Source organism: Campylobacter sp. Cr9, from assembly GCF_020138295.1.
Lineage (GTDB): Bacteria > Campylobacterota > Campylobacteria > Campylobacterales > Campylobacteraceae > Campylobacter_E.
Genome location: NZ_JACGBH010000006.1, coordinates 57672 through 105541 on the forward strand (window position 1 = coordinate 57672; position 47870 = coordinate 105541).

Here is a 47870-nt window from a genome sequence, read left to right on the forward strand (position 1 = left end):
ATTGTTTTTGACATAAAAATCATAATTATTATTTTTATTTTGATTTGTAAATTCTGGTCCCTTTATATGATAATAATTAGTGCTAAAATGTAATTGGGAATTATTAAAAAAGCTCATATTAGCAGGATTTATAAATACTGCATCAGCGTTAAAACTCTTTGCTAAATTAGCCCCTGCTAAAGCAACTCCATGCGAACTTAATGGCACTAATTTATAATTAGAAGCTAATAAATTACTAGCAAAGAAAAACAATATCCCAAACTTTTTCATAATAATCCTTAAAGCACTTTAGATTGATTTTAATTAATTTGATTTAAAAATCAAAATATTTAATTTTGAAATTCCTGTTCTAAATTCCTTGAAATTATTTGGAATTTGAAATAGGAATTTGGCTTAATAATTTTAAATATTTTTAGTATAAAAGCTATGAGTAAGCGCAACTGCCATTGCGTCGGTTATATCAAGTGGTTTTATTTCTTTATTTATTTTTAAAAGTTTTTTTACCATGAAGGCTACTTGTTCTTTTTCTGCTTTGGCTTTGCCTGTGATTGTCTTTTTTACTTGAAGGGCTGTGTATTCACTAAAATTTCCATAAGTTTGCAAGATTTTAAGCAACATCGCCCCACGAAACTGCGCTAATTTTAAAACACTTTGAGGATTGTATGCAAAAAAGATATTTTCAACTGCTACACTTGCACTAGGAACTTTTTTAAAAATCATTTCAAGCGCTTCATTTAATTCTAAAATATTATCAATTAATTCCTTACTTTTAAACTTGATAAGCCCTGCTTCTAAAAGAATATTTGAACTTCCGTTTTTTTCAAGCAAACAATAACCGCAATATTTTGTCCCTGGGTCAAATCCTAAAATTTTCATATGTGAAATCCTTGTGAAATTTTAAATTATATTTTTCTAAAAAGCCTATTTTTACGATAAATTTCTTAATGAAATATAATTTCACATAATAAGTTTTTCATAAAAAATCTTATGAAATTTCACAAAATTTTCATTTTTAAAAATTTAAAGCCTTAAAAATTTCACTAATTACTATAATTTTAAAAGGCAAAATGTGAAATTTATTAAGAAAAATTGTAAATTGTTTGTATATTTTTGGTATATTTTTTTCAAGTTAAAAGTATTGTTATATAGGTGTTTTAAATAAAAAAAATTAATAAAAAATGAATTTCACATCATCAAAGGTAAAAATAAATGTTAAATAAAATTCTAGAATCATTAAAAACAGAAATAGGAGAAAATCAATACAAAAATTATTTTGACATTTTACAAATTAATGAAAATAAAAATAACGAAATTACCTTAAATGCACCAAATCAATTTATAGCAAGACATATTCAAACAAAGTATCAAAACCTATTAGAAAAAATAGCTGAAAAAATCAATGGTAAAAAAATAAAAATAATCATATCAGTAAATAATGAAAAAATTAATAAAACCAAAGAAAACAAATTAGTTCAAGTAAAACAGCAAATTTCAGTATTAAATCAAAGTTTAACTTTTGATAATTTCATTGTAGGTGAAAGCAATGAATTTGCTTATAAAGTTTGTAAATCAATAACAGATGAAAATAAATTTGGAACTTTATTTAACCCTATTTTTATCTATTCAAATACAGGTTTAGGCAAAACTCACCTTTTACAAGCAAGTGGTCATGAATGTCTTGAAATAGGCAAAAAAGTAATTTATAAAACTTCAAAAGGCTTTATGAAAGATTATCAAAACGCAATATTAGCAAATAAATTTGACAGCTTTAATAGTGAGTATAAAGATTGTGATTTATTATTAATTGATGATATTCAATTCTTAGGAACAACTGATAAAATCCAAGAAGAATTCTTTCATATTTTTAATGATATAGTAGAGCGTAAAGGTCAAATAATAATGACTTCTGATGTAGCTCCTAAGAATTTAAATGGAATTGAAGATAGATTAAAATCAAGATTTAATAAAGGAATAATTGCAAATATAAGCGTACCTGATATAGAAACCAAAAAAGCAATTATTAAGAAAAAAAGTTTAGTTTATGAAATAGACTTAAATGATGAAATGATAAATACAATAGCAAGTTATATAGGCGAAAATGTAAGAGATTTAGAAGGTATAATAAATTATATTTACGCATTTCAAAATATTAGAAATCAAAAAATAAGCCTAGAAGATTTAAAAAATCAAATAAAAGAATATATAAATGAAAATAAATCAAATATTGAGATTGAAGATATTTTTGATGTTGTAAGTCAAGAATTAGGAATAAAAATCAATGAAATAAAATCAAGTTCTAAAAAACAAGAAATAGTAAAAGCAAAAAGAATTGTTATATTTTTAGCTAAAGAATTGATTTCAAATTCTGTAAGCGAAATTGCAACTAATTTTCAAATGAAAGACCATAGTGCTATTTCAAAGCATATTAAAAAAACTAATGAAATGATATGTAGTGATGATGATTTTAGAACTTTAGTAGAGCATTTAAAAAATAAAATAATAAACTCAAAAAATAAGGATTATTAATTATAATAAAATCAAAAAAGGAAGAAAATGGAAATTTTAATAGATAAAAAAAGATTAGAAAATATAGCTTTAATTGTTAGCAATTATGTTGAGAAAAAAGATAACACAAGCCTTAATTCAAATATTTTATTATTAGCTAGTAATAATGAATTAATCTTAAGAGCAAGTGATAGTGAAATAGGGATTGAATACAAAATTCCTGATTGTAATATCATTAGTGAAGGAACAATATTTTTAAATGCTAAGAAATTAATTGATATTTTAAAAAGCCTAAATAATGATAATATTAAAATAAAAAAATTAGAAAAATCTATAAAAATTACTCAAAATAAAACTAATTTTTCATTACCTATTGCAAATGAAAATAATTTTTCTTTTTTAGAAGATGAAAATAGCAAAACACCTATATTAATCAGTTCAAAAGAACTAAATATAGGCTTTAAAATGATTTTACCTGCTATTGATAATAATGGAATATCTTTTCAATTTAACTGCTGTTATATAGATATTTTAAGAGATAGCATTGTTTTTGTTGGAAGTGATTCAAAAAGAATTCACAGATATTCATTCATAGCACAAAATGAAAATGAACAAAGAATAATAATTACTAAAAAATCAGCTCAAGAGCTTCAAAAATTATTAAATGAAGAAGTAAGAGTTTATAAAACAAATAATTATTTAATTATTGAAAATGATAATTTTAAATTCTTTACAAAATTAGTAACAATAGATTTCTTAAAATATGTTGAAGTAATGCCACATAAATTACCTACAAATGAAGTTGTTATTAAAACTGAAGAATTTTTAAATGAGATTAAGAAATTAAGCTCAGTTTGCACAAAATGTCAAATAGAATTTGAAACAGGAAAAATAACATTTAAAAATAATATCATAAGCGATGATATAAACGAAACTAACGCTACAAGCGAATTAGAAGCAAATATCGTTGTAGATGAAAAATTTGAAATAAATCTTACAAATAGACATATAATGGACTTTTTACATTTAAATGAGAATGAAGATTTTACATTCAAATTTTATTCATCATCAGCTCCTGTGATTTTAGAAAGTAAAAATTTCTTATCACTAATATCAGCAAATAAAAACTAAGGATATATAATGCAAGAAAATTATGCAGAAAGTAAAATTAAAGTATTAAAAGGACTAGAAGCCGTTAGAAAACGCCCAGGAATGTATATTGGCGATACTAATATCAATGGTCTTCATCATATGGTTTATGAAGTTGTGGATAACTCTATTGATGAAGCTATGGCTGGGTTTTGTAATACTATTGATATTGAAATTACAAAAGAAGGTTCTTGTATAGTTACTGATAATGGTCGTGGTATTCCTGTTGGACTTCATCCTACTGAAAATATTTCAACTTTAACCGTTGTTTTAACTGTTCTTCACGCTGGTGGAAAATTTGATAAAGATACTTATAAGGTTAGTGGTGGTTTGCACGGCGTTGGTGTATCAGTTGTAAATGCACTTTCAACTAAATTAATTGCAACAGTTAAAAGAGATGGAAATACTCATAGACAAGAGTTTTCTAAAGGTATTCCTGCAACAGAACTAGAAGTTATTAAAACAACAAATCGCACAGGAACTAGCATTGAGTTCTTCCCTGATCCTGAGATTTTTGAAGTTGTAGAATTTGATTATGATATTTTAGCTAAGAGATTTAGAGAATTAGCATATTTAAATCCACAAATAACAATTAATTTTAAAGACCATAGAAGTGGCAAAAGTGAAACATATCACTATGATGGTGGTATCTCTCAATTTGTTAGCGATTTAAATAAAAAAGAAGCAATAACAAATGTAATTGCATTTAGTGATGAGGCTGAAGATGTTATTGTAGATATTGCTTTAATGTATAATGAAACTTATAGTGAAACATTATTTTCATTTGTAAATAACATTAAAACTGCAGATGGTGGAACACATGAAGCAGGCTTTAGAATGGGACTTACTAAAGTTATTACAAATTATATTGAAGCAAACGCAGCAGCAAGAGAAAAAGATATAAAAATAACAGGTGAAGATACTAAAGAAGGTCTTATTGCTATTGTTAGTGTAAAAGTTCCAGAACCACAATTTGAAGGACAAACTAAAGGAAAATTAGGAAGTTCTTATGTTCGTGGTATAGTAAATAAAATTACAAATGATGCTTTAACTAAGTTTTTTGAAGAAAATCCAAACGATGCTCGTGCTATTATGAATAAAGCTTTAATGGCTGCAAGAGGTCGTGAAGCTGCAAAAAAAGCTAGAGAATTAACTCGTAAAAAAGAAAGCATAAGTGTAGGAACATTACCAGGAAAATTAGCTGATTGTTCTTCAAAAGACCCTGAAATTAGAGAAATTTATTTAGTTGAGGGAGATAGTGCGGGTGGTTCTGCAAAACAAGGAAGAAATAGAGAATTCCAAGCGATACTTCCACTAAAAGGTAAAATCCTAAACGTAGAAAAATCACATTTAGATAAAATTTTAAAATCAGATGAAATCAAAAATATGATTACAGCGTTTGGATGTGGAATAGGTGAAGATTTTGATATAGAAAAATTAAGATATCATAAAATTATTATTATGACGGATGCTGACGTTGATGGCTCACATATTCAGACTTTAATTCTTACATTTTTCTTTAGATTTATGAAAGAATTAATCGAAAGAGGTCATGTATATTTAGCTCAGCCGCCATTATTCCGCTACCAAAAAGGTCAAAGAAAAGAAATATATTTAAAAGATGAAAAAGCATTAAATGATTATTTGATTGAAACAGGAATTGAAAATTATGAGTTTAGTGGAATTGGAACGAATGATTTAAAAGATTTCTTAAAAATAGTTGCTGCTTATAGAAGTATTTTAAATGAACTTAAAAAGCGTTTTAATGTTATTGAATTAGTTAGATATTATGTAGAAAATCCTGATATTTTAGCGTTAAATATAAGTGAAATTTATGAAAAATCAAAGCAATTTTTAGAAGAAAAAGGCTTTAATATACTAAATCACTATTTAAGCGAAGAAGAAGTAAGAATTTATGTTCAAACTCAAAGCGGTTTAGAAGAAATAGTAGTTAATAATGATTTATTTTATAATCCTTATTTTGAAGAAGCTAGTTATATTTACAAAAAAATTGAAGAAAGAAATATCTTTACAGATAAAGATTTCTTAGATGTTTTAAATGATGTTGAAAAGAATGCTAAAAAAAATACAAATATCCAACGCTATAAAGGTCTAGGAGAGATGAACCCTGAACAATTATGGGAAACTACAATGGACCCTGAAAATAGAAGATTAATACAAATTGGGGTTGAAGACTTTGATAGAGCTAGTGGAGTATTTAATTTATTTATGGGTGATGAAGTTGAGCCTCGCCGTGAATATATACAAGCTCATGCTAAAGATGTAAAACACTTAGATATATGATAATTAGTAAAAAAATTGAAAGAAAAAATAGGCAAAATGCAGCTATTAAGCTCATTATGCCTTTATTATTATTAGTTTTTGCTTTTGTTTATTTACAAGAATTTGATGATATTAATTTTAAAACATTAGATGTTTTAGTAGTTTTATGTTTTATATTTTTATATTTTTATTATTTTGTTTTTGTAATTTACAAATCAGTTAAACACAATGTAATTGATGAAAAAACAGGAACATTATTACAAAGTGAATTTGTAAAGTATTTAAATAATGATGATTTTGTTATATTTTTTACTATTTCAAATATAAATGAATTAAAACTTAGACTTGGATTTGATAAAAGTGATAAATTACTTAAAAAATTAATTGATAAATTTTATGCTTGGGATGAAAATCTAGTAATAGGTAGAATTACAACTGCTGATTTTATGATTTTAAGTAATGCAAAACATAAAGTTTTACAACATGAAATAAAAAAGATATTTTTAGAAATAAAAAGAGAAAGAATAGATGGCGTTGATTTTAAATGCGATTATTCAATAGTAAAAGCTGATACTAATTTTAATAAACTTTATTTAGAGGCTCAAAATAGATTAAAAGATGATGTTGATATTGATACAGAAAATATCATTACAAATAGCATTATAAATGCTATAAATAAGAACGATTATTGTTTAAAAATACAAAGATTAGAAGGTGATGAAGAGATATATTATTTAAATTATAGGATTAATTCAGATTATCCAGAGAAATTATCTCAAGCAAAATTAGAAGATATAATTATTAAAAATAATTTAGAATTTAATTTTTATAAAAATCTTTTAGAACTTTTATCAAGAGAATATAATTTTGATAATAGAATTATGATTAAAATATCGCCTGATTTTTTAAGAAATTTAAATTTTTTATTTTATTTAGGTGAGTTTTTTATAAAAAGACCACATACAAAAGGCAAAATAATTTTTGAATTTTTTGAAAACGATGTTTATTATGATATGCCAAGATTTGAAGAAATTATAAAAGAATATAGAGATATTAATGTAAGTTTTGCATTAAATAGAATAGGAAGTCCAAGCTCGTTAGAATATTTAAAACGATTGGAATTTGAATTCGGAATCTTTGATATTGAATTTAACAAAAATATTAGAAATGAAAAGTATTTTGTAATTTATGAAAATTTATATCAAATATGTAAAAGTTTAAATATAAAAACAATTATGAGATTTATTGATAATAAATCTTTACTTGATTTGACAAAAGATATTAAATTTGATTATTATCAAGGCTTTTTATTTTATAAGGACAAAAATCTTAAGGAGATGAAATGAAAGAAAAATTAAAATATGGACAAAAAGAAATAAAAAAAATAAAAGGTAAAAAATTAGAGCGTTGGGAAAACAAACAAAAAAATGATTATGTTATAAAAATCACTTTACCTGAGTTTGCATGTCTTTGCCCTAGAAGCGGTTATCCTGATTTTGCAACATTATATTTAGAGTATATTCCTAATAAATGGGTTGTAGAATTAAAGGCTATTAAGCTTTATGTTAATTCATTTTATAATAAAAATATAAGCCATGAAGATAGTATAAATAAGATTTATAACACTCTTAAAAAGCGTTTAAAACCAAAATATATTAAATTAGTTGGAGATTTTAATCCTCGTGGTAATGTTCATACAGTGATTGAATGCTGCTCTGATACCGAGATTAAAAAAGAAAAGAAAAAAGATAAAAAGGATAAATAATGATTAGCCCTGAGCTTGTTTTACATATTTTTAAGGCTGCTTCAATTTCAAGATGGAATGATTTTCCTAGAATTTGTAATTTAGTTGAACTTGATAAACAAGCTCATAAGGCAATAATCGCTTATTTTTTAGCAAAAAGTGAAAAAGACATTGATATGAGATTTTTACTTGATGCTATTGTTGTTGAGTTTATTTCTCGTGTAATTGTTACTGATATTCGCCCAGATGTTTTAAATGAAATCAAAAAAACAAAACAAAAAGAATTAGATGAATGGATACAAAAGCAATTTAGTGTAATCAATAAAAACGAAGATTTTTTAAAAATTTTTAATGATTATTATAATGATAAAATCCATGAAAAAGAGAAGTTTATTTTAAAAGCTGCAGGGTATTTATCAACTAGATATGAGTTTTCATTTATATATCCAAATGTTAGTAATTATGAAGAAATTAAGTCTAAATTAGATGAAGAATTAGAAGATTATTTAGATATTTTAGCAGTTCAAAAAATATCACTCAATCAAAAATTAGCTAAAGTTATTGATTTAAGTGGGCGTTTAAGATTTCAAAAGCGTTGGGCTCAAACACCTAGAATTCCAGAAACAAGTGTTTTAGGTCATATGTTAGTGGTTGCAGTTTTAAGTTATTTTTATTGTTTAAATATTAAAGCTTGTGATACTAGATTTATTAATAACTTCTTTTGTGCTTTATTTCACGATTTACCTGAGAGTTTAACAAGAGATATTATTACACCTGTTAAGTATGGAATTGATGGTTTAAGCGAGATTATAAGTGATTATGAACTTAAATTAATTGATGAAAAGATTTTACCTTATGTTCCAAATAATATTAGAAGTGAATTTGCTTATTTGTTAGGAATATATCATGAAGATGGTAAGATTAAAAAAGATGAATTTAAAAATAGAATTAATAAAGATTTTGTTAAATTAATCCAAAATCCAAACGATTATAATGAAGATTGTTTTAATACTATTGATGGAAAAATGCTTAAAGCTTGTGATAAAACTGGAGCATTTTTAGAAGCTATTATTTCTAATTATTATGGCGTTAAATCAAAGGATTTAATGAATGGTTCTTTAAAAATTTTAAATGATTTTAAAGAAAATCCTAAAATTGGTGAAGTTGATTTTTATAAAATGTTAAAAGAGTTTGAAGTATTTTTTATAAACCCAAGCCAAGACACTTGCGGCACACACTCATAAAAAGTGCTCTGCTATGTTCCCATCCTGAAGCTCTGCTCTTTAAAAGCATTGCACAAGGCTTGACTTGAGAAATGGCATTTTATGATAAAATGATTTAATAGAGGGTAAATGAAACTAGATTTGATTTATATTTTTTTAGCAAATATGAGAATAACTTTTTTAGGTGTTAATAATTCTTTTGATTTTAAAGCAAAATTAATTGCATGTGTTATAGGCGTTGTAAAAGAAGAAAGACAAGATTTAAAAAGAACATTAGAAAAACTAACTAAAGAAATTTATAAAAAAGAATTTAGAAGAAGAATATTTCTAGCTACTATTTATCAATATGTTAAACTTATTAAACAAGATACTTTAGGTGTTGATAAGATTTTAAAAGGTATTAAAAAACTAACTAAACAAAATCCTAAATTAAAAAGAAAAATAAATTTTGTTCAACTTGATAGATTAGTATTAAAAAAATCTATAAAAGAAGGCGAGAGCGAAATTGAAGATTACGCTCAAATTAGGGTTTTAGAATTTTTAAAAAACGAAGTTATTTAATTAGATAATATAAAATAAAAAAAACTAATAGGAAAAAATATGGCTAAATTTATATTTGTAACAGGTGGAGTTTTAAGCTCACTTGGTAAAGGAATTGCAGCTGCTAGTATTGCTAGCTTATTAAAACAAAGCGGACTTAAGGTAAGTATTTTAAAGGCTGACCCATATATTAATATAGACCCAGGAACTATGAGCCCACTTGAGCATGGAGAAGTTTTTGTTACTAAAGATGGTGCAGAAACCGACCTTGATTTAGGACATTATGAAAGATTTTTAGATGAAGATTTAACTCATCTTAATAACTTCACAACAGGTAAAGTTTATCAAAGTGTAATAGAAAAAGAACGCCGTGGAGAATATCTTGGAAAAACTATTCAAGTAATTCCACATATAGTAGGTGAGATTGCTAGTAGAATGGAAGCAGCAGCGGCTGATAAAGATGTATTAGTTGTAGAAATCGGTGGAACGGTAGGAGATATTGAAGGCTTACCATTCCTTGAAGCAATTCGTTCATTAGGACTTAAACACGGAAGATCTAATGTATTTTATGCACATTTAACCTTGGTTCCTTTTATAAAAGTTGCAGGTGAATTAAAAACAAAACCAACTCAACACTCAGTTGGAGAGCTAAGACGCATAGGAATTAGTCCTGATATGATAATTGCTCGTAGTGAAATACCATTAGGCGATGAAATAAAAGAAAAAATCGCAAGAAGTTGTGGTGTAGAAATTGATTGTGTAATAGAAAGCATTGATGCAAAAAGCATATATCAAATTCCACTTAAATTTTTAGAGCAAAATATACTTTTACCTATTGCAAAACATTTAAATCTAAAACTAAAAACTCCTAATTTAAAAGATTATGAAAACTTAGTAGAAAAGATTATAAATCCTAGCAAAAAAACAAAAATCGCATTTGTAGGAAAATATATAGATTTAAAAGAAAGTTATAAATCTTTAACAGAAGCATTAATTCATGCAGGCGCAAATCTTGATACAAAAGTAGAAATTAATTGGATAGATAGTGAAGAAATAAAAGATGAAAATGATTTAGCTGGAAATGATGGAATATTAGTAGCTGGTGGATTTGGACAGCGTGGAGTAGAAGGTAAAATAAAAGCTATTAAATATGCAAGAGAAAATAATATTCCATTTTTAGGAATTTGTTTAGGAATGCAACTTAGCTTAATTGAATTTGCTAGAAATGTTTTAAAGCTAGAAGATGCTAATTCAACCGAATTTGATGAGAATACAAAAAATCCTATTATTTATTTAATTGATGAATTTATTAATCAATCAGGTTCAAAAGAAATAAGAACAATTAAAACTCCATTAGGTGGGACTTTAAGACTTGGCGAATATGTTTGCAATATTAAAGAAGGTTCGCTTTTAAGTAAATTATATAATTCTAATAAAGCTTACGAAAGACATCGCCACCGCTATGAAGCTAATTCAAAATATCGCAAATTATATGAAGAAAATGGGCTTTGCATTAGTGGAGAATCAAATGGACTTATTGAAGCTATTGAAAATACAAATAATGATTTCTTTGTAGCAGTTCAATATCATCCTGAATTTACTTCAAGATTAACTAAGGCAAACCCTGTGATTTTAGGTTTTATTAAACAATGCTTAAATTAAATAAAACCAAAATTAAGCAGATTTTAGACGATAGATTTAAAGATGATTTACATAAAAACCTTAGCACAATTCCAAAGCCACATATTTTTAAGGATATGAATAAAGCGGCTATTAGAATAGCTAAGGCAATCAAAAATAAAGAAAAAATAGCAGTAGTTGGAGATTATGATGTAGATGGCATAGTATCTTCAACTATTATGAGTGAGTTTTTTGCTAATTTAGGCGTTAGCATTAAAATCAAAATCCCAAATCGCTTTAGTGATGGTTATGGAATTAGCGAAGAAATAGTAAAAAATTTAGATGCTGATTTAATAATAACCGTAGATAATGGAATAGTAGCTTATGAAGCTGCTAATAAATGTAAAGAATTAGGCATAGATTTAATAATAAGCGATCATCATACTCCAAGCGATACTTTGCCAAATGCTTATGCTGTAATTAATCCTAAAAGAGATGATTGTGATTTTTCAAAGCATATTAATTGTGAAATTTGTGGAGCTCAAGTTGCTTGGTGGCTTTGTGGAGCTATTAAAAAAGAATTAGATATAGAATACAATATGGCTAGTTTTTTAGATTTATTATGCATAGCAATTGTTGCTGATATGATGAATTTAAACGATTTAAATCATATTTTAGTTCGTTGTGGCTTAAAAGAATTAAATAAATTAAATCGTCCAGCTTTTGTGGTTTTAAAAGAAAAATATAAAAAGAAATTCTTTGATTATGAGAGCATTCCTTTTTTAATCGCACCTTTACTTAATGCAAGTGGTAGAATGGATGATGCTAGTATTTCATATAGATTTTTAAGAGCAAAAACTCTTGATGAAGCAAGAAAAATTTTAGAAGTAATTGAAAAACTTAATCAAGATAGAAAAGAACAAGAGCGACAAAGCTTTGAAGAAAGTATAGAATTTGTTAGTGAAAACGATAGTGTTATAATAGCGTATTCAAAGAACTGGCATAAAGGTATTTTAGGCATTGTTGCAGGGCGTTTGGCTAAGCAATTTAACAAACCAAGCTTTGTATTTAATATAGAAGAAAATATCGCAAAAGGAAGTGCAAGAAGTGTTGCAGAGCTTGATATTTTAGAAGTTTTAAATAATGTTAATGATTTGCTTATTAATTTTGGTGGGCACAAAGGAGCTGCAGGACTTTCTTTAGATGTTAGTAATTTAGAAGAATTTAAAAGAAGATTAAATAAGCTTAATTTTGATGAAAATATTCTTGATTTTTGTGATACTACAAATACTTTAGGTGAGCTTGAATTTAGTGAAATTGATATGGAATTATTAGATATTTTAGGCGATTTTGAACCTTTTGGGCAAGGTAATGAAAAGCCATTTTTTATAAGTAAAAATGTAGTTATTAATAATCTTGTTTTGCTAAATGATAAACATTTAAAATGTTGCTTTACTCAAAATAATATTACTTTAGAAGCGATTTGTTTTAATTGTGATTTTATTCCTTTTGAAGGAGATAATGTTAATATTCATTTTAGTTTGCAAAAGAACTATTTTAAACCAAGCCCTACAATTCAACTAAATATTTCTAATATTTATATTTAAGAATTTGAAATAGGAATTTAACTTACGATATAATTTATAATAATGAAATATATTTTAATTTTTAAGGTGTTTAAATGAAAAATGTTTTAAGATTAAGTATAGCTTTAACTAGTGCTTTGTATTCATATACAGTTACAAATATAACAGGTGATTTAACTCAAAGGGTAGAGATTAAACAAAGTGGAATTTCAAGCATTACAGCTAATCAAGTAGATGATAAGATAAATGCGTTTTTTGTAATAGGTGGAAATCTAACTACTAAAAGCGATGAAACAAATAAGCTAATATTTGACTATGAAAATGCAGGAATTGATAATAAAGATTATTTAATATTAGTTTCAGGCGGTAATTTTACTGATACGGGTTCGGTTTTTAAATCTCAAAATTATAAAATATTAAGTGTTGACGATAAATTTAATAATATACAAGCTATAAAGATAATCAATAATGGCACTGTAACTCTAAATAATTCTAGCGTTTATGCAAGTGTTGGTTATGGAACAGGTTCTCAACAAGTAGGAGCTATAGAATTACATTATGGAACTCTAAATATAAATAATTCTTTAATAGAAGGTGGTTTTCAAGGTTTAAGTTACCAAGCTATAAATGCTATTGGTTTTAACTCTGATAAGGTAAGTGTAAATATTAGTGGCTCAACCATAAAAACAGGTAAAAATGAGATTGGAACAGGATACAATAAAAGTTCTCAATCAATTAACGGCGGAGCTACAAGCATAATTACAATAGACGATACAAAAAGCACTCAAGGTTCTAAATTTATAGGCAGAATTAATACTTTAGGAGATTTTACTCTAAAGGGTATTTATAAAAATCAAGCTACATTTAATGCCAAAGATATAACGCAAAATCTAAAAGTAGAAAATACTATTTTTGATACTATTATTGATTCAAGTGCTAAAACTTTATTAGAAAAAAATGCAAATATTGATAAAGCTTACATAGGCGGTGGTCTTGATTTAAACCAAAGTTCTAATTCTAATGCTATTTTTAGCATTACTAATAGTTATATAGCAGGAGATATTATAAATGGTACTAATGGTTTAATTTCAACTTCAAGCACAAATGTAGATAATATTTACTTAGAAGGATTTTTGACTAGTTATGCAGGAAATATCAAAAGTTCTAATTCATTATTTAATAAAAAAGTTACAAATGATAAAGGTATTTTAGATGATACTAATTCAACTTTTAAAGGCGGTTTTAGTGTAAATTCGGCTGTATTAAATGGAAGTATTTTAGAAGGTTTTAAATTAACTTCTATAAGTGATGCAAAATATAGTGGTAAGAATTTTACCTTAACAAATACTAAAGTAGGCAAGAATTTAGATAATACTAAAGGCTATTTAGAATTAATGGGGGGGGGCGTTTTAAAAGCTACAAATTCAGCTCTTAATTATGATATTAGAAGTAATAGCCCTATTAATATTGATTTAACGGGAAGTTCTTTAGTAGGTAGTTTTAAAGATTTAACAGGAAATAAAATATCAGCAAATAAAGTAAGTTTAAATAATTCTACAAGTTTAGGTGCATTTAGTACAAATGAATTAGTCGCAAATAATTCTACATTCTTTTTAGGTGGCACGAGTGCTACTTATAATGGAGCAATAATTTCTAAAACTAGCACAAGTGGAGCGAATAATAGCTTTGGAATTTTAGGTGTAGTAAGTAAAGCTAGTGATGGACAATTAATCGCTAGTGGATTAAGTGCTAATATGCCTTTAGCTATTTTAAAAGGAGCTAATAGTGATTTTGCTAATTCGCTTAAATTTTATTCAGGAATTAGTGAATATGCCTTAGCAAACTCATATCTAAAAACCGAAAAAGTAGGGGATTATCAAGTATATGTTTTAGCTAAAGATAATAAGCAAAACTTTAATGATTTAACTTATAAAAATAATTCTAAATTAGATATAAATAAAATAATTGAAATAATCGCTGATAATAATAAATTAAGCGATTTAGTAGATTTTGGTAAAGATTTATTGGCTAGTAACGAAGCAAAGGAACTAATTAATCAAAATGCTAATACGAGTTTAGAAAACAAAGGAACTATGGTAAATGATTTAGATAAAATCACAACTCCAGAAAATCCAGACACTAAACCAAATCCTGATATTCCTTGGACTGACTTAGAGCCATCAACTCCGATTATTCCAACACCAGATCCAAAGCCAGAAGAAAAACCAAATCCTGATATTCCTTGGACTGACTTAGAGCCTTCAAAACCTATTGAGCCTAGCACACCTGAAGAAAAGCCAGAAGAAAAACCTGAAAACCCAGACACTAAGCCAAACCCAGATATTCCTTGGACTGATTTAACTCCTGCAAATCCGATTACTCCAACACCAGAACCAAAACCAGAAAATCCAAGCGATGAAGAAAAGTTTGAAATTGCAGTAGAAGAACAAAAAGAAGCTATAAAATTAATGGTTACAGGTAAAAATGAAAAAGCCTTAGAATCAGCAAAGCTTATGACAAATCAATTTTATTTTTCTCAAGTGTTTGAATACAACAATTTAAACAAGCGTTTAGGTGAATTAAGAGGATTTGCTAAGAATAATGCAGGTATTTGGATTCGTGGATATGTTAATAAAGGAAGTATCAAAAACACATCTTTAAAAGCAAATGAAGTTCAAATGGGTGTGGATAAAATATCAAGTTTTACAGATTTTGATACTTATGCAGGATTTATGCTAAATATAGGAAGAACAACTACAAGCAATACAACAGATTCAAAAATAAATAACTATGGCTTAGGAGTGTATTTTAGTAGCGTTTATAATAATGGCTTTTTTATAGATACAACACTTAAAGCAAATCATTATAAAAGCGAGTTTAAAAACGATAATTTCTTAGGTAATTCTACAAGCAAAGGAACAGGTTTAATTGCTAGTTTTGAGTTAGGCAAGAGATTTGGAGATGATTTTTACATAGAGCCTAGCACTGAAATTATTTTAAATTATATTCCAAAAACAGATATTAAAGGCGAAAAAGAAATAAGTATCGGAGCATTACATCAAAAATCATTCGTAAATATAACAGCTCCTTCAAAGCTTTTAATAGTTAATAAAACAGCAATTTATACAGGAATAAATGTTAATGATAGTTTAAATATTAGAGCAGGGCTTGGTGCGATAATTGATTTAACTAATAATCCAGATTTTCTAGTAAGCGATGGAATTAGCTCATATTCGTTTAAAGGTGCTAGTAAAGATAAAAGAGGCTTTGCAAGTTTAGGAATTAACAAAAACTTTAATAAGAAGTTTAGCTTTAGTTTAGAAGCAGAAAAGACCTTTAGTGGAAATTTAAACATTGATTATAATATTAATACAAATCTAAGATACGAGTTCTAATTCTTATTTCCTATTTTAAATTCTTTGGAATTTGAAATAGGAATTTCAAAATATTTTCAAAACCCTACGCGAATTTTAAAAACTAATTTTAATCATAAAAACTTTTAAAATAAAATATCCGAATTTTAAAAAATAAAACAAAAAGAAAAATCTTCAAATTTCACTCACATTATTTTAGACTTGCAATTTTGTTAGTTTTTAATAAAAGTCTTGTGAGTGGTTTAAAATACAAATTCCTATTTCAAATTCTAAAAATTATCAAAAGAATTTGAATTCGGAATTAGGATTATTCAAAAACTACTTTATTTCTTCCTGTTAATTTAGCTTGATAAAGTCTATTATCAGCCATTTCAAATGCACCAAATTTTGAATTAGTAACAAGACAAAGACCTATACTAATAGTAAGTTTTAGATTGTGATTTTTAGCATTAAATGTAAAATCTTCAACTTCTTTTCTAAGCTTTTCTAATTCAGCAACGCATTTAAAATAATCATAATCTTTAAAAACTAAGCAAAATTCTTCCCCACCATAGCGATAAGTTTTTGCATATTTTTTCAAAATACTTGCAAGAGATCTTAAAATAATATCTCCTATTTCATGCCCATAAGTATCATTAATTTTTTTGAAAAAATCTATATCAACAACTGCTATTACATCTTTATTTTTTAAATCAAGCGTATCATAAGCTCTTCTATTATAAACATTAGTTAAAGAATCATAAAAAGCTAATTTGTATCCTTGATAGCCAATAGCTGCTAAGAATATAAATGAGCCTAATTCAAAATAACTTAAATTATAGCTTTGTAGCTTGTGATAGAATAAAAATTGAAAATAAGAAGCCACATAAGCACCTTGTAAAAAGCATTCAAAATTATTAATTTTTCTAAGAATTACAACATAAAGCATTAAAACCAAAAATAAGCAAAAAGAAAAATCCGAATAAACATAAGTTTGATTTATAAACTTTAAACTATGTAAATATGAAATAAAAGCCGAATCTTTAGTAAAAATTCCTAATAAAATATAAGAAATCACAACCAAACAGGCAGGTATTAATCTCTTTGTTGATAAATAATCTTTCTTAAGGCTTACTAATATTGCAAAAACAATAGGTGAAAATAAGGCAATATAAGCATGAGCTTGAGAAAAATCTAAAAATAAAAATAAAATCCTACTAGATAAAAATAATAAAACTAAAAAAGTTATATTATGTTTTCTAAAATAAATTGAGCCTAAAAATACTAAAAGTTCAAAGCCAAGTGTTGCGGCTGGCATAGGTAGGATTATTTCTTGTAAGAGTGATTGCTGCATATTTAATTACCTCTATGTTTTGCATTTAATTATACTAACATATCGGTAATTAAGCTATATTATTAATAAAGATTTATATTATTAGTATCCAAGAGCTTTTAAAAAGTCATCTTTTAAGTAATTTTTCATATCAGCAAAGCTAATTTCGCTACTTTTTTTATAATCATCACTTAAAAATACAAATCCGTAAGAACTAATATAAAATTTTTCTAATTTCTCATCTGAAAAATCTTGATTTTTTGAATTTAAATAAACTCTAAAAATATCAAAATCTTTTAAAATATCTTTTAATAAATATTCTTTTTTACTTTTTTCGTTATATGTTTTTATTTCAATTTTTGAGCTTGATTTGTTATCTTTTGTTTCTTTATTTTCTTTTATATAAGAAATCACTTCATTGCTTTGAAAATAACTTGCATAATTTGAATTTGATTTATAATGATTAAATTCATCATGCATTTGCTTATAAAGACTATTCATAGCTTTTATGTGTTGCTCGTTTATTTTATCAAAGTCTTTAAAAAAATTATCCATAGGATTAATCATTTTATTTTCAATAGCATCTAGCCTTTGTTTTAAAATCTCGTTTTCAAGCTTTAATTTATCAATCTCGCTAAGAGAATTAGCACCTAAACTTGCTACGCAAAATATAGAAATTAATAATTTTTTCATATCTTTCTCCTTTTTAAAAATACATATTTTAATATTTTTTTCATAATACTTTAAAAACATTTTTTAAGCTTATTTATGATATGTAGTTTTAAGGCTTAAAAACATTTTTTAAAGCTTTTTCATATACTTTTTCATCATTTATAATAGGATAGTTTTTTAAAAAGTCTAAGGCTTCTGGCACGTTTTTGTCAAATTCAAATAATTCAATTTTAAGCTTAAAATTGCCTTGCTTACTAATAAAATCTGTAATGCAATCTTGCATAGAGCCTTTATGCAATAATTTTAAATAATAATCTATACTAACTTTATCATCTATCCTAAAATCAATACTTATTCTACATAAGTTTTCAGGCCAGTGAAGTCCTTGATTGCTTATTCTAAATCTAATTGAATTTATAGGCTCATTTAGTAACTTTTTGGTCTTGCTTTTTAGTTTTAGTGATTTTATAAATTTCGGATTGAATTTTGCATCAAAAATCAAAAATTCATAATATTCATGATTTAAAACTTCTCTTGCACTTGCTAAAATCTCACCATCTTTTATAAGGCGGACATTTTTAAGCTTGCAAATCTTAATGCAAGTTCTTTCATCATAAACTAAATCAATGCCTAACTCTTTAAATCTTTTTATACTCTCATTTAGCATAAAATCTTCACGCCACACCATACCATTGGTATAACCTGTGCTATCTATTTCTAATTTTTTTATTATTTCAAAATAGCGTATATTTGTAGCAAAAGCTTTGCCTTCTTTTATTTCTTTGATTATTCTATACAGACTATTGCCGAGGCTATATTTATAAGCTATAATAATTGATGGTCTTTCTAGCTCTTTAAATTCTTCTAAATCTTTTTTTAGAATTATTCTATCTTTTCTATATAAAGTTCCTTCTTTAAAATTACTCAGAAACTTTTCAAGTACTTTATCAACATCTAATTTACCTAAATAATATCTGCTTAAAGATACATAAATTTCACCTGCGCCCACCCAAAGATATTTTATATTTTCATCGCCATAAATAGGAATCCTTTTGTCATTTTTAATTGTATATCCTTCGGTTAGCGTATGATATATATCAAATGTAACTTTTACTGTGATATTATCAGGTTTTTGAAGAGTTACATAAAATTTTTTCTCTTTTAAAGATAGTCCGACATGAATCTCAGTAATATTGTCTAAAATCGGTTCTTTAAAATCTTTTATTTTTATATATATTGAGCCTTTTGATATAACTTCTGCTGTTAGCTTAGCATCTTCTAAGAAAATTTTTCCATCTCTATCCGTTAGTTTTAAATTAGTTGCCTTGCAATAGCTTCCTACATCATCATAGCTTTCATTATAATAATTCTCACATTTAAGATTTTTATATTCTATTTTGTATTCAAATGTATCGCCTAATTGATTTAAAAAGTTTTTTAAATTTTTTAAATTTGCTTGATTATTTAAAGCATGTAAATTAAATGCTAAAACAATGATTAAAAATAATTTTTTCATACAAACCCCCACTTTTGTTTTAAAATTAGAATTTAAAATAGGAATTTGATTTTTTGTTTCACGTGAAACATTTTGAAATTCCTAATTCAAATTCTATTTTTTCTTTTCATTTAAAATAACTACTATTATACCAACTACTCCACAAACACAAACAGCACCCATAAATATATATTGAAATAAATCTAATCCACTCATTTAATCGCTCCTAAAAATTCATTTTCTATATCATTATTTATAAAATCATAATTTTGATTTTTATAAGTAAATTTAAGTCTTGCCGAATGAAGACAAAGCCTACTTGCTCCACAAAGCTCTTTTATGTTTATTATTTTTTTGTCTAAAATATTTCTTGCTTCTTCGTTACTTAGTCCATAAAGAGTATCACCTGCAATTTTATGTCCTGAGTAATACAAGTGAAGTCTTAATTGATGTTGTCTTCCTGTTAGTGGAATTGCTTTTAAAAGTGTATGTTTAGGATAGTTTTTAATAACACAAAATTGTGATTTTGATATTTTTCCATCTTTTGATACTAGCATTTTGTTTTTTAAATCTTCATCGTTTTTAAGTCTTACACTAACACAAAAATCATATTCAATATTTCCACAAACTAAAGCTAAATATTCTTTATAAACTTCTTGTTTTGCAAAGAGTTCTTTTAATTCTTTGTTAGCGATTTTATTTTTTGCAACGAGTATAAGCCCACTTGTAGCTGCATCTAGCCTATGAGCTACGTTAGCATTTTCTCCATATTTTTGCCAGATTTCATCATTTAAAGAATACTCACAATTTCTTCCATTTGGATGAGATAAAACCCCACTTGGTTTGTTAAAAACAGCAAAATCTTCATTTTCAAAAATAGGTTTTAAATCCAAACTAAAACATTCATAAACTAATAAATAAAACTCACCATTAATAACGCTATTTTTTTTACATATTTCAATATCGTTTAAATTTATTTCATCTATATTTAAAGTATTTAAAAGGTTTTTGCTAACATTATTTTTAAAAATAATAACACGATTTTTATCACAAAATCTTTGTGCTTTTTTTAAATCATAATTTAAATTTTGCATTACTAATTGATAAGCTTTTTTATTTTCGCTAGTAAAAAATTTTTTGTATAAATATCCCACTTTTTTTAACCTATATTTTATCTCTACTTATTATAATACATTCTTTTTTAAAATTCACAAAGGACAAACAATCAATCATGAAGGTAGTAAAAAGAACAGGAAGAGTAGAAGAATTAGATATTTCTAAAATTAAAAAATACACAACTTTAGCAACAGAAGGCTTAGAAAATGTGAGTCAAAGTGAGCTTGAAGTTGATGCGAAAATCCAGTTTAGAGATATGATAACTTCTGAAGAAATCCAAAATACTTTAATAAAAACAGCAGTAGATAAAATAGATATAGATAGACCAAATTGGACTTTTGTTGCTGCAAGATTATTTTTGTATGATCTATATCATAAAGTTAATCCACAAAAAGAATATGTTCATTTAAGAGAATATTTTGAGCGTGGAGAAAAAGCTGGAAGATTATTTTTAGGTCTTAAAGAAAAGTATGATTTAGATGATTTAAATGCTTATATAAAACCTGAGCGTGATTTACAATTTACCTATTTAGGTATAAAAACCCTTTATGATAGATATTTAATAAAAGATAATAAAGGTAATCCTATTGAATTACCACAGCATATGTTTATGGCTATTGCTATGTTTTTAGCTCAAAACGAGTTAAATAGGCAAGAATGGGCTAAGAAATTTTATGATTTAATTTCTAAATTTGAAGTAATGTGTGCAACCCCAACACTAAGTAATGCAAGAACTACAAGACATCAGCTTTCAAGTTGTTATATAGGTTCAACTCCTGATAATATAGAAGGTATATTTGATTCTTACAAAGAAATGGCGTTATTATCAAAATTTGGCGGTGGAATAGGCTGGGATTGGAGTATGGTTCGTGCTATGGGTGGTAGTATAGACGGACACAAAAACGCAGCGGGTGGAATTATTCCATTTTTAAAAATTACAAATGATATTGCAGTTGCAGTTGATCAATTAGGAACTAGAAAAGGTGCTATTTCTGTTTATATTGAGCCTTGGCATATGGATGTTTGTGATTTTATTGACCTTAGAAAAAATAGTGGAGAAGAAAGAAGAAGAGCTCACGAATTATTCCCTGCTTTATGGATAAATGATTTATTTATGAAAAGGGTTAAAGATAATGCAAAATGGACTTTATTTGATCCATTTGATACCCCACAATTATGTAATTTATATGGAAAAGAATTTGAATTAGAGTATGAAAGACTTGAAAAAGATGAGAGCATAGTAAAAGAAGTAATGGATGCAAAAGAACTTTGGAAAAAGATTTTAACAAATTACTTTGAAAGTGGTATGCCATTTTTATGTTTTAAAGATAATGCTAATAAAGCTAACCCAAATTCTCATACAGGTCTTATCAGAAGTTCAAACCTATGCACCGAGATTTTTCAAAATACTGATCCAAATCATTATAAAATCAAAGCAACATTTGAAGATGGTAGCGTAAGCGTATATGAAGAAAATGAAATCTTAAAGCTTGATAATTCTCAAATCAAAACTGCTAAGAAATTAAGTAGTTTAGATACTTTAAATGGTAAAAAAGTTTATATTGTAGAAAAAGAATATGATGAAGGTAGAACTGCTGTTTGTAACCTTGCTAGTATAAATCTAAGCAAAATAAACACAGAAGAAGATATTAAAAGAGTTGTTCCTATTGCAATAAGAATGTTAGATAATGTTATTGAGCTTAATTTCTACCCACACGCAAAAGTAAAAAACACTAACTTAAAATCTCGTGCAATAGGTTTAGGTGTTATGGGTGAAGCACAAATGTTAGCAGAAAAAGGCGTTATGTTTGGAACTAACGAACACTTTGAACTAATTGACAAAATTATGGAAAGCATTTCTTATGAAGCAATTAGTGCAAGTAGTGATTTAGCAGTAGAAAAGGGCATTTATCCTGAGTATGAAGGAAGTAACTGGAGTAAAGGAATTTTCCCTATTGATGTAGCTAACGAAAATGCAAAAATGCTAACAATGGGTGATAATTTATTCAATCAATCAAACTGCGATTGGAATGAATTAAGAAAGAAAGTTAATAAACAAGGTATGAGAAATGGTTATTTAATGGCTATTGCTCCAACTTCTAGTATATCAATTTTAGTTGGTACTACTCAGACAATTGAACCTGTTTATAAAAGAAAATGGTTTGAACAAAACTTAAGTGGAATGATACCTACCGTTGTGCCAAATCTAAGTCTTGATACTTGGCAATATTATGTAACAGCTTATGAGCTTGATCAAAGAGATTTAGTTCGTGCAGCAGCAATTCGCCAAAAATGGATAGATCAAGGACAAAGCTTAAATATATTTGTTAGCCTTGATAAAGCTAGTGGTGGCTATTTAAATAGTATTTATACCTTAGCACATTCTCTAGGACTTAAGTCTTGTTATTATTTAAGAAGCGAAAGTCCTGCAAGTGAGCATTTAGATAATAAACCAGTTGATAGAAGCATTGAATGTGAAGGTTGTCAATAATATTTAATAAATTTAGGATATAAGAAAGGGGCTTATATCCTAAGGAGGATTTGTGAAAAGAATTTTTCTTATTCTTACTCTTTTTGTTATTTCTTTAAGTTTTTCATCTTGTAGAGGAACGTCTTATTTAGGTTTGTTTAGTGGTTTTGGTGGTTATTACTTTCAAGGAGTTAAAAGCTATACACCTCCTTTTTATGACCTTAAAACTTTAGATAAGCTTTGTAAAGATTTTGATGATAGAGCTGATGTATGTTTTAGAGCAGCTCAAAATTTTCAAATTATGAAAAATCCTAAAATGTACGAATATTATGAATTAGCTATTAAAAAGGGTCTTAAAACAAAATTAAGCCCAGAAGAGTTGGCTAAATACTATGATGATAAATATACAAAAATTATAAATAATAAAGATTTTAATAACTTAGATTGCAATTCTTTAACGAAGGATGTTTTAGAATGTTATTATTACAATAGATATTCACAAAATTATCTTAGATGTCAAAAAGTAGAAAAGACTATTTCAACATATTATGCAAAATACGAAAAATTAAAAGCTAAATATGAAGAACTAACTAACCCAAATAATCCTTGTAATCAAAAAAATGCTGATAAAAAGGATTGCTTTAGTAAAACTTATATACAATCGCTAAAAAATGATTATAAAAAATGTGAGAATTATTTGAGAAAATACGGATGGTTTTTAGATTAATTATAGGTCTTATAATTTTGTTAGTTTTATCATCTTGCACTAGAGTGGTATATTTAGGATATACACTTGGCGTTGGGGTTAAATATGGGCTAGAAGGCAAATATTATAAGCCACCTGAGTTTGATTTTAAAATTTTAGATTATCTTTGCAAAAATGAAGATGATAGGGCTGATGTATGTTTTAAAATTGCTCAGACTTTTCAAACTATGAAAAATCCTAAAATGTATGAATATTATGACTTAGCTATCAAAAAGGGTTATAGAACAAAATTAAGCTCGGAAGAATTAGTGAAATATTATGATGATAAATATGCAAACATTAAGGAAGCCGAGCTTGATTGCAACTCTACGACAAGATATATTTTTGATTGTTATTATTACAATAGATATTATTGCTCAAATTGTCTATGTAAAAAAGAAGAGCCTACCATATCAACATGTTTTGCCAAATACGAAATACTAAAAGCCAAATACGAAGAAATAAGCGACCCGAGTAAATCTTGTAATAAAAATAACCCCGATAAAAGAAATTGTTATAACAGTTATTCAATAAAATCGCAAAAAGATGAATATAAAAGATGTGAAAGATATTTAAGGAAACACGGATGGTTTTTAGATTAATTATAAGTTTTGTAATTTTGTTAGTTTTATCAGCTTGTACTTCAATGTATGTTATTCATAAAGAGCTTAAAAGTGAAATGGAAATGGCTTATTATAAAAAACACCCTTCGTTTGTTTTATATGATGAAAATAATTTAAAAATATGTGAAGATTATTTACAAAAAAATGTCGGTAGACCTTTTTTTGCAGGTGCTTGCGAATATCTTGATACTGCTAATTATTTATTTAATATAGATTACATAAAACCACCACAAAATTTTTATTACAAAAGAATTAAAGATGGCAGATTTTTAAGTATAGGTAGTGTTGAAGAATATAACAAATTTGTTAAAACTTTAGATAAAAAAAGCTTAGAAGATGATTGTTATAGTTTTAAAAATAATATCGCTTGTTATCATTATGAATTAGCAAATCCTTTAAAAAATGTTAGCGAATATTGTGATGAGATTAAGGCAAATAAAAGCTCTAAAAAAAGCACTTTTAGATTAGGCTCATGCTATGCAAAACTAACACTTGCTATTAAAGAAAACGATGAGAAATTACAAAAATTTTATGCTAACAAAATATGTGAAGGTGGCGTTAGTAAATATTGTGACTTAAAGTTAGCATTAAAAAATGATGATGAATTACTGAAATCATATAACAAAAAAGCATTTGAATTATGTCTAAACACAGGTAAGAATTGTGAGTTTATAAAAGATACAAATAAAAAATTAAAAGATCTTGAAGGTAGCTTAGTAATCAAACAAAGGTGTAATAATATAATAAGTAAATTAAGACATATTGATGCTTTTTATAAGGATTTGAGATTGGGTGTTATTAAAGAATTTGAAGAATTTTGTGAAAAATAAAATCTAAATTCCTATTTCAAATTCCAAAATTATTTCAATTAATATTCATCATATTTTTGTTTCACGTGAAACAACCGTTATAGAATTTTGATAAAATTATATTTTATTAAAAGGAGTTTAGAATGAAAAAGATATTAATTTCAAGTGTAGTTGCTCTGAGCTTAAATGCTGCAGGTTTTTTGATGATAGATGATAATAAGAGTGCTTATTTTACTATGAACGAGCATAAAGATAAGGTTGAGTTTATCAGTGCAATGAATATTGCAAAAGATGATGTTTGTTTTGCTTGCAATGATTTAATAAACGAAAAGATTGACTTTAATACTAATAAAGCAATAGGGGTTAAATACGATAGTATTAGCTTAAGCACTAAAGATGAAGCTTTTAAGATTCGTTACTTAAGCGGTGACAAAAAAGAAGAATTAAATTTAAATGATTTTTTCGCACAAAGCCTAAATCATTTTGGAACATTACAAATTACAGAAGATGTTGTATATGCTAAAAATGATTTAACAAGCGTTCGCTTTCAGCTTATTGAAGACAATAAAGGTGCTCATCCTATGCACTTTGTAAAATTTGCAATTTTGGATAAAGATAGCAAAATAATTACTTCAAAAAACGCATTTAAAGATATAGATAAATTAAAAGAAAAAATCACTAAAAAAATAAGAGATTTTCAAAACAAAACAAATCACGCAGAGAAAAATAATCAATTTTTTAGCCCTTTAGAAGTGGATAATTTTTATTTTGATAATTTAGGTATTGTGTTTTCATATAGTCCTTATGAATTATTTTCATACGCAAGTGGTTATATCAAAGTTCGCTTGAGTTTTGATGAAATTAAATCATTTTTAAAAGATGATTTTTTAAAACTTCTAAAAGATAATAAAATAATTTAAATTGAAATTCCGAATTCAAATTCTTTTTGAATTTGGAATATATTTATTACTAGTATTATAAAAACAATTTTTTATAATACTAGTAAGTTTTAAAATTATTTAACAAATAAAAGAATAATTTTTTTCTTATTATAAATTTATTATTTTCTTTATATATGCTTTAAAAAATAATATGTTTTATTATCATATATTTTAAACACCATATATATAAACAATATTATATAAGCACTCGAAATTAAATATTTTTATAAATAATTGTTGTAATATAATTTAATAATTTTATGAAAATTACTTAATTAAATATAAATAATTTAAATTATTACAAAAATAAATATTATCTTTTTTAAAGAGATAAAAATAAGTAAAAATTCATTTTTTTCTTGACAAGTAAACTTATATTAAATACACTTGCGAACCTATTTTAGTTTTTGTGATACTTATCACATGTTCTTTAATGGGTTGGCTTAAATGCCAACGAGTTCTTTTAAAAGGAAAAAAAATGGAAAGAATTAGGTTAAAGTTAAAAGCTTATGACCACAGGGTTCTAGATCGTACAGTTGCGGCAATTGTTGAAGCCGTTAAGAGAACTGGTGCTGAAATTAGAGGTCCAGTACCAATGCCTACAAAAATAAAGCGTTATACCGTTTTAAGATCTCCGCACATCAATAAAGATTCAAGAGAACAATTTGAAATGAGAATTCACGCTCGTATGATTGATATTTTGGCTGCTACTACTGATACCGTTGATAGCTTAACAAAGCTTGATTTGGCACCAGAAGTTAATGTTGAAGTTCGTGCAATGGGCAAGTAAGGATAGAGTATGGAATATATTGTTGAAAAAATCGGAATGAGTAGAACAATTAACACCTCTAGCACTCCTGTAACACTACTTAAGTTAGTTCAAACTAAGGTTTGCGAACTTAAAGATGGTAAAGCTATCGTTGCATACGCACAAGGTAAACACCAAAACAAGTGCATCGCAGGTCAGCAAAAAAAATACAGCCTAAGTGCAGAGTTTAACAAATTTGCTAGTTTAGAAGTAGCAAATACAGAAGCAGGTGACATTGATACTACACCTTTAGCTGAAGCAAAAGTTTTAAAAGTAAGCTTCAACTCAAAAGGTAGAGGTTATGCTGGTGTTGTTAAAAGACACGGATTTGCAGGTGGTCCAGCAAGTCATGGTAGCCGTTTTCACAGACGCTCAGGTTCAATAGGTAACCGCGAGTGGCCAGGTCGTGTTCAAAAAGGACGCAAAATGGCAGGTCATTTTGGTAATGAATTAGTTACTGTTAAAAATGAAGTTGTTTCATTTGATGCTGAAAATGGTATTTTAGTATTAAAAGGAAGCGTTGCAGGTTATAATGGTGCAATGGGTAAAGTAAGGATTGTAAAATGAAAGTATGCGTATTAAACGATAAATTTGAAAAAGCTAGCGAGCTTGATTTACCAGCAAGATACGCTGAAGTAAATCCTCATAACCTTTATTTATATGTTAAATCATACCAAGCTAGCATGAGAGCAAATACAGCTCATACCAAAGGTAGAAGCGAAGTTAGCGGTGGTGGTAAAAAACCATGGAGACAAAAAGGTCGCGGTGGTGCTCGTGCAGGTTCAACAAGAACTAACGTATGGGTAGGTGGTGCAGTTGCATTCGGTCCAACAAACAATAGAAACTATTTTCAAAAAGTAAATAAAAAGCAAAAAAGATTAGCATTTGAAAGAGCTTTAGCAGACAAAGCTAATGCAAACGCTTTATTTGCAGTAGATAATATAGTTATTGAAAGTGGTAAAACAAAAGATGCAAGAGCTATGATTAATAAAATAGGTGTTAAAGATGCTTTAATTGTTAAGTCATTATTAGATGAAAAAACATTATTAGCATTTAGAAATCTTGCTAATTGTTATGTTGTTGATATTACTGAAGTAAATGCTTATTTATTAAGTATATTTAATTCTGTAATTATTGAAAAAGATGCTTTAGCATCAATTACGAAAGAGGGCTAAGATGGCTGATATCACAGATATAAAAAATATAGTTTATACAGAAAAAACTTTAGGCCTTCAAGAAGGTGGCGTGGTAGTTATCCAAGCTAGTCCTAAAATGACTAAAAATGGTCTGAAGCAAGTGTTAAGAGAATATTTTGGCATAGTTCCTTTAAAAATCAATTCATTAAGAATGGATGGAAAAGTAAAGAGATTTAGAGGACTAGAAGGTCAAAGAAGTGACTTTAAAAAGTTTTATGTAAAGCTACCTGAGGGTGCTAGTTTAGAAAATAAGGAAGGCTAAGATGGCTATTAAAACTTATAAACCATATACCCCAAGCAGACGTTATATTACAGGTGTAAGTAGCGATGATATTACAGCAAAAGCTAGTGTTCGCTCATTACTTGTAAAACTTCCAGCTGCAGCAGGTAGAAATAATAACGGAAGAATCACAAGCCGCCATAAAGAAGCAGGTGCAAAAAAACTATATCGTATTATTGATTTCAAAAGAAATAAATTTGGAATTGAAGGTCGTGTAGAGGCTATCGAGTATGATCCATACAGAAATTGCCGTATTGCATTAATTGCTTATAAAGATGGTGAAAAAAGATATATTATCCAACCTCGTGGTTTAACAGTAGGTGATATTGTATGTTCAGCAGATGAAGGTTTAGATATTAAGCCAGGAAATGCTATGAAATTAAAATCAATTCCTGTTGGTACAATCATTCACAACCTAGAATTAAAACCAGGTAAAGGTGGTCAAATGATTCGTTCTGCAGGTTCTTTTGCTCAATTAATGGGTAAAGAAGAAAAATACGTAATCGTTCGTCTTCAATCAGGTGAAATGAGAAGAGTATTAGCAGAATGTATGGCTAGTATTGGTGAAGTTGGTAACGAAGATTGGGCTAACGTTACAATAGGTAAAGCAGGTCGCAATAGACATAGAGGTATTCGCCCACAAACTCGTGGTAGTGCAATGAACCCAGTAGATCACCCACATGGTGGTGGTGAGGGTAAGAAAAACTCAGGTCGTCACCCAGTTACACCTTGGGGTAAACCAACTAAAGGTGCTAAGACTCGCCGTAAAAAGGCTAGCGATAAGCTAATAATATCAAGAAGAAAAGGAAAGTAAGATGGCTAGATCATTAAAAAAAGGTCCTTTTGTTGATTCTCATGTTATGAAAAAAGTTATCGCAGCAAAAAAAGCTAACGATAATAAACCAATTAAAACTTGGTCAAGAAGAAGCACTATTACTCCTGATATGATCGGTCTTACATTTAACGTTCATAATGGTAAAAGCTTTATTCCTGTGTATGTAACTGAAAATCACATAGGTTATAAATTAGGTGAATTTGCACCAACTCGCACATTCAAAGGCCACAAAGGCTCAGTGCAAAAGAAAATTGGAAAGTAAGGGGTAGTAAATGAGTAAAGCATTAATTAAATTCATAAGACTATCACCAACTAAAGCAAGATTATTAGCAAGAGAAGTTCAAGGAATGAATGCTGAATTAGCAATGGCAAGTTTAAAATTCATGCCAAATAAAGCAGCAAAATACATTTCTAATGCAATTTCAAGTGCTGTTGCAAATGGTGGATATGAGCCAAGCGAAGTAGTAGTAAGTTCATGCCGTGTTGATGCTGGTGCTGTGCTTAAGAGAATTAGACCAAGAGCTAGAGGAAGTGCAAGTCGCATTAGAAAACCAACTGCTCATATTATGGTTGAAGTAAGTAGAGCAAAAACTGAAAGTAAGGAAAGCTAAAATGGGACAAAAAGTAAATCCGATAGGTCTTAGACTAGGAATTAATAGAAATTGGGAATCAAGATGGTTTCCAGCTAAAGCTAGTTTAGCACAAAGCATAGGCGAAGATTATAAAATCCGTGCTTTTCTTAAAAAAGAGCTATACTATGCAGGAGTTAGTCAAATTATAATTGAAAGAACTGCTAAGAAATTAAGAGTTACTGTAGTTGCAGCTCGTCCTGGAATTATTATTGGTAAAAAAGGTAGCGATGTTGAAGTAATTAAAACAAAACTACAAAAAATTATCAATAAAGAAGTAAATCTTAATATTAAAGAAGAGCGTCGTGCTAACGCATCAGCTCAATTAGCAGCTGAAAGTGTTGCAACTCAACTTGAAAAACGTGTTGCATTCCGCCGTGCAATGAAAAAAGTTATTCAAAATGCACAAAAAGCAGGAGCAAAAGGTATTAAAGTTAGCGTTGCAGGTCGTTTAGGTGGTGCTGAAATGGCTAGAACTGAGTGGTATCTTGAGGGTCGTGTGCCTTTACATACTTTAAGAGCAAAAATTGATTATGGTTTTGCAGAAGCTCATACAACTTATGGAAATATAGGTATTAAAGTATGGATTTTCAAAGGTGAGGTATTGCATAAAGGTGTTCAAGCTGATAAAACTGAAGAGCCAGCAGCAAAGAAGACAAGAAGAACCAGAAGAGGTAAATAATTATGTTGATGCCAAAGAGAACAAAATTTAGAAAAATGATGAAAGGCCGCAACCGTGGCTATGCTTGCCGTGGCACAAAACTTGCTCTTGGTGATTATGCTTTAAAAGCTACTGAGGGTGGTAGAGTTAATTCACGCCAAATTGAAGCAGCACGTATTGCTCTAACTCGTCATGTTAAAAGACAAGGTAAATCATGGATAAGAGTATTCCCAGATAAACCTTTAACTAAAAAACCATTAGAAACGAGAATGGGTAAAGGTAAAGGTAGTGTTGAAGAATGGGTAATGAATATTCAACCAGGCAGAATTCTTTTTGAAATGACAGGCGTTAGTGAAGATATGGCTAGAGAAGCTCTTGCACTTGCTATGAGTAAATTACCATTTAAAACTAAGTTCGTTACAAGAGAGAGTGAAAATGAAATATACTGAGCTAAAAGATAAAACAGCAGAAGAATTAAATGCTATGTTAAAAGAAAAAAAGTTGCTTTTATTTACACTAAAACAAAAGCTTAAAACGATGCAGCTTACAAATACAAATGAGCTTCGTGTAGTTAAAAAGGATATTGCAAGAATTAACACAGCAATATCAGCTATGAAATAAGGGGCTAATAATGAGTTTTAAAAGAGAAATACAAGGCGTAATCGTTTCAAAATCAGGAGATAAAACAGTTAGCGTTTTAGTAGAACGCAAAGTTGTTCATCCTAGATATAGAAAAATCGTAAAACGCTTTAAAAAATATTTAGTTCATGATGAAAAAAATACTGCTAACGTTGGTGATACAGTTGTTGCGATTGAATGCAGACCAATGTCAAAACGCAAGTCTTTTCGTCTTAAAACAATTTTAGCAGCAGGAGTTGAGTAATGATACAAAGTTTTACAAGGCTTGTAGTTGCTGACAATAGCGGCGCAAAAGAAATTATGTGTATAAAAGTATTAGGTGGTAGTAAAAGAAGATATGCTACCGTAGGTGATGTAATCGTTGCATCTGTTAAAAAAGCTTTACCAAATGGTAAAATTAAAAAAGGTCAAGTAGTTAAGGCTGTAATCGTAAGAACTAAAAAAGAAGTTCAAAGAGAAAACGGCTCATTAATTCGTTTTGATGAAAATGCGGCAGTTATTTTAGATGCTAAGAGAGAGCCAGTTGGAACTCGTATTTTTGGGCCAGTTGGTAGAGAAGTAAGATATGGTGGCTTTATGAAAATTGTTTCACTAGCTCCGGAGGTTTTATAATGGCTGTTAAATTTAAAATTAAAAAAGGTGATAATGTAAAAATTATCGCAGGTGATGATAAAGGTAAAACAGGTGTTGTAAAGGCAGTTTTTCCTAAGAAAAATCAAGTAATCGTTGAAGGTTGCAAAATTGCTAAAAAAGCAGTAAAACCTAGCGAGCAAAATCCACAAGGTGGTTTTGTAAATAAGGAAATGCCTATGGATATTTCAAATGTAGCTAAGGTGGAGGCATAATATGAGATTAAAAGAAAAATATGTTAATAGCATTAAGCCTGCAATTGCTAAGGAATTTGATATTAAAAATCCTATGTTAATTCCTGCTATTGAAAAAATTGTTATTAGCGTTGGTTTAAGTGCAGAATTTACAAAAGACCAAAAAGTTTTACAAAGCATTGTTGATACAATTAGTTTAATTTCAGGTCAAAAAGCAGTTGTTACTAAAGCTAAGAAATCAGTTGCTGGTTTTAAAGTAAGAGATGGCTTTCCTGTTGGTGTAATGGTAACTTTAAGAAAAGACAATATGTATGCATTCTTAGATAAGTTAATTTCTATTGCATTACCAAGAGTTAAAGACTTTAGAGGTTTAAGCCGTGATGGTTTTGATGGTCGTGGAAATTATAGTTTTGGTTTAAATGAACAATTAATGTTCCCAGAAGTTGTATATGACCAAATTTTAAGAACTCATGGTATGAATATCAATGTTGTTACAACAGCAAATAGCGATAAAGAGGCACTAAGATTATTAGAATTATTTGGTGTGCCTTTCACAAAAGGAAAGTAATATGGCAAAAAAATCAATGATAGCAAAAGCTGCTCGTCCAGCTAAATTTAAAGTTAGAGCTTATACAAGATGCCAAATTTGTGGTCGTCCACACTCTGTGTATAGAGATTTTGGAATTTGCCGTGTGTGCCTAAGAAAAATGGCTAATGAAGGATTAATTCCTGGTCTTAAGAAAGCTAGCTGGTAAGGAGAAGTTATGATTAATGATTTAATTTCAGATTCACTAACTCGTATTAGAAATGCAGCTCTTCGCAGATTAGATACAACAAAACTTTTACACTCAAGAGTTGTAGAGTCAATTGTTGATATTTTTAAAGCTAAGGGTTATATTGAAGATTATAGCGTTGTAGAAGAAGATAAGAAAAAATTCATCAATGTAGTTTTAAAATATGATGAAAAAGGCAGAAGCGTTATTAATGAAATTAAGCGTGTTAGCAAACCTGGTCGTAGAGTTTACCGTGGAAAAGATGAAATCAAAAGATTTAAAAACGGTTATGGAACAATAGTTGTAAGTACTAGCAAAGGTGTTTTAAGCAATGAAGTTGCTTATAAAGAAGGCATCGGTGGCGAAGTACTTTGCACTATTTGGTAATTAATGCTTTTTATGGCATTCGGAAAGCTTAAGCTTTCCCTAGACAAATAAAAAGGAAAAATATGTCAAGAATAGGAAAACAACCAATTGAAATTCCAGCTGGAATTTCTGCTAAAGTAGATGGCAATGTTCTTACATTCACAAAAGGTAATGTAAAAAAAGAACTTGATTTTAAAGGACATGTAAATGTTGAAGTAAAAGATAATCAAGTTGTATTTACACCAAAAAGTGATGATAGAAGCTCAAGAGCTTATTGGGGAACATATAGAGCTTTAGCAAACAATATCGTAATAGGCCTTACACAAGGATTTAAAAAAGTATTAGAAATCAACGGTGTTGGTTATAAAGCTGCTATGAAAGGTAAAACTTTAGAAATGGCTTTAGGTTTTTCACACCCAGTAATTTTTGATGCTCCAGAAGGTATTGAAATAGCAGTTGAGAAAAATACTATTGTTATTACAGGTGCTGATAAGCAAGTAGTAGGTCAAGTTGCAGCTAAGATTCGTGAATTCAGACCACCAGAGCCTTACAAAGGTAAAGGTATTAAGTATTCAGATGAGCGTATTATTCGCAAAGCTGGTAAAACATCTAAGAAGTAAGGGATAAGTAATGAGAGCAAATATCTTAAAAAGAAAATTATCTCTTAGAATTAAGAGAAAAAAGAGAATTCGTGCAAAAATTAATGGTTGTGCAACTTTACCAAGAGTATCTATTTTTAAATCAAATAGAACACTTTATGTTCAAGCTATTGATGATGTTAAAGCACATACAATTGCTAGTGCAAATGGTAAAAAATTAGGTATTAAAGCAAATATTGAAGGTGCTAAAAAATTAGCAGCTGAATTTGCTAAGAACTTAAAAGCAATCAAAGTTGAAGAAGCAGTTTTTGATAGAAATGGTTATTTATACCATGGTGTTGTAGCAGCTTTTGCTGATGCTTTAAGAGAAAACGGTATCAAACTATAAGGATAAATTATGGAAAAATATAATAGAGAAGAATTTGAAGAAGTAATTGTTGATATCGGTAGAGTTACAAAGGTTGTTAAAGGTGGTCGCCGCTTTAGATTTACAGCGCTTGTAATTGTTGGTAATAAAAATGGTCTTGTAGGTGTTGGCTATGGTAAAGCTAAAGAAGTTCCTGATGCTATTAAAAAAGCAGTTGATGATGCGTTTAAAAACATTATCTCAGTTAAACTTCGTGGCCAAACAATTCCACACGATATTGAAGTAAAATACAATGCAAGCCGTATTTTATTAAAGCCTGCTAGCGAAGGTACAGGAGTTATCGCAGGTGGCTCTAGCCGTCCTATCATTGAACTTGCAGGTATTAAAGATATTCTTACAAAATCACTTGGTTCATCAAATCCAGGCAACGTTGTAAGAGCTACAATTAAAGCTTTAAGTATGTTGAAAGGATAAAAAATGGGACTTGAAAATTTACAAAAAGCAGCTGGCTCTACTCATAAAACAAAAAGAATAGGCCGTGGTCAAGGTTCAGGCTGGGGAAAAACTGCTACAAAAGGTGGTAAAGGTCAAACAGCTAGAAAAGGTTATAATGAAAAAAGAGGTTTTGAAGGTGGTCAACAACCATTACAAAGAAGATTACCAAAAGTTGGTTTTACTTCTAAGTTTGAAAAACCTTATGTAATTAATGTTGAAAAAATTGTAGCTATTAAAGAACTTAAAGAAATTACATTTGAGAGCATTAAAAGTGTTCACAGATTTTCTTCAAGCGTTAAGAAAATTAAATTAATAGGTGCAAGTGCTAATTCATTAGCATCAAAAATTAAAGACGAAAACATTAAAACTAGCGGAAGTAAATAATGAATAAAAATCTTGCCAATAAAATTTTTATAACATTGGCGCTTTTATTTGCTTACAGGATACTGGCATACGTGCCAGTTCCTGGTGTGAATGTAGATGTAATTAAAGAATTTTTTGAATCAAATACAAACAATGCTTTAGGTATGTTTAATATGTTTAGCGGTAAAGCTGCTGAAAGACTTTCAATCATATCTTTAGGCATAATGCCTTACATAACTTCATCAATTATTATGGAATTACTTGCAGCAACATTCCCAAATATCGGTCGTATGAAAAAAGAGCGTGATGGAATGGTGAAGTATATGCAAATTATTCGTGTAGCAACTATTGTTATCACTCTAATTCAAAGTGTTGGGGTTTCAGTAGGGCTTCAAAGCTTACACTCAAGAACAGGTGAAGCAGCTATTATGATTGATTTTAATACATTTATAGCTTTAAGCGCTGCTAGTATGTTAGCTGGAACTATGTTGCTTATGTGGTTAGGTGAGCAAATTACTCAAAGAGGTATAGGCAATGGTATTTCATTAATTATTTTTGCTGGTATTGTTTCTGGAATTCCAAGTGCAATTTCTAGCACAATAAATCTTGTAAATACAGGTGAGTTAAACTTCTTAGTAGTAATCGGAATTGCCTTAGTTATTATTGCAGCAATTGGTGCTATTATTTATGTTGAATTAGGTGAAAGAAGAATTCCTATTTCATACAGCAGAAAAGTTTTAATGCAAAATCAAAACAAAAGAATTATGAACTATATTCCTATAAAGCTAAATCTTAGTGGTGTTATCCCTCCGATTTTTGCTAGTGCTATTTTGACATTTCCTGCAACGGTTTTACAATCAAGCACAAATGAATATATTATGAAATTTAATGATATTTTCAATCCAAATGGCTATGTATTTCATATATTTACATTCTTTTTTGTTATCTTTTTTGCTTATTTTTATGCATCAATCGCATTTAATGCAAAAGATATTTCAGAAAACCTAAAAAAACAAGGTGGTTTTATTCCTGGTATTCGCCCAGGCGAAGGAACAGCTCTTTATTTAAACGAAATTGCAAGTCGTTTGACATTAAGCGGTTCAATTTATTTAGCAATTATCGCTACTTTACCTTGGCTTTTAGCTAAATTTATGGGAGTTCCATTTTATTTTGGTGGAACATCAGTTTTAATTGTTGTTCAAGTAGCACTTGATACTATGAGAAAAATTGAAGCTCAAATGTATGTGAATAAATACCAAACCTTAAGTGCAGTAGGCTTATGATAATTAATAGGCAAATATTTTTGCCGATTTTTTTGGCTATATTTTTTGCGTCTTGTTCGCAAAATATAGCCGATTTAGAATATGAAGAAATTAATAGCTTTAAACAAGATAATATAATTTTAATAGATGAGATTTATGCAAATTATCCAGCTCAAATGTTTGAGCCAAATGCAATTTATGATTCTAAACTAAACCTAGAACTTACAAAAAATCCAAATAAAATGATTGAAAAAATATTAATAGCAGCTCATTCTTGGCGTTATACTCCATATAAATTAGGCGGAACAAACAAGAATAAAGGTGCAGATTGTTCTTCTTTTACACAAGATATTTATAAAAATGTTTATGGTATTAATTTAGAAAGAACTACAAAATATCAAAGATTAGGCGGAGAAAAAGTTTCAAAATCTAAGCTAAAAGTAGGAGATTTGTTGTTTTTTAAGACTGATGGCCCTTTTGGTTTACATGTTGGAATATATCTTGAAAATAATAATTTTATACACTTATCTTCAAAAGGTGGAACAAGAATTCAAAGCCTTAATGTAAGATATTGGAATACTAGATACATAGAAGCAAGAAGGTATGTAAATGCTAAATAAAATAGCCATATTTGATAGTGGAGTAGGTGGTCTTGGAACTTTAGATTTATTAGTAAAAAACAAAATCGCAAAAGAAATAATCTATTATGCTGATAATAAAAATGTCCCTTTTGGAACAAAAAGCAAAGAAGAGATTTTAATAATAGGTCAAAACGCTATTGATTATCTAACAGGCTTAAATGTAGATTTAATAATATTAGCTTGTAACACGGTTAGTTCAATTTTAAACGAACTTAATGTAAATACAAAGGTTTTGCCTATTAGTGATTATGGTATTTTAGGACTTAGTAAAATAGCAAATAATCAAAACACCTTAGTAGTTGCAACAAAGGCTACTATTAATTCAGGTATATATCAAAGAGCTTGTGAAAAATACAATATAAAAGCAGATTTTATAAGCCCAATTTCTTTTGTCCCAATAGTAGAAAGTATGCAGTATTCAAAATCAAGCGAATATTTTGCAGAATACTTTCAAAAAAATGATTATGAAAATATACTTTACGCTTGTACTCATTATCCGTTTTTAGAAAAAGAGTTTAAATCTTATTTTCCTAAAGCAAATTTATTAGACCCTGCAAAAATCCTAGCAACTACGATGAAAAATGAATATTGCAAAGAAGAATTTGAATTCGGAATTAAGATTGACTTTAAAGCAAGTAAAGACATTAAAATACTTCAAGATTTTTATGAAAGGATTAAAAATGTATGATATTTTAGTTAAACCTTGTGGCGAATACGCTACAAATTGCTATATAATAAAGCATGAATTAGGCGATATTGTAATTGATCCAGGTAAGGGAGCATTAGAATTTATAAAAGCAAAATCTAAAAAAGTTGTAGCTATTTTAAATACTCACGGACATTACGATCATATATGGGATAATAAATTAGTAGCAAATGAATTTCAAGCTCCTATTTATACTCCAAAAGATGATATTTTTATGCTTGAAGATGATGGCAGTGGCTATTTAAGTAGTAATGATATTGCAATTGCTGTTGGCGATAAAGAAGAATTAGTTTTTAATGGTTTAAAATTTACCTTTCATCATTTTGCAGGACACACGCCGGGTTGTTCTATGATAGAATTTGATAATCTTTATTTTAGTGGTGATTTTTTATTTGAAAGAAGCATAGGAAGATGGGATTTTGAGTTCTCAAATGCTGATGATATGGTAAAAAGCCTAGAAAAAGCAAAATCTTTAAAAGATGATTTTTATTTACTTCCAGGTCATGGAAATCAAACAAAAGTTAGTTTAGAAAAACCGCATTTTGATTCTTGGATAAGATATATTAAACAATGCTAATTTTTATTTATATACTTATATTTTTTGGTTCAATGGCATGGTTTTTTCAAAAAAACTCTCCAAAAAATGAAACAATAGCAAAAATCGGCAGAAGATGCCCTTGCACAAGGCTTGCAAAAAGTGGGTTTTTAAGCAAATTATTGATTTATACTAGCATTGCTGTATTTGTAATTAATGGATTAATGTTAGACTATGTAGGATTTAATAAAGATAATGCCTTTCAATTATTCTTAGCATTAGTACTTGTATTTTTAGGTTATAAAGTTAAAAAGGAATAGAAATGATAGAAATAAAAAAACCAATAGAAATAGAAAAATTAAGAGTTGCAAATAAAATGGTTGCAAAAACGCTAGATTATTTGCAAACTATAATAAAACCAGGAATTTCTTTAAAAGAAATAGATAAAGCAGCTGAAAATTATATTTTAAGCCTTGGTGCAAAACCAGCATTTAAAGGTCTTTACGGCTTTCCAGGTGCAATTTGCGTAAGCCTTAACGAAACTTGCATTCATGGAATTCCTGATGATAGGATTTTAAAAGAAGGCGATATTGTAGGTTGCGATGTTGGAACTTTTATAGATGGATATTATGGCGATGCTGCTAGAACTTATGCGGTTGGAAAAATCTCAAAAAAAGATGAAGAATTAATCGCTTGCAGTAAAGATTGTTTATTAAATGCAATTAGCCAGATTAAAGAAGGTATGAGATTTAAAGAACTTAGTAAGATTTTAGAAGATTTTATTCGCTCTCGTGGTTTTGTTCCATTAGAAGGATTTTGCGGACATGGAATCGGTAGAAAACCACACGCTGAGCCTGAAATCCCAAATTATTTGCATCCAAACGATAGTATAAAAAATGGTCCAAAGATTAAAAACGGAATGGTGTTTTGCATAGAGCCTATGATTTGCCAAAAAGACGGAAGACCAAAAAATCTAAAAGGAATGTGGGAAACAGCCTCAATGGACGGCTTAAACACAGCTCATTACGAGCATTGCGTAGCTATTGTAAATGGAAGAGCTGAGATTTTATCAATTGATGAGTAATTTATGGATATAAAAACAATTAAGCCTAAATTAGATTTTAGTAATGTTTTATATTTTGTATTTATTGCTTTGATTATTGCAATAACACAAGGAGTTTTTAAAGCAGGCTTTATTTATTTAGGCATATTTTTCTTAATTTTACTCATAATATATATTTATGATATGCCTATAACTGAAGTTGTTTTATATGATGGTGGAATAGCAATAAGATTTATATTTTTTACAAAAAACATAAAATTAAGCGATATTAAAAGCTATAAAAGAAAAAGAAATTGCTTAAAAATTAAAGCTAATGGTAGATTTTATTCAAATATAAAATTAAAAAATTTTCATAAAAATAGCATTGATGAAATAATAAATCACTTAAATACTGCTAATTCTTAAAAGTTTTGGAATTTGAATTAGGATTTTTAATTTCCTAATTCAAATTCTTTATTCAACCGTTACACTTTTTGCTAGGTTTCTTGGCATATCAACATTTGCACCAACACGATTTGTGATTTCTAGTGCAAATAATTGCATAATTACCATCATTTCAAAAAACTCGCTTAGATAATGCTCTTGCTCGCTTGTTTTTATAAAATCATCTGCTTCAACAAACTCAATAGGAGAAATCGCTAAAATATTTGCATCTCTAGCACTTAATTCTAAAACATTTGAACGAGTTTTATCATAAAGAATATTTTTTGGCATAAATGCGATTGTGAATAATTCACTATCAGCAAGCGCAATAGGACCATGTTTCATCTCTCCAGCTGCATAGCCTTCTGCGTGCATATAGCTAATTTCTTTTAATTTTAGTGCAGCTTCAAGTGCAAGCGGATAGAATAAATCTCTACCTATAAAGAAAAAGCCGTGTCCGTGCAAATAGCGCTTGCTTAAACGTTTTAGCTTATCGTGGGTTTGTTTATTTACCTTTAAAACATTTGATAAATTTTTAATCGCTTCAAGTTCTTTTGCTATATTTAAATCTTTGTTTTTATTTAAATATAGTGCTAGTAGCCATAGGTTTAGCATTTGAGCGCAAAAGGCCTTTGTGCTTGCAACGCTTTTTTCAATTCCTGCACGAATTAAAATACAAAAATCAGCACTTCTTGCTATGCTTGAATTATCAACATTACATAAAGCTAAGGTCTTAAGCCCTGCATTTTTTGCTATTTTTAATGCTTCTAGCGTATCGGCTGTTTCGCCACTTTGTGAAATACAAACAAATAAAGCATTTTTATCTAAAAAGCCTTTTTTATATCTAAATTCACTAGCAATTTCTACACGGCATTCAATTAAAGCTTCTCTTTCATAATAATAACTCATAGCAAGTGCTGCATGATAGCTTGTGCCACAAGCACAAATTATGATTTTGCTAAATTCCTGATTCAAATTCTTTAGCTCATCAAAACTTACTTTATCGTTTGCAATTCTTCCTATTAATATGTTTTGCACGATTTGGCTTTGTTCGTAGATTTCTTTTTCCATAAAGGTATCAAAGCCATCTTTTAAAGCACTTTCTTTATCACAACTTAGTTCTTTAAACTCAACCGAGCCATTTAATAAATGTATGCCGTTTTTGTTTATATAACCAAAATCTCCATCATTTAAATACGCTACTTTTTTGCATACTCCAACCAAAGGAGCATCGCAAGATGCTAAATAAAACTCATCAGCTTTTTCGCCTAAACCTATTATTAAAGGAGCGTTTTTCTTTGCGAAAAATATAGTATTAGGAGCTTTTTTTGTAATTAATAAGATAGCAAAAGCACCATCAAGCTTTTTAACAACTTCGCTAAAGGCTTTTTGTGGCTCTAAATCTTTTGCATATTTTTCAAATAAATGCACGATAACTTCGGTATCGGTTTGTGAATTAAAATTAATATTTTTTAATTCTTCTTTTATTTCTTTGTAGTTTTCAATAATTCCGTTGTGGATTACACAAGAATATTCTCCATAATGTGGATGAGAGTTTATGTCATCAGGTTTTCCATGAGTTGCCCAACGAGTATGACCTATCGCAACACCTTCTTTATTAAAGCTTAAATCATTCATAAAATTAGCTAGATTTTCTAGTTTCCCTGCTTTTTTATAGAAGTTTAGCTCATTGTTTTCTAAAATCGCCATTCCAGCACTATCATATCCACGATATTCAAGTTCTTTTAAGCCTTTTAAAATAATTTCTTTTTTTTCTAATTGTCCTAAATAACCGACTATTCCGCACATTTTTTATCCTTTAAATATAAAAATTATGCTAATTTATAGTAAGTTGTTAAACAAAGATAAATATAATCGTTTTTCTTTTTTAAGGATGGTAAATGGATATTTTAGAAGCGTTAGAAGAAGGAAAAAGATTAAGCGAAGAAAATTGCTACAAATTATACGATTTAGATTTGCAAGTCTTAGGATTTTACGCTAATAAAAAGAGATTAAAACTTCACGGAAAAAAAGTTTATTTTAATTGTAATCGCCACATTAATCCTACAAATATGTGTGTTGATACTTGTGCCTTTTGTGCGTTTTCAGCTCATAGACACAATCCAAATCCATATCATCTAACCCACGAAGAAATCTTAAAAATAGTTGATGATACCGTTACTCGTGGAACGAAAGAAATCCATATAGTTTCAGCTCATAACAAAAAAGGTGGTTGGGAGTGGTATTTTGAAATTTTCAAAAAGATTAAAGATAAATACCCACACTTACACATCAAAGCCATGACAGCTGCGGAGATTAATTTCATTGCAAAAAGTTTTTTCAATGGTGATTTTAACGCAGTAATTGAGAAAATGTTAGAATTTGGAGTTGATTCTATGCCAGGTGGCGGTGCTGAAATTTTTGATGAGAAAGTTAGAAACGAGCTTTGTGCTAGCAAAGTAAGTTCGACAGATTGGCTTAAAATTCATGGGCTATGGCATCAAAAAGGAAAACAAAGTAATGCAACAATGCTTTTTGGACACATAGAAAGTCGTGAAAATAGAATTGACCATATGCTAAGATTAAGACATCAGCAAGATATTAGCAAAGGTTTTAATGCTTTTATTCCACTTGTTTGGCAAAAAGATAATTCATTTTTAAAAGACTTAAAGCCGTTAGGAAGTGTTGAGATATTAAAAACTATTGCAATAGCAAGATTAGTTTTAGACAATATCGCTCATATTAAGGCTTATTGGGCTACTTTAGGGCTAAATCTAGCAATGGTAGCACAAGAATACGGAGCAAACGACCTAGATGGCACAATTGAAAAAGAAAACATTCAAAGTGCTGGTGGTGCAAAAAGTGCGAATGGTATTACTCTGCAAGACTTCATAGATAATATCAAAACATCAAATTTAATTCCAATAGAAAGAGATAGTTTATACAATGAAATCAAGGAATATTGATTGAAAACAAAAGTTTTAAACATCAAAATCAATAACACCATTCAAAGGACTTATCTATGAGCTAACAATTCTTTTTACTTTTATTTATTTCAAATTTAGGTGCTTTATGCGAATTATTTTTTAATAAAGGAAAAAAATGGACTTTTTTAAGTTAAAAGAGAATAACACAAGTGTTAAAAACGAGTTTAATGGTGCGTTAGCAACATTTTTATCAATGCTCTATATCATTCCAACAAATGCTTTCATAGTAAGCAATACAGGACTTAGTGTAGAAGCTTTAATGCTAGCAACGGCTTTGGTTACAATAATTGCAACAGCTTTTACAGGACTTTTTGCAAATACACCAATTGCAATGAGTACAGGTATGGGGCTTAATGTATTTTTTACATTTTCAATGTGTAAAGGGCAAGGAATTCCTGTAGAAACTGCCTTGGGGGCTGTTTTTATAAGTGGTTTTATATTTTTAGTATTATCGTTTACAAATTTTCGTATTTTTATTCTAAAGAGTATTCCTGAAGACTTTCGCCGTGCTATTAGTGCTGGTATCGGATGTTTTCTTGCTTTTATGGGAATGAATCAAGCTCATATTGTTGCAGCTGATCCTGTAACACTTCTAAAAATAGGTAATTTTGCTGACCCTAATGTGCTGTTTTGTTTATTTGTTTTATTTTTAATTGTTTGTTTTTGGGCGTGGAAAATTAAAGCAGGTTTTATTTTAGCAGTTTTAATAGGAAGTATTATTGCATGGACTTTTGGCATAGGTGGAGCAAAGTTACCAAGTGAATTTGTAGCAATTCCAAACTTTAGTGAAAAAGATGGGCTTATGAGTATCTTTGCAAAACTTGATATTTTAAGTGCTTTAAGTTTATCGGTTTTACCTGCTGTTATGACACTTTTTGTAACTCAATTATTTGATAGCATAGGAACAATTACAGGTGCAGGAATTAGGGGCGGAATATTTGAAAACAAAAAAAGAGCAGATGGAAGCTTTGATGATAGTGGGGACAAAAAATTAGGAAAAACAATGATAGCAGATGCTGCAGGAACTTGCATAGGTGCTGTTATAGGAACTTCTACTGCTACGGCTTTCGTTGAGAGTAGTGCGGGTGTAGAAAGTGGTGCTAGAACTGGACTTAGTAATATTTTCTTGGCTTTAATGTTTTGTTTATGTATATTTTTCTTACCATTCTTTCAAGCAATTCCTGTAAATGCAATTTATCCTATTTTAATAATGGTTGGGATTTTAATGTTTATGGAAGTTAGTCGCATTGATTTTAAAGACCCTGCTAATAGCGTTGCAACTTTCTTTACTGTTATTATGATGCCATTTACTTATTCTATTACAACAGGTATTGCGTTTGGCTTTATTTCTTATGTTTTAGTTAGATTATTAAGAAAAGAATTTAATAAGCTAAGTGCTGGTATAATCGTAATCACAATTATTTGTATGGCAGTATTCTTGCTACAATTTATGAAATTTAATTAAAAGGTAAAATTATGTATAAATATACTTATGATGAATTTAAAAATGACTTTGAGCCATTTGCAAAACGCATTAAAGATGAGTTTAATCCAGATGCTTTTGTAGGAGTTGCTCGTGGTGGCTTAACGCTTACTCATGCACTTTCAACTGCGTTAAAGAGTAGAAATGCTTTTGTATTAAATAGCATTCATTATGATGGACAAAAAAAGCTTGATACAATAGAAATTACAAATATTCCTGATTTAAGTAAAGCTAAAAAAGTTTTATTAATTGATGATATTGTAGATAGTGGCGAAAGTCTTGACGCTATTAAGAAAAAATTATTAGAAATGTATCCGCATTTAGAAATAAAACTTGCGGTTATTTTTTATAAACCAAGTGCGATAATTAAGCCTGAGTTTTGCGTTAAAGAAGCTAAAGAATGGATTAATTTCTTCTGGGATTTTGAAGCGTGATTTATGAAAATAATTTTTGCTATATAAAAAGCCATGAGAGTAATATTCCATGGCTAGAAATACATGCAAAAGATGAATATAAAGAATTAAGCAATGATTATGAAACAAGTTTAAAAATATTTAAACTCGCTATGTTTATAGAGCAAATTATGATTGAGTTTTATAATCCTACTAAGATTAATCACGCATCATTTGCAAACTATCTACCTAAAGCTCACTGGCATGTAATGGCTAGGTTTAGCGATGATGGATTTTATCCTGAATGTATGTGGGGCAAACAACAAAACGAGCTTAAAAATTATAGAACTAATTTTGATGAATTTTGTAGTATTTTAGCTCAAAAATTATCGGAATTTAAATTAGGAATTTAATTCCTAATTCAAATTCTTTTTTATCTTTTTTAATTCCTTTAGCCTTATTTTATTATCTTGACTTATTTTCATGCTATATCCTACTTTTTGATTCATTAGAGTTAAAGTAGCTTTATCTGGTATATTTTCTTTCAAAACTTCAAAGCTTGTCTCAAAGTTTTCACCTAAGCATTCAGTTATATACCAAGCTTTTGCAATATTTATATAATACTCATTGCTTTTAAGATTGATTATTTTCTTAAGCATTTCGTAATCATCATAAAAATACCTAATACAGCAAATTATTGCAAATCTTACCTTATAAATATGATTTGAATTAAGCCATATTTCTATACACTTTTTTATTTTTTCTATATTATCAACAAAAGCATTAGGCTTAATGCTATCGCAATTACTCCAATTATCTATAATATTTAGTAATTTATCTAAGTAATTAACAATCATTTCAAAATCATCAATCATATTTAAAACATAGATATATAATTGAATTTCTTCAAAGCTCTTAAAGTCAAAATTATCAAGAATTTCTTTTTCTTTTCCTGCTTTTATTATGTTTTTAGCAATTTTTTTAAGTTTATTATTTTTTACTCCATATATTTTATATTTCGTAAAAATTGATTTTTCACAATAATCTTTATATATTTTATCAGTATTATTTATTAAAAACTCTTCTATATTCATTATTTAAACCTCCAAATGGCATTAATTATATTACTATAATTACTTTTACTAAGTATTAACTAAGCTCTTTTAAAATCTACGCAACTTAGACTAGTTTTTTACTCCTTAAGAGTTTTATAAAATCCCTTGAAAAATCAAGGGATTTTCTCCTTTTAAAGATAATTCAAATTACATTTTTTAAAAAATTTATTTAACTTTAAGCTTAATTTTCAAATTTTATGCTACTATTCATTCACATTTTTACAAAAAAGGAGAAAAAATGAAATTAGTTAAATTAAGTTTAGCAGCAGTTGTTGCTGCAGGTTCGTTCTCATTTGCGAACGCAGTTGCTTTAGATGAAGCTATCCAAAACGTAGATCTATCAGGAATGTTAAGATACAGATATAATACAAATAGCGAAAAATTAAAAGCTAATGGTGTTACAACAAAGAAAGATTTATCAGATAGCAATGGACATAACTATAAAGCACAATTAAAATTTGGTGCTGATATTGCTGACAACTTCAAGGCTACAGCATTATTCCAATATTCAAATACAGATGGTTCATATGGAACAGGTGCTCATTTAAATACTAAAGAAACATTTACAGTAAGAGATGCTTACTTAACTTATACAAACTTTGATACTTCATTCATGTTCGGTAGAATGGAAATCGGTTCAATTTGGACAGATGACATGCTAGGAACAGGATTAAAAGTAGTAAACAACAGCATTGAAAACGTAACTTTAGCAGCTTATGCTTTTGATAACTACAATAAAGATGGTGAATTTTTCTTAGCACCATTAAATAAACATACAGCAAAAAATCTATATGGTATTGCAGCTATAGCTAATTTTGACCCAGTAGCAGCTCAACTATGGGTTTCAAATTTAGCTAGTTGGGGTACATTCTATGCAGTAGATTTTAATGTTGCTTTAGGTGACAAAGACGATTTCGCATACAATATTCATGCTCAATATGCAGGTAATAGCCTTAAGAAAGATAGAAAAGAAGCTTACGGTGCAACAAACGGTAATTTCTATGCTATCGAAGCTGGTTTTGATGCATTCGGTTTAGACTTTAATGTTGGTTATGCTGGTTATGGTAAAAAAGATAAGTTTACTCTTAACTCAGTAGAAGATGAAGGTCAATTAATCAACTATGGCGAATTTGCTATGAAACATTACAATGGTGGTAAAGGTAAGAAAGATTTCGTTTTCGGAACTATCGGTTACACATTTGAAGATGTAAGATTTGCAGTAGATATCATCAATGGAACAAACAAAGTTGGTGCAGATAAAGAAAAATTATTTGAAGTTAAACCACAATTATCATATAAATACAGCGACAAGTTAAAATTCTCAACTTTCTATGCTTATGGTCAAACAAAAGATGCTATTATTGATGAAGCAGGCAAAGCTACAAAAGTAGATAAAAAGAAAGAGAATTTAATTAGATTCGAAGCTAAATATACATTTTAATTAATTGCTAGGCTTAAAGCCTAGCTTTTTAAAGATTTAATTATGAAAAAGATTTTATTTTTATTACCACTTACTTTATCACTAAATGCCAAACTAAACACTGATTTTTTATTAAATTACACTTTTGACAATACTGATTCAAAATTAGGTAAAGAGCTTTTTATAAATACTTATAAATGTAATGTTTGCCATGGTGATTTAGGTGAAAAATCAAGTGGAACTTTTAGTGCTTTAACGTCTTTCTCTGCATCAACGCTAAAATCAATGTTAAAGTCATATAAAAATGATAGAGATTTTGGAGGCAAGACAAGATTTGCTATGCAAAGATATGCGAAAAAACTTTCAGATAAAGATATGGATAATATTATTTCTTATATTAAAGGTGAAAATAATTTAGAATTACCAAATTCTAAAAATGCAGAACCTAGCAAAAAAACTCAAGATAATTTATATTTAGAATAAATCTAAAATTTTAGATATTTAATATTTTCAAATTCCTATTTCAAATTCCAATATAATTTTCACAATTAAAATAGTATTGTCAATTTAATATTATATTTAATTTTTATCTTGACTTTAATGAAAGATAATTTTGCTAAAAAATAATTTATTTATAATATTTGATTTTTCATAATTATTTATATTATAAACTTCACATATAAATTCCTACTAGCCATAAACTCCACTAAACCCTTATTTCCCAAGTATTTTCAACAATCAATTACCACTAGTCCATTTCAAATAAGCTAAAAACTTTTTCACAATTTTTTAAATATTTTT

General features: G+C 28.3%; 55 protein-coding genes, 1 other RNA gene and 1 pseudogene (1 of these 57 only partly in view). 48 read left to right on the forward strand and 9 right to left on the reverse strand.

The genetic code is table 11. The features are described 5' to 3' along the window. Positions 1–270: the start of an OmpP1/FadL family transporter gene (locus AVANS14531_RS04130; protein WP_336611431.1), read on the reverse strand. 1392 nt of this gene lie to the left of the window's left edge; 270 of the gene's 1662 nt are visible here — the first part of the coding sequence; the start codon lies at positions 268–270; its stop codon lies off the left edge, out of view. Positions 271–402: 132 nt separating this feature from the next. Further along, entirely contained in the window at positions 403–876 is a 474-nt protein-coding gene (ruvC, locus tag AVANS14531_RS04135; protein WP_239817636.1) for a crossover junction endodeoxyribonuclease RuvC, read from the reverse strand. A gap of 333 nt (positions 877–1209) precedes the next feature. Between ruvC and dnaA the strand changes: the two genes are divergently transcribed. The 6 genes and pseudogenes from dnaA to AVANS14531_RS04165 form a co-directional block, all read left to right on the forward strand. Then, positions 1210–2526 (forward strand): chromosomal replication initiator protein DnaA, encoded by a 1317-nt coding sequence (gene dnaA / locus AVANS14531_RS04140; RefSeq protein WP_336611432.1) that lies wholly within the window; start codon positions 1210–1212, stop codon positions 2524–2526. A gap of 27 nt (positions 2527–2553) precedes the next feature. Then, positions 2554–3636, forward strand: a complete 1083-nt coding sequence (dnaN, locus tag AVANS14531_RS04145; protein ID WP_336611433.1) for a DNA polymerase III subunit beta — start codon at positions 2554–2556, stop codon at positions 3634–3636. 9 nt (positions 3637–3645) lie between these two features. After that, positions 3646–5958, forward strand: coding sequence for a DNA topoisomerase (ATP-hydrolyzing) subunit B (gyrB, locus tag AVANS14531_RS04150; protein ID WP_336611434.1), 2313 nt, complete (start codon positions 3646–3648; stop codon positions 5956–5958). Further along, positions 5955–7283, forward strand: a complete 1329-nt coding sequence (locus tag AVANS14531_RS04155) for an EAL domain-containing protein (RefSeq protein WP_336611435.1) — start codon at positions 5955–5957, stop codon at positions 7281–7283. Before gyrB ends, AVANS14531_RS04155 begins: the two co-directional genes overlap by 4 nt. Further along, on the forward strand, positions 7280–7702 hold the full coding sequence (gene queF, locus AVANS14531_RS04160) for a preQ(1) synthase (protein WP_214119961.1): 423 nt from the start codon (positions 7280–7282) through the stop codon (positions 7700–7702). Before AVANS14531_RS04155 ends, queF begins: the two co-directional genes overlap by 4 nt. Continuing rightward, positions 7702–8886: pseudogene (locus AVANS14531_RS04165) on the forward strand (HD domain-containing protein); the annotation flags it as partial. The gene queF and the pseudogene AVANS14531_RS04165, both read left to right, overlap by 1 nt. Before the next feature lie 6 nt (positions 8887–8892). Here AVANS14531_RS04165 and ffs read toward each other — a convergent pair. Continuing rightward, positions 8893–8990: signal recognition particle sRNA small type (ffs, locus tag AVANS14531_RS04170), an RNA gene on the reverse strand. Positions 8991–9033: 43 nt separating this feature from the next. On the opposite strand from ffs, the gene AVANS14531_RS04175 reads away from it, so the two are divergent. From AVANS14531_RS04175 to AVANS14531_RS04190, 4 genes are all read left to right on the forward strand, one after another. Continuing rightward, positions 9034–9465 (forward strand): hypothetical protein, encoded by a 432-nt coding sequence (locus tag AVANS14531_RS04175; RefSeq protein WP_336611436.1) that lies wholly within the window; start codon positions 9034–9036, stop codon positions 9463–9465. A 39-nt stretch (positions 9466–9504) separates the two neighbouring features. Further along, the gene (locus AVANS14531_RS04180) at positions 9505–11106 is read left to right on the forward strand and encodes a CTP synthase (protein ID WP_336611437.1); all 1602 of its coding nucleotides are present in this window, start codon (positions 9505–9507) and stop codon (positions 11104–11106) included. Continuing rightward, positions 11094–12671 carry a single-stranded-DNA-specific exonuclease RecJ gene (recJ, locus tag AVANS14531_RS04185; protein WP_336611438.1) on the forward strand — a complete coding sequence of 526 codons (1578 nt, stop codon included), beginning with the start codon at positions 11094–11096 and terminating at the stop codon, positions 12669–12671. Before AVANS14531_RS04180 ends, recJ begins: the two co-directional genes overlap by 13 nt. Before the next feature lie 74 nt (positions 12672–12745). Further along, complete coding sequence (locus AVANS14531_RS04190; protein ID WP_336611439.1) at positions 12746–16045, forward strand: autotransporter outer membrane beta-barrel domain-containing protein; 3300 nt, start codon at positions 12746–12748, stop codon at positions 16043–16045. Positions 16046–16331: 286 nt separating this feature from the next. Here AVANS14531_RS04190 and AVANS14531_RS04195 read toward each other — a convergent pair whose 3' ends face one another. From AVANS14531_RS04195 to AVANS14531_RS04210, 4 genes are all read right to left on the reverse strand, one after another. Continuing rightward, positions 16332–17357, reverse strand: a complete 1026-nt coding sequence (locus tag AVANS14531_RS04195; protein ID WP_336611440.1) for a GGDEF domain-containing protein — start codon at positions 17355–17357, stop codon at positions 16332–16334. Between the two features lie 81 nt (positions 17358–17438). Beyond that, positions 17439–18029, reverse strand: coding sequence for a hypothetical protein (locus tag AVANS14531_RS04200; protein ID WP_336611441.1), 591 nt, complete (start codon positions 18027–18029; stop codon positions 17439–17441). 88 nt (positions 18030–18117) lie between these two features. Then, on the reverse strand, positions 18118–19524 hold the full coding sequence (locus AVANS14531_RS04205; RefSeq protein ID WP_336611442.1) for a hypothetical protein: 1407 nt from the start codon (positions 19522–19524) through the stop codon (positions 18118–18120). A 191-nt stretch (positions 19525–19715) separates the two neighbouring features. Further along, on the reverse strand, positions 19716–20657 hold the full coding sequence (locus AVANS14531_RS04210; RefSeq protein ID WP_442862396.1) for an RluA family pseudouridine synthase: 942 nt from the start codon (positions 20655–20657) through the stop codon (positions 19716–19718). 77 nt (positions 20658–20734) lie between these two features. On the opposite strand from AVANS14531_RS04210, the gene AVANS14531_RS04215 reads away from it, so the two are divergent. The 32 genes from AVANS14531_RS04215 to AVANS14531_RS04370 all read left to right on the forward strand — a co-directional run bounded on the left by AVANS14531_RS04215 (position 20735) and on the right by AVANS14531_RS04370 (position 39654). After that, positions 20735–23110 (forward strand): ribonucleoside-diphosphate reductase subunit alpha, encoded by a 2376-nt coding sequence (locus tag AVANS14531_RS04215; RefSeq protein WP_239817649.1) that lies wholly within the window; start codon positions 20735–20737, stop codon positions 23108–23110. Between the two features lie 52 nt (positions 23111–23162). Continuing rightward, positions 23163–23816: a hypothetical protein gene (locus AVANS14531_RS04220; RefSeq protein ID WP_336611443.1), complete on the forward strand. Its 654-nt coding sequence runs from the start codon at positions 23163–23165 to the stop codon at positions 23814–23816. Beyond that, a complete protein-coding gene (locus AVANS14531_RS04225; RefSeq protein WP_336611444.1) occupies positions 23801–24436 on the forward strand; it encodes a hypothetical protein in 636 nt (211 codons plus the stop codon). The genes AVANS14531_RS04220 and AVANS14531_RS04225 overlap by 16 nt, the downstream gene beginning before the upstream one ends. After that, entirely contained in the window at positions 24421–25287 is an 867-nt protein-coding gene (locus tag AVANS14531_RS04230; protein WP_336611445.1) for a hypothetical protein, read from the forward strand. Before AVANS14531_RS04225 ends, AVANS14531_RS04230 begins: the two co-directional genes overlap by 16 nt. A gap of 122 nt (positions 25288–25409) precedes the next feature. Then, complete coding sequence (locus tag AVANS14531_RS04235; protein WP_336611446.1) at positions 25410–26186, forward strand: RsiV family protein; 777 nt, start codon at positions 25410–25412, stop codon at positions 26184–26186. A gap of 499 nt (positions 26187–26685) precedes the next feature. After that, a complete protein-coding gene (gene rpsJ, locus AVANS14531_RS04240) occupies positions 26686–26997 on the forward strand; it encodes a 30S ribosomal protein S10 (protein ID WP_214116107.1) in 312 nt (103 codons plus the stop codon). A gap of 9 nt (positions 26998–27006) precedes the next feature. After that, the gene (gene rplC / locus AVANS14531_RS04245; RefSeq protein WP_239817666.1) at positions 27007–27582 is read left to right on the forward strand and encodes a 50S ribosomal protein L3; all 576 of its coding nucleotides are present in this window, start codon (positions 27007–27009) and stop codon (positions 27580–27582) included. After that, positions 27579–28190, forward strand: a complete 612-nt coding sequence (gene rplD / locus AVANS14531_RS04250) for a 50S ribosomal protein L4 (RefSeq protein WP_239817667.1) — start codon at positions 27579–27581, stop codon at positions 28188–28190. The genes rplC and rplD overlap by 4 nt, the downstream gene beginning before the upstream one ends. Before the next feature lies 1 nt (position 28191). Then, positions 28192–28473 (forward strand): 50S ribosomal protein L23, encoded by a 282-nt coding sequence (locus tag AVANS14531_RS04255; RefSeq protein WP_239817668.1) that lies wholly within the window; start codon positions 28192–28194, stop codon positions 28471–28473. A 1-nt stretch (position 28474) separates the two neighbouring features. After that, positions 28475–29305: a 50S ribosomal protein L2 gene (gene rplB, locus AVANS14531_RS04260; protein WP_239817669.1), complete on the forward strand. Its 831-nt coding sequence runs from the start codon at positions 28475–28477 to the stop codon at positions 29303–29305. A 1-nt stretch (position 29306) separates the two neighbouring features. Continuing rightward, positions 29307–29588, forward strand: a complete 282-nt coding sequence (gene rpsS / locus AVANS14531_RS04265; protein WP_214116097.1) for a 30S ribosomal protein S19 — start codon at positions 29307–29309, stop codon at positions 29586–29588. 10 nt (positions 29589–29598) lie between these two features. Continuing rightward, a complete protein-coding gene (rplV, locus tag AVANS14531_RS04270; protein WP_214116095.1) occupies positions 29599–29937 on the forward strand; it encodes a 50S ribosomal protein L22 in 339 nt (112 codons plus the stop codon). Between the two features lies 1 nt (position 29938). Further along, the gene (gene rpsC / locus AVANS14531_RS04275) at positions 29939–30637 is read left to right on the forward strand and encodes a 30S ribosomal protein S3 (protein ID WP_214116093.1); all 699 of its coding nucleotides are present in this window, start codon (positions 29939–29941) and stop codon (positions 30635–30637) included. 2 nt (positions 30638–30639) lie between these two features. Further along, positions 30640–31065 (forward strand): 50S ribosomal protein L16, encoded by a 426-nt coding sequence (rplP, locus tag AVANS14531_RS04280; protein ID WP_214116091.1) that lies wholly within the window; start codon positions 30640–30642, stop codon positions 31063–31065. Beyond that, on the forward strand, positions 31052–31237 hold the full coding sequence (gene rpmC / locus AVANS14531_RS04285; protein WP_239817671.1) for a 50S ribosomal protein L29: 186 nt from the start codon (positions 31052–31054) through the stop codon (positions 31235–31237). Before rplP ends, rpmC begins: the two co-directional genes overlap by 14 nt. Before the next feature lie 10 nt (positions 31238–31247). Next, complete coding sequence (rpsQ, locus tag AVANS14531_RS04290) at positions 31248–31499, forward strand: 30S ribosomal protein S17 (RefSeq protein ID WP_239817672.1); 252 nt, start codon at positions 31248–31250, stop codon at positions 31497–31499. Further along, positions 31499–31867, forward strand: coding sequence for a 50S ribosomal protein L14 (gene rplN / locus AVANS14531_RS04295; protein ID WP_214116086.1), 369 nt, complete (start codon positions 31499–31501; stop codon positions 31865–31867). The genes rpsQ and rplN overlap by 1 nt, the downstream gene beginning before the upstream one ends. Further along, on the forward strand, positions 31867–32100 hold the full coding sequence (rplX, locus tag AVANS14531_RS04300) for a 50S ribosomal protein L24 (RefSeq protein ID WP_214116077.1): 234 nt from the start codon (positions 31867–31869) through the stop codon (positions 32098–32100). Before rplN ends, rplX begins: the two co-directional genes overlap by 1 nt. 1 nt (position 32101) lies before the next feature. Beyond that, positions 32102–32647 carry a 50S ribosomal protein L5 gene (gene rplE / locus AVANS14531_RS04305; protein WP_239817673.1) on the forward strand — a complete coding sequence of 182 codons (546 nt, stop codon included), beginning with the start codon at positions 32102–32104 and terminating at the stop codon, positions 32645–32647. Between the two features lies 1 nt (position 32648). Beyond that, complete coding sequence (locus AVANS14531_RS04310) at positions 32649–32834, forward strand: type Z 30S ribosomal protein S14 (protein WP_172234194.1); 186 nt, start codon at positions 32649–32651, stop codon at positions 32832–32834. Positions 32835–32843: 9 nt separating this feature from the next. Next, positions 32844–33239, forward strand: a complete 396-nt coding sequence (gene rpsH / locus AVANS14531_RS04315) for a 30S ribosomal protein S8 (protein ID WP_239817674.1) — start codon at positions 32844–32846, stop codon at positions 33237–33239. Positions 33240–33301: 62 nt separating this feature from the next. Then, positions 33302–33838: a 50S ribosomal protein L6 gene (rplF, locus tag AVANS14531_RS04320; RefSeq protein ID WP_239817675.1), complete on the forward strand. Its 537-nt coding sequence runs from the start codon at positions 33302–33304 to the stop codon at positions 33836–33838. A gap of 10 nt (positions 33839–33848) precedes the next feature. Next, positions 33849–34205 carry a 50S ribosomal protein L18 gene (gene rplR / locus AVANS14531_RS04325; RefSeq protein ID WP_239817676.1) on the forward strand — a complete coding sequence of 119 codons (357 nt, stop codon included), beginning with the start codon at positions 33849–33851 and terminating at the stop codon, positions 34203–34205. Positions 34206–34214: 9 nt separating this feature from the next. Then, positions 34215–34658, forward strand: coding sequence for a 30S ribosomal protein S5 (gene rpsE / locus AVANS14531_RS04330; RefSeq protein WP_214116067.1), 444 nt, complete (start codon positions 34215–34217; stop codon positions 34656–34658). Positions 34659–34661: 3 nt separating this feature from the next. Further along, positions 34662–35063: a 50S ribosomal protein L15 gene (gene rplO / locus AVANS14531_RS04335; RefSeq protein WP_239817677.1), complete on the forward strand. Its 402-nt coding sequence runs from the start codon at positions 34662–34664 to the stop codon at positions 35061–35063. Continuing rightward, complete coding sequence (secY, locus tag AVANS14531_RS04340; RefSeq protein WP_239817678.1) at positions 35063–36325, forward strand: preprotein translocase subunit SecY; 1263 nt, start codon at positions 35063–35065, stop codon at positions 36323–36325. The genes rplO and secY overlap by 1 nt, the downstream gene beginning before the upstream one ends. Next, on the forward strand, positions 36322–36924 hold the full coding sequence (locus AVANS14531_RS04345) for a C40 family peptidase (RefSeq protein WP_239817679.1): 603 nt from the start codon (positions 36322–36324) through the stop codon (positions 36922–36924). The genes secY and AVANS14531_RS04345 overlap by 4 nt, the downstream gene beginning before the upstream one ends. Then, positions 36914–37633 carry a glutamate racemase gene (locus tag AVANS14531_RS04350; RefSeq protein ID WP_336611447.1) on the forward strand — a complete coding sequence of 240 codons (720 nt, stop codon included), beginning with the start codon at positions 36914–36916 and terminating at the stop codon, positions 37631–37633. Before AVANS14531_RS04345 ends, AVANS14531_RS04350 begins: the two co-directional genes overlap by 11 nt. Beyond that, positions 37626–38228 carry an MBL fold metallo-hydrolase gene (locus AVANS14531_RS04355; protein ID WP_336611448.1) on the forward strand — a complete coding sequence of 201 codons (603 nt, stop codon included), beginning with the start codon at positions 37626–37628 and terminating at the stop codon, positions 38226–38228. The genes AVANS14531_RS04350 and AVANS14531_RS04355 overlap by 8 nt, the downstream gene beginning before the upstream one ends. Continuing rightward, positions 38222–38506, forward strand: coding sequence for a hypothetical protein (locus AVANS14531_RS04360; RefSeq protein WP_239817682.1), 285 nt, complete (start codon positions 38222–38224; stop codon positions 38504–38506). The genes AVANS14531_RS04355 and AVANS14531_RS04360 overlap by 7 nt, the downstream gene beginning before the upstream one ends. A 2-nt stretch (positions 38507–38508) precedes the next feature. Next, positions 38509–39270 carry a type I methionyl aminopeptidase gene (gene map, locus AVANS14531_RS04365; protein ID WP_239817683.1) on the forward strand — a complete coding sequence of 254 codons (762 nt, stop codon included), beginning with the start codon at positions 38509–38511 and terminating at the stop codon, positions 39268–39270. Between the two features lie 3 nt (positions 39271–39273). Continuing rightward, the gene (locus tag AVANS14531_RS04370; protein ID WP_336611449.1) at positions 39274–39654 is read left to right on the forward strand and encodes a hypothetical protein; all 381 of its coding nucleotides are present in this window, start codon (positions 39274–39276) and stop codon (positions 39652–39654) included. Positions 39655–39702: 48 nt separating this feature from the next. Here the strand turns inward: AVANS14531_RS04370 and glmS are convergent, their stop codons facing one another. Then, on the reverse strand, positions 39703–41481 hold the full coding sequence (glmS, locus tag AVANS14531_RS04375) for a glutamine--fructose-6-phosphate transaminase (isomerizing) (protein ID WP_336611450.1): 1779 nt from the start codon (positions 41479–41481) through the stop codon (positions 39703–39705). Positions 41482–41573: 92 nt separating this feature from the next. Here glmS and mqnE point away from each other — a divergent pair, with 92 nt between their 5' ends. The 4 genes from mqnE to AVANS14531_RS04395 all read left to right on the forward strand — a co-directional run bounded on the left by mqnE (position 41574) and on the right by AVANS14531_RS04395 (position 44947). Next, complete coding sequence (gene mqnE / locus AVANS14531_RS04380; RefSeq protein WP_239817686.1) at positions 41574–42638, forward strand: aminofutalosine synthase MqnE; 1065 nt, start codon at positions 41574–41576, stop codon at positions 42636–42638. 136 nt (positions 42639–42774) lie between these two features. Then, positions 42775–44124, forward strand: coding sequence for an NCS2 family permease (locus AVANS14531_RS04385; RefSeq protein WP_239817687.1), 1350 nt, complete (start codon positions 42775–42777; stop codon positions 44122–44124). A gap of 11 nt (positions 44125–44135) precedes the next feature. Next, positions 44136–44576, forward strand: a complete 441-nt coding sequence (locus tag AVANS14531_RS04390; RefSeq protein ID WP_239817688.1) for a phosphoribosyltransferase — start codon at positions 44136–44138, stop codon at positions 44574–44576. Then, the gene (locus AVANS14531_RS04395; RefSeq protein WP_336611451.1) at positions 44573–44947 is read left to right on the forward strand and encodes an HIT family protein; all 375 of its coding nucleotides are present in this window, start codon (positions 44573–44575) and stop codon (positions 44945–44947) included. The genes AVANS14531_RS04390 and AVANS14531_RS04395 overlap by 4 nt, the downstream gene beginning before the upstream one ends. A gap of 3 nt (positions 44948–44950) precedes the next feature. On the opposite strand, the gene AVANS14531_RS04400 is transcribed toward AVANS14531_RS04395, so the two are convergent. Further along, a complete protein-coding gene (locus tag AVANS14531_RS04400; RefSeq protein WP_336611452.1) occupies positions 44951–45628 on the reverse strand; it encodes a DNA alkylation repair protein in 678 nt (225 codons plus the stop codon). A gap of 259 nt (positions 45629–45887) precedes the next feature. Here AVANS14531_RS04400 and AVANS14531_RS04405 point away from each other — a divergent pair, with 259 nt between their 5' ends. Both AVANS14531_RS04405 and AVANS14531_RS04410 read left to right on the forward strand, forming a co-directional pair. Beyond that, positions 45888–47090, forward strand: a complete 1203-nt coding sequence (locus tag AVANS14531_RS04405; RefSeq protein WP_336611453.1) for a major outer membrane protein — start codon at positions 45888–45890, stop codon at positions 47088–47090. Between the two features lie 42 nt (positions 47091–47132). Continuing rightward, the gene (locus tag AVANS14531_RS04410) at positions 47133–47552 is read left to right on the forward strand and encodes a c-type cytochrome (protein WP_336611454.1); all 420 of its coding nucleotides are present in this window, start codon (positions 47133–47135) and stop codon (positions 47550–47552) included. Positions 47553–47870: the final 318 nt, after the last annotated feature.

Excerpts from the sequence above, each read along its gene's own strand:
- ruvC (WP_239817636.1), bottom strand. The coding sequence starts at position 876 with ATGAAAATTTTAGGATTTGACCCAGGGACAAAATATTGCGGTTATTGT.
- dnaA (WP_336611432.1), top strand. The coding sequence starts at position 1,210 with ATGTTAAATAAAATTCTAGAATCATTAAAAACAGAAATAGGAGAAAAT.
- dnaN (WP_336611433.1), top strand. The coding sequence starts at position 2,554 with ATGGAAATTTTAATAGATAAAAAAAGATTAGAAAATATAGCTTTAATT.
- gyrB (WP_336611434.1), top strand. The coding sequence starts at position 3,646 with ATGCAAGAAAATTATGCAGAAAGTAAAATTAAAGTATTAAAAGGACTA.
- AVANS14531_RS04155 (WP_336611435.1), top strand. The coding sequence starts at position 5,955 with ATGATAATTAGTAAAAAAATTGAAAGAAAAAATAGGCAAAATGCAGCT.
- queF (WP_214119961.1), top strand. The coding sequence starts at position 7,280 with ATGAAAGAAAAATTAAAATATGGACAAAAAGAAATAAAAAAAATAAAA.
- AVANS14531_RS04175 (WP_336611436.1), top strand. The coding sequence starts at position 9,034 with ATGAAACTAGATTTGATTTATATTTTTTTAGCAAATATGAGAATAACT.
- AVANS14531_RS04180 (WP_336611437.1), top strand. The coding sequence starts at position 9,505 with ATGGCTAAATTTATATTTGTAACAGGTGGAGTTTTAAGCTCACTTGGT.
- recJ (WP_336611438.1), top strand. The coding sequence starts at position 11,094 with ATGCTTAAATTAAATAAAACCAAAATTAAGCAGATTTTAGACGATAGA.
- AVANS14531_RS04190 (WP_336611439.1), top strand. The coding sequence starts at position 12,746 with ATGAAAAATGTTTTAAGATTAAGTATAGCTTTAACTAGTGCTTTGTAT.
- AVANS14531_RS04195 (WP_336611440.1), bottom strand. The coding sequence starts at position 17,357 with ATGCAGCAATCACTCTTACAAGAAATAATCCTACCTATGCCAGCCGCA.
- AVANS14531_RS04200 (WP_336611441.1), bottom strand. The coding sequence starts at position 18,029 with ATGAAAAAATTATTAATTTCTATATTTTGCGTAGCAAGTTTAGGTGCT.
- AVANS14531_RS04205 (WP_336611442.1), bottom strand. The coding sequence starts at position 19,524 with ATGAAAAAATTATTTTTAATCATTGTTTTAGCATTTAATTTACATGCT.
- AVANS14531_RS04215 (WP_239817649.1), top strand. The coding sequence starts at position 20,735 with ATGAAGGTAGTAAAAAGAACAGGAAGAGTAGAAGAATTAGATATTTCT.
- AVANS14531_RS04225 (WP_336611444.1), top strand. The coding sequence starts at position 23,801 with ATGGTTTTTAGATTAATTATAGGTCTTATAATTTTGTTAGTTTTATCA.
- AVANS14531_RS04230 (WP_336611445.1), top strand. The coding sequence starts at position 24,421 with ATGGTTTTTAGATTAATTATAAGTTTTGTAATTTTGTTAGTTTTATCA.
- AVANS14531_RS04235 (WP_336611446.1), top strand. The coding sequence starts at position 25,410 with ATGAAAAAGATATTAATTTCAAGTGTAGTTGCTCTGAGCTTAAATGCT.
- rpsJ (WP_214116107.1), top strand. The coding sequence starts at position 26,686 with ATGGAAAGAATTAGGTTAAAGTTAAAAGCTTATGACCACAGGGTTCTA.
- rplC (WP_239817666.1), top strand. The coding sequence starts at position 27,007 with ATGGAATATATTGTTGAAAAAATCGGAATGAGTAGAACAATTAACACC.
- rplD (WP_239817667.1), top strand. The coding sequence starts at position 27,579 with ATGAAAGTATGCGTATTAAACGATAAATTTGAAAAAGCTAGCGAGCTT.
- AVANS14531_RS04255 (WP_239817668.1), top strand. The coding sequence starts at position 28,192 with ATGGCTGATATCACAGATATAAAAAATATAGTTTATACAGAAAAAACT.
- rplB (WP_239817669.1), top strand. The coding sequence starts at position 28,475 with ATGGCTATTAAAACTTATAAACCATATACCCCAAGCAGACGTTATATT.
- rpsS (WP_214116097.1), top strand. The coding sequence starts at position 29,307 with ATGGCTAGATCATTAAAAAAAGGTCCTTTTGTTGATTCTCATGTTATG.
- rplV (WP_214116095.1), top strand. The coding sequence starts at position 29,599 with ATGAGTAAAGCATTAATTAAATTCATAAGACTATCACCAACTAAAGCA.
- rpsC (WP_214116093.1), top strand. The coding sequence starts at position 29,939 with ATGGGACAAAAAGTAAATCCGATAGGTCTTAGACTAGGAATTAATAGA.
- rplP (WP_214116091.1), top strand. The coding sequence starts at position 30,640 with ATGTTGATGCCAAAGAGAACAAAATTTAGAAAAATGATGAAAGGCCGC.
- rpmC (WP_239817671.1), top strand. The coding sequence starts at position 31,052 with ATGAAATATACTGAGCTAAAAGATAAAACAGCAGAAGAATTAAATGCT.
- rpsQ (WP_239817672.1), top strand. The coding sequence starts at position 31,248 with ATGAGTTTTAAAAGAGAAATACAAGGCGTAATCGTTTCAAAATCAGGA.
- rplN (WP_214116086.1), top strand. The coding sequence starts at position 31,499 with ATGATACAAAGTTTTACAAGGCTTGTAGTTGCTGACAATAGCGGCGCA.
- rplX (WP_214116077.1), top strand. The coding sequence starts at position 31,867 with ATGGCTGTTAAATTTAAAATTAAAAAAGGTGATAATGTAAAAATTATC.
- rplE (WP_239817673.1), top strand. The coding sequence starts at position 32,102 with ATGAGATTAAAAGAAAAATATGTTAATAGCATTAAGCCTGCAATTGCT.
- AVANS14531_RS04310 (WP_172234194.1), top strand. The coding sequence starts at position 32,649 with ATGGCAAAAAAATCAATGATAGCAAAAGCTGCTCGTCCAGCTAAATTT.
- rpsH (WP_239817674.1), top strand. The coding sequence starts at position 32,844 with ATGATTAATGATTTAATTTCAGATTCACTAACTCGTATTAGAAATGCA.
- rplF (WP_239817675.1), top strand. The coding sequence starts at position 33,302 with ATGTCAAGAATAGGAAAACAACCAATTGAAATTCCAGCTGGAATTTCT.
- rplR (WP_239817676.1), top strand. The coding sequence starts at position 33,849 with ATGAGAGCAAATATCTTAAAAAGAAAATTATCTCTTAGAATTAAGAGA.
- rpsE (WP_214116067.1), top strand. The coding sequence starts at position 34,215 with ATGGAAAAATATAATAGAGAAGAATTTGAAGAAGTAATTGTTGATATC.
- rplO (WP_239817677.1), top strand. The coding sequence starts at position 34,662 with ATGGGACTTGAAAATTTACAAAAAGCAGCTGGCTCTACTCATAAAACA.
- secY (WP_239817678.1), top strand. The coding sequence starts at position 35,063 with ATGAATAAAAATCTTGCCAATAAAATTTTTATAACATTGGCGCTTTTA.
- AVANS14531_RS04345 (WP_239817679.1), top strand. The coding sequence starts at position 36,322 with ATGATAATTAATAGGCAAATATTTTTGCCGATTTTTTTGGCTATATTT.
- AVANS14531_RS04350 (WP_336611447.1), top strand. The coding sequence starts at position 36,914 with ATGCTAAATAAAATAGCCATATTTGATAGTGGAGTAGGTGGTCTTGGA.
- AVANS14531_RS04355 (WP_336611448.1), top strand. The coding sequence starts at position 37,626 with ATGTATGATATTTTAGTTAAACCTTGTGGCGAATACGCTACAAATTGC.
- AVANS14531_RS04360 (WP_239817682.1), top strand. The coding sequence starts at position 38,222 with ATGCTAATTTTTATTTATATACTTATATTTTTTGGTTCAATGGCATGG.
- map (WP_239817683.1), top strand. The coding sequence starts at position 38,509 with ATGATAGAAATAAAAAAACCAATAGAAATAGAAAAATTAAGAGTTGCA.
- AVANS14531_RS04370 (WP_336611449.1), top strand. The coding sequence starts at position 39,274 with ATGGATATAAAAACAATTAAGCCTAAATTAGATTTTAGTAATGTTTTA.
- glmS (WP_336611450.1), bottom strand. The coding sequence starts at position 41,481 with ATGTGCGGAATAGTCGGTTATTTAGGACAATTAGAAAAAAAAGAAATT.
- mqnE (WP_239817686.1), top strand. The coding sequence starts at position 41,574 with ATGGATATTTTAGAAGCGTTAGAAGAAGGAAAAAGATTAAGCGAAGAA.
- AVANS14531_RS04385 (WP_239817687.1), top strand. The coding sequence starts at position 42,775 with ATGGACTTTTTTAAGTTAAAAGAGAATAACACAAGTGTTAAAAACGAG.
- AVANS14531_RS04390 (WP_239817688.1), top strand. The coding sequence starts at position 44,136 with ATGTATAAATATACTTATGATGAATTTAAAAATGACTTTGAGCCATTT.
- AVANS14531_RS04400 (WP_336611452.1), bottom strand. The coding sequence starts at position 45,628 with ATGAATATAGAAGAGTTTTTAATAAATAATACTGATAAAATATATAAA.
- AVANS14531_RS04405 (WP_336611453.1), top strand. The coding sequence starts at position 45,888 with ATGAAATTAGTTAAATTAAGTTTAGCAGCAGTTGTTGCTGCAGGTTCG.
- AVANS14531_RS04410 (WP_336611454.1), top strand. The coding sequence starts at position 47,133 with ATGAAAAAGATTTTATTTTTATTACCACTTACTTTATCACTAAATGCC.